This is a genomic window from Comamonas aquatilis (genome assembly GCF_965139575.1).
Lineage (GTDB): Bacteria > Pseudomonadota > Gammaproteobacteria > Burkholderiales > Burkholderiaceae_C > Comamonas > Comamonas aquatilis.
Genome location: NZ_CBCSIW010000025.1, coordinates 1 through 54444, shown reverse-complemented (window position 1 = coordinate 54444; position 54444 = coordinate 1). Strand labels below are relative to the sequence as shown.

Here is a 54444-nt window from a genome sequence, read left to right as displayed (position 1 = left end):
TCGAAGCGATGTGGAGCAGCTTGCACCGGGGTGCAAGCCAGCCGCAGCGCGAAGAAATCGCCCGATTTCGCCTCAACCCTTCGGGCCAGTGCCTTTGTGGGCGCCCGGCCAGGGGCGCTCTGCGGCGTTGCTGTCGCTTGCAAGGCCGCAGCCTTGCTGCGCACCCGCGCCTAGCATCCCATCCCGCAAAGGTACTGGCGCGGCGCCGAGGAGATCGTCAACACGTTCTCAGCGCCTTCTCACCCGATTCAACACAGCCGCATCACCAAGGATTTTTCATGGCCGCACCCCAAAGCAAAGTGATAGTGACCTGCGCGATCACCGGAGGCATTCACACGCCTTCCATGTCGCCCTACCTACCCATCACGCCCCAACAGATCGAAGACGAAGCCGTTGCCGCCGCAGAGGCCGGCGCAGCCATCGTTCACCTGCATGCACGCCTGCCGGAAAACGGCAAGCCCTCGCAGGACCCTGCGCTGTTCAGGCAATTTCTGCCGAAAATTGCCGAGCGCTCCGATGCCGTCATCAACCTCACCACCGGCGGCGCGCCCCATATGCTGGTGGAAGAGCGTCTGCAACCAGCGCTGCAGCTCAAGCCCGAGGTCGCCTCGCTCAATATGGGCTCGATGAACTTCGGCCTCTACCCCATGCTGGCGCGGCAAAAAGAGTTCAAGCACGACTGGGAGCGCCCTTATCTCGAGGGCTCCGAGGACCGCGTGTTCCGCAACACCTTCAAAGAGATCCAGTACATCCTCGAATCCTGCGCCGACAACGGCACCCGTTTCGAAATCGAGTGCTACGACACCAGCCACCTCTACACGGCCGCCCACTTTATCGATCGCGGCATTCTGAAGGCGCCGTTCTTCATCCAGTCGGTATTCGGACTGCTGGGCGGCATAGGCACGCATGCCGACGATGTCATGCACATGCGCCGCACGGCAGAACGGCTGTTTGGTGACGACTACTACTGGTCGGTACTGGGAGCCGGCCGCAGTCAGATCCCGCTGGCCAGCATGTCGGCGAGCATGGGCGGAAATGTGCGCGTGGGTCTCGAGGACTCGCTATGGGATGGGCCGGGGCGTCTGGCCAGCAGCAATGCGCAACAGGTGACACGTATCGTGCAGATACTGCGCGGCATGAATCTGGAAATCGCCACACCGCAAGAGACCAGAGACATGCTGCAGCTCAAAGGCAAAAACGCCGTCGCCTTCTAGCAAAAGCTTGCAGATCTCCGAAGTTTTTATAAATATAGCGTCAATCGCTTATTCAATAAGCGTTTGACGCTATATTTAAAGGAGTAAATTTCAAAAACATCTCTTGCACCGCCAAGCATTGAACAAAGCCCGCTTCAGGTGGCCAAGCATAAAAAGCCGGCCGATACCTGTGCCGCCCATGGATCGCAAGCCACATTTGCGCAGATACTGAGCAGGTCCTGAGGCCGAAACCAGTGCTTGTCCGGCCACCGCGATTGCAGTGGCTCACATAGCCGCCGTATGGCGCACCGGTTTCCCGCCAGCCTGCAGACAGAACATTTGTTCCGAGACGGCCAGCAACGGGGATGGGGCAAGACTGATGAAGATACTCGGCGCAAAACCTTCGATTCGGTTCAGCCTGATCGTTCTGGTCCTGGCCTGTCTGATTCCTGCCGCGCTGGCGCAAGCCGGGCTGGCTTATTACTCCTTCAAAGCACAGCGCCAGCAACTTCTCAATGACACCCTGGTCAAAGTTCGCGCCCTCACCGCCGCACTTGACCGCGAAATGATCGCCGCCGAAGGGGCCGCCAGAGCCCTGGGCACCTCGCCCGCGCTATTGACCGGGGACTACGAGACCTTCTACCACCAGGCCAAGGAGGTGCAGGCACAGCAAAAGGCAGACAACGTGGTTCTGAGTTGGCCTAGCGGCCAGCAGATCATCAACACCTTGCGACCCTACGGGAGCGAGCTGCCAATGAGCAAGACCCCCGACTTCCAGAAAATTTTGCAAGCAGATGCCGCGATCACGACCAATCTGTTTACCGGGGCTGTCAGCATCCATCCGCATTTCGCCATTCAGATCCCGATCCGCCGTAATGGCCAACCGGTTTATGCATTGGCCATAGGCATGTTTCCGAACCGCATTGACGCCATCTTGCCAACACAAGGCACGCTGCCCGGCCAGATCGCCGGCGTGCTTGACGGCAACGGCACGCTGGTTGCCCGCTCCATACGAGGAAAAGGTCTGGTCGGCTACAAGGCCCCGCCCGAGCGGCTGGCTCAGATGGTCGGCCGCAAGGAGGGGTACTTCTCCACCATCACGGTGGAGGGGGTTCCCGCCATACTGCTCTTTGCCCACTCTGCAGCCAGCGACTGGGTGACCTATATGACGATTCCAGAGGCCTACTTCAAGCAAAAATTATGGGATGCCTTGAAGTGGGATGCAGCCATCTCTTTGCTGCTGGTCACCGCAGCTCTTGGCTTGGCCTGGCCTGGCTGGTTGGCGGCGTGATCGCCAAATCGGTTTCCAGCCTGACCGCACCAGCGCTGGCTCTGGGCTATGGTCAAGAGCCCAAGATCGGGTCCGTGTATCTGCGCGAGGCTGATGAAGTGGCCAAGGCACTGGTGGAGGCATCAGCCGTGTTGAGAGCGGCGCAATATGAGGCCCAGCACGACAAACTGACCGGTCTGGCCAATCACACCCTGTTCAACGACATGCTGAGCCAACAGCTGCTGTTGTGCGAACGCATGAAGATGCATATGGCCGTGCTTTTCATCGACCTCGATGGCTTCAAGGCCGTCAACGACAGGCATGGCCACGGCATGGGTGATCAGTTGCTGCGCGCCGTTGCGACGCGCCTTGACGCAGCCGTCCGGTCTTCCGACATTGTGGCCAGGCTGGGGGGCGATGAGTTTGCCATCTTGCTGATTGATACGGGACGCGCGGATGCGCACCGATTCGCTAAGCAGCTGATTGAACGTATTTCCGCGCCCTATCTTCTGGGCAATCTCAGCATCTGCGTGGCTGCAAGCATAGGCATTGCCTTGTTTCCGGAAACGGCGGCCACGCCCGAAGGCTTGCTGCTGGCCGCTGACGAGGCCATGTACCAGGCCAAGCGCGAAGGCAAAGGCCGCAGCGTTGTAGCGCAGGTGCTGACGCCATGAGCGGGCCGGGTCGCTTCATGTCATTCACCGTGTCAAATCCAATGCACTGCTTTGGGGATACCACTCCATGAAACAAACCGCTTTCTGCCTCGTCGGTCTATTGGCCGCCACAGGGCTGACGCAGGCGCAGGCCGCCGAATGGAAGATGGATACGGCCAAGGACAACCGGCTCGAGTTCATTGCCAGCTTCGAAAACAGGCCGGCGCCCGGCGTCTTCAAGGATTTCGATGTGAGGCTCAGCTTTGATCCCGAGCAAGCGAGCGCCGAGCAGCCGGGTGCAGGGCAACCGAGCCCCGGGCAACTGGATGTCCGCGTTCGCGTCAGCAGCGCGGATATGGCCAATGCCGACATCAACCAGGCCATCGCCGGCCTGGAGTGGTTCGACTTCGCCCGCCATGAACAGGCGCGCTTCCATGCCAGCGATATACGACGCGTGCAAGCCGGCCGTTATCTGGCACACGGCACCCTCACCCTGAAAGGGGTGCAAAAGCCGGTGGAGCTGCCTTTTAGCTGGAGTGCAGCGGGCACCGCCGCCACCATGGAAGGCGAGCTGTTGGTCAAACGCACGGCTTTTGGCATTGGCACGGGAGAATGGGCGGCAAGTGATGTCATCGCCGCCGATGTGAAGGTGAAATTTCGCATCCAACTGCGCAAGGCTCTATGAAATACCTTACGAAATACCGCTTGTCGCTGCGAATGCCACTGGCCGCAGCCGTGACGGCGCTGATAGCGGCATTGATGAGCGCCTGCGCGCAACCGGACCTGGAGCCATCGCCCCCCTCGCTATCCATTCATGCGCCTGCAGACTTTCCTGCGGCGGCCTACGCGCAAGCTGCGGCCCAGGGCCAGCGCGTGCTGCGGGTTGATTCCCGGTCTTCGCGGGTCGTCATCACCGTTCGCCGCGGTGGAACTCTGGCCAAGCTGGGCCATGACCATGTGGTGGCTGCTCAGGAGCTTCAAGGCCTGGTGGCACCCGAGCTGGGCCGGGCCGACATCTACCTGGCGCTGGACAGCCTGTCGGTGGACGACTCCGACCTGCGCGCCCAGGCCGGGTTCGACACCCAGCCTGGCAGCGCCGATATTGCCGCCACCCGCGCCAATATGCTGGGCAAGGTATTGCAGACGCAGCAGTTTCCGTTTGCGCTGATCCAGGTGAGCTCAGCCGCCACGCTCGCAAGCAATGCGCTGCTGGCGGTGGATATCACGCTGCACGGCGTCAGGCGCAGCTTCAGCGTGCCGGCGCGGGTCGAGAGCAAGGGCAAGGGACTGCAAGTCAGCGGCATGCTGGCCTTTGATCAATCGAGTTTCGGCATCACGCCTTTCTCCATACTGGGCGGAGCCATTCAGGTTCAAGACCGGCTCGAGCTGCACTTTGACGTACAGGCGCTTGAATCTGCCGGACGGAGCCGGCTGCCATGAACACCCGCACCTTTCTTGTTCGCTGGGCCATCGCCGGCTTGCTCTGGATCTGCAGCGCATCCTGGGCGCAGGAGCTGAGCATAGAGACTTCGGGCCAGAACGGCGTCATTACGGTCAGCGCTTCGGCCACCATGCGGGTGCAGCTGAGCACGGCCTGGAGCGTGATTACCGATTACGACCATCTGGCCGAATTCATACCCTATATGAGCAGCTCCAGGGTGGTGCAGCGCAATGGCGAGCAATTGCTGGTGGAGCAAGCCGGCGCGATCACTTTTCTGTTCTTGCAGCAGCCCATCGAGGTTCGGCTGGCCGTCACCGAATGGCCGCAGCAGCGAATCACGGCACGGGCGGTGGGCGGCAATCTGAAGAAAATGAATGGCAGCTATACCTTGGAAGCACTGCCCAGCGGTGAAGTCCAGCTGTCCTACAGCGCCAGTTTGCTACCCGATTTTGCGGTGCCGCCGGTGCTGGGCACTCTGGTGGTGCGCAATGTGCTGGCGCGCCAGTTCACGGCGATGGTCGATGAGATCATGCGACGCGATGCCCAAGCATTGCGGTAGCGCCAGCACGCTTGGCACGAGACTAGATGGTGAAATACTCATTTATTGCTAAAAATCGATGCAATCGCTTTATAGAAAAGCGCATGATGCTCATGTATTAATAGCAAATAAAAAAAAAGATTCAAGCTGCCTTCCACCCTTCCAGCATCAAGTCCAGCGCTTGCAGGGCATCGTCAAGACGGGCGGCGGGCGCGTCTTCTTCGGCAATCCAGAAAGCCGCCTCCACCAGGCAGCCATTGAGCAAGCGTGCCAGCGCCAGCGGGTTGGCACGGTTGATAACGCCCTGATCTATCAGCTGCTGCAGATAGTTCGCCATGAACTGTATGCACTTCTGGTGTTGCTCGCCTTGATCCGTGCCCGTGAGCACGGAGCGCGCATCCTGCAGCACGATGCGGCGAATCTCCGCCTCCTGGGCCATGGCCAGATAGGCGCGGCAATAGGCCAGAAAGCCTTCCCAGGGACTGGCGTGGGCGCCCAGCACCAGCTCCAGCCGCGCATCCATTTCTGCATCCATCTGCGCCACCACGGCCGCCAACAGCCCGCTCTTGCCACCGAAGTGGTGGTACAGCGCCCCACGGGTGAGACCCGCCTGGGCCGTCAAATCATCCATGGAGGCCTGGGCATAGCCGTGCGTGGCAAACGCCTGCCTGGCCGCCGCCAGCAATTTGGCACGGGTCGCCTCGATCATGCTGGATCGACTCTGGCGAATCTGACTCATACCCGACTCCATTCACATACAAACCGTATGCCAATGATACGCTGCACCTCATCGCTGCGTAGAATGCAAACTCACATACAAAACGTATGTCAATGCATTCAAGTGCCAAGGTTTTCATGTTTCACGCTTACCGCAGCCTGTTCTCCGCTCCCGGAACCACGAGCTTTGTACTTGCCGGCATGCTGGCCCGCCTGCCACTGTCCATGACGGGCATAGGCTTGATCACCATGCTCTCTCAGCAGCGCGGCGCCTACACCCTGGCCGGTGCGGTCGCCGCCTGCTTTGCGCTGTCGATTGCGGTGCTGGCACCGCGCATTTCCGCGCTGGTGGATCGCCATGGTCAAGGCAAGGTGCTGCCGATTGCGGCAGGCATCAGCTCCAGCGCCATGTTTGCCCTGCTGGCCTGCGCCCACTGGGAAGGGCCGGACTGGTTGCTGCTACTGCTGGCCGCGCTGGTGGGCAGCCTGCCCAGCATGCCAGCCATGTTCCGCGCCCGCTGGACGGTGTTGTACCGCGGAACACCCCAGCTGCAGACGGCTTATGCGCTGGAAGCCGTGCTCGATGACCTGAGCTTTATTGTCGGCCCGCCCTTGTCCGTGGGGCTGAGCATGGTGCTCTTTCCCGAAGCCGGCCCCATGGCGGCCGCAATGCTGCTGATAGTGGGCGTGAGCCTGTTTGCCATGCAGCGGCGCACCGAACCACCGGTCAATCCCGGCATCGCCCATATCCGACAAAAGGCTCTCGTGCGCCAGCCCGTGGTGCGCACGCTGGCGCTATTCATGCTGGCGCAAGGCATCATCGTAGGCACCATCGATGTGGCCAGCGTGGCCTTTGCCACCCACCAGGGCCAGCCGGCCATGGCCAGCGTGGTGCTGTCCTTCTACGCACTGGGCTCCTGCGTGATGGGCCTGGTGTTTGGCGTCATGCGTTTGAAGATGCCGCTCAACCGCCAGATTGCGTGGGTGGGCGCCTCGGTGGCGATTACCGCTATTCCGCTGCTGCTGGCCAGCAATCTCACGGCCTTGACACTGGCCGTGCTGCTGGCCGGTATTACCTTCGGCCCTACGATTACCGTGGCCATGGGTCTGGTGGAGCAGCAGGTCGCCGCCCAGCGGCTGACCGAAGGCATGACCTGGCTTCTCACCGGTCTTGCCATGGGTGTGGCCCTGGGCGCGGCAGCCGCCGGCTGGGTGATAGACCACTGGGGGCCTCAGGCCTCGTTTGTGGTGGCGCTGATTGCCGGTGCCGCCATGTGGGCCTGGGGTATTCAGACCGGGCGATTGGCCGGTGCCAAGAGCCAACCCATCGCCCAGGCCCTGCCCTAGCCCTAGATCTAACGCTGAGCGGCTGCCTCAGCCCGCAAGCGCAGCCCCGGCCGGCTTGGCCAGGCGTGCCTCGCGAATCGGCAGATGAATCAGGGCGGCAGCCACGGCCAGCAGAATGTCGATGATCCAGACAATGTCGAAGTTGCCCGTGGCCTCGAACACCTTGCCACCCAGCCAGGCGCCCAGAAAGCCGCCCATCTGGTGCACCAGCATCACCAGCCCGAAGAGCATGGCCATATGGCGGGTGCCGAAGAACTTGGCAACCAGGCCCACGGTGGGCGGCACCGTGGACAGGAAAGTCAGCCCCATCACTGCCGCAAAGATCAGGGCCACGGCCCCGGTCTTGGGCGCCAGCATAAAGGCCAGCACCGCCACGGCACGCACGGCATAGACCAGGGACAGCAGCGACTTCATGCGCCAGTGCCCTACGGCCCAACCCATGGCAAGACTGCCCACGATGTTGAAAAGCCCCAGCATGGCCAGCGCCCAGGCACCAAATTGCACAGGCAGGCCGCAGCTTTCAATCACGCCGGGCAAGTGGGTGCCCAGAAATGCCACGTGAAAGCCGCAAACAAAAAAGCCCACCGAAAGCAGCACATAGCTGCGATTGCCCAAGGCCTGGGCGATGACGGCACGGCTGCCCAAAGCCTTGGCGGCCTCTGCAGCGCCTTGCGTTGCCGTAGCCACCGCGGGAGCAGCTACTTCGGGCTTGCCTTTGAGCACCCAGATGGCGGGTAGTGCCACCAGCACCAGCACGGCCATGACCTGCAGCGCATTGGCCCAGCCCATGCCAATCATCAAGGCACCGGCCAGCGGCGTGATCAGAAACTGCCCCGTGGAGCCGCCGGCGTTGACGATGCCCGTAGCCATGCCTCGGTAGCGCTCTGGAATCAGCCTGGCGGTGGTGCCCATCAGCACGGCGGGGCCGGCCATGCCGGCGCCCCCGGCCGAGAGCACGCCCACGGTAAAGATCAGGCCCCAGGTGCTGGTCATATAAGGGGTGATAAAGGTGCCCACCGCCACCAGCAGCACACCGATGAGCAACACGCGGCCTGCGCCAATACGGTCGGCCATGGCGCCGGCAAAGGGCTGGGTCAGCCCCCACCACAGCTGGCCAAAGGCAAACGCCAAACTGATCTGCGCCAGACCCAGCTGGGTGGCGCTGTTCAGCGGGCTGACAAACAAGCCCATGCTCTGGCGCGTTCCCATGGTCAGCGCAAACGTGGAGGCCGCGGCCAGCAGCACCAGCCATACGCTCCACTGGCGCTGGCCTGGCGACATGGCGCCGATAAGACTTCGATCGCCGGCTTGATCATTGGTTTGGGCTTCACGCATCAAGGTCTCCGCTTTCCTGAAGATTCTCCTGCGGCGCATCGTCGGCCAGCAAAGGCAGCGCCTCATCGATCAGCGCATGCAGGGCCAGCACGCGCTCCACACCCAGCTGGGCATTGAGCTGCAGCTGTGCGCGGCGCCAGCCGCTTTGGGCCTGTGCCCGCTTTTCACGCCCAGCGTCGGTGATGTGCACCAGACGGCTGCGTCCGTCCTCGCCAGCGGCCACCTCCAGCCAGCCTGCTGCCACCAGGGGCTTGAGATTGCGGGTCAGCGTAGAGGCATCCATGGTCATGAAGCGCGCCAGATCGCCGGGGCGAATCGGCCCGCGATGCAACACCTGCGACAGCAGCGAGTACTGCGTGGTCTTGAGCCCGGCCTGCGCCAGCTCGGCGTCATAGCGCTGCGATACCCGGCGCAGCAGCTGACGCAGCTTGAAGTTGGTACAGCCTTGCGGCTGCACGGCCGGGGCGACATCGGGGTGAATCAGGGTTGCGCTCATGAAACCATTGTATCTACAATAATTGCATATGCAACTTTAAAGAGATTTCCATGGATACAGCCATCGCCACCCACCCCAACCGTCAAACCGCTCACGGTGACTGGGAAGCGCACAAGGAACAGGTCGTCAACCATATGCTGGCAGGCGGCGGCCAGCCCGGTGTGGCCGCACCAGCGCAGCTGCAGGGCAAGACCGGGCTGGAAATCATGCAAGCCATGCTCAGCGGAGAGCTGCCCTACCCGCATATCGCCGAGACACTGGACTTTGCCCTGATCGAGGTAGCCCACGGCAAGGCAGTATTCCAGGGCACGCCCCAGCTCAAGCACTACAACCCCATGGGCACGGCGCATGGAGGCTGGTTTGCCACGCTGCTGGACTCGGCCCTGGGCTGCGCCGTGCAAACCACCTTGCCAGCCGGCACGGGATACACCACGGCCGAGCTCAGCGTGAACATCGTGCGCGCCGCTCACGCCCATACCGGGCCTTTGCGCGCCATAGGCCAGGTGATTCACAGCGGCCGTCAGCTGGCCACGGCCGAAGCCCGCATCGTCGGAGCCGACGGCAAGCTCTACGCCCATGCCAGCACCACCTGCCTGGTGTTCGCCGCCAAGACACTCTGAAGGAACACGCAAGGTAGTGCCCATGAAAAAACGCACCGAGGTGCGTTTTTCTATTCAGGCGTCAAGGCCTCAATCCATCATGGAGATCACCACATCGCCAAAGCGCGAGCAGGAAACCTGGGTTGCACCATCCATCAGCCGCGCAAAGTCATAGGTCACATGCTTGCTCTGAATGGCTTTTTCCAGCGACTGCACCAGCAGATCTGCCGCCTCGCGCCAACCCATGTGGCGCAGCATCATCTCGGCGCAGAGAATCATGGAGCCAGGGTTCACATAGTCCTTGCCCGCATAGCGCGGCGCCGTGCCGTGCGTGGCTTCAAAACAGGCAATGGATTCCGACATGTTGGCGCCGGGCGCAATGCCTATGCCGCCCACTTGCGCGGCCAGCGCATCCGAGATGTAGTCGCCGTTCAGATTGAGCGTGGCCACCACCGAATACTCGGCCGGGCGCATCAGAATCTGCTGCAGAAAGGCATCGGTGATCGAGTCCTTGACGATGATGTCTTTGCCGGTCTTCGGGTTCTTGAGCTTGACCCAAGGGCCGCCATCGATCAGCTCGGCGCCAAACTCGCGCCGTGCCAGCGCATAGCCCCAGTCACGGAAAGCACCTTCCGTGTACTTCATGATATTGCCCTTGTGCACCAGGGTCACGCTGGGTCGGTTGTTGTCAATGGCGTACTGGATGGCCTTGCGCACCAGGCGCTCCGTGCCCTCGCGTGAGACGGGCTTGATGCCAATGCCCGAAGTCTCGGGAAAGCGGATCTTGTTGGAGCCCAGCTCCTTGGACAGGAACTGCATGAGCTTTTGCGCATTCTCGCTGCCTGCAGCGAACTCGATGCCGGCGTAAATATCTTCCGAGTTCTCGCGGAAGATCACCATATTGGTTTTCTCGGGCTGCTTGAGCGGCGAAGGCACTCCCTTGAAGTACTGCACGGGGCGCAGGCAGACGTAGAGATCCAGCTCCTGGCGCAGCGCCACGTTCAGCGAACGGATGCCACCACCCACGGGCGTGGTCAGCGGGCCCTTGATGGACACCGCATAGTCGCGCACGGCGGCCACGGTTTCCTCGGGCAGCCACATATCGGGGCCGTAGACACGGGTGGCTTTTTCGCCGGCAAAAATTTCCATCCAGGCAATCTTGCGCTTGCTGCCATAGACCTTGGCCACGGCCGCATCGGCCACCTTGCGCATCACCGGCGTCACGTCCACGCCCACGCCGTCACCTTCGATGAAGGGGATGATGGGCTGATCGGGCACGTTCAGCGAATGATCGGCATTGACCGTGATCTTCTGGCCTTGCGGCGGAATCTGGATGTGCTGGAAAGTGCTCATTTTTGCGAATCTCCTGAATTGGTAATTATGCGGCGCAGCAACCTGATCGTTCATGCGTCTATGGCCCGATTTTGGCATCACTGGCGCTCACAAAACTCTTACGCAGTCCATCGTCAAATTCTGTCAACGCCGGCACAACAGTGCCGTTGAATATCTGTGGCGCGGATGGTCCGCGTCGCAACCTCAACTGAACCCAGGAAATTTGCACACATGAAAAAACTACTCGCTGTCCTGATTGCCGGTACTTTTGCTGCAGGCGCATTTGCCCAGGCAGCACCCGCAGCCCCGGTTCAAGCCCCCGCCAAGGCCGCAGCCCCCGCTGCCAAGCACATGAAGGCCAAGTCCACCCATAGCCACAAACAAGTCAAACATTCTTCCAAGAAGATGCACAAGGCGATGTAAACACTGCGGTTTGCCCGCAAGCACGAGTGATACTGAGCGCCCCCACATTTCAGATGCAGAGACGCACACCAAAAAGCCCGCAGAATATCGAGTCTGCGGGCTTTTCTTATGATCGCCTCACGCACCGACCTTTGCCAGATCCAGTTACAAGGCCCTTGATTGCCATGAAGTTTGCTCTCCGCCTGCCCTTTGTTGTTTCTTCAGCTCTAGCTCTGAGCACCCTGCTGGGCTTTGGCAGTCTGGCCAGCGCCCAGGACGGTTCTCCCCAGATGAATCTGCGTCGTACCGACCTGACGGCAGGCATGTACCGCATCGATACACAGCTGGCCGTCACACCACAGCAGCGCGAGATCGGTCTCATGTTCCGCAAGGAAATGCCCCAACAGGAAGGCATGCTGTTTGTGTTCGAACAGCCCGGCGTGCAGTGCTTCTGGATGCGCAACACGCTCTTGCCCCTGACCGCCGCTTTTGTGGCCGATGACGGCACCATCGTCAATCTGGCCGATATGAAACCGCAGTCCGATGATTCGCACTGCTCGGCCAAGCCGGTGCGTTTTGTGCTGGAAATGAACCAGGGCTGGTTCGCCAAGCGCGGCATCAAGGCCGGTGCCAAGCTGGGCGGTGCGCCCTTTGCGCCACGTTGAAACTCATCACAAAATTCCTGTATTGATAGCATCTAGCGCTTTACACACAAGCGCTAGAGCCCATTCAGACTAAAAACTCAGCACAGACTAGGTCTTGTCGCAACAGGCATATGCTTGTGCTTTTCTCGACCTGCAATCTGCGGACCCACATCGCAAACCGGCATAATCGTTTCATGCACCAGCTGCGCACCTCCTTCTGGCTCTCCCGGCTGATCCTGGCCTGGTTTGCTTTGACGTTGGGCGCCGCCAGTGCATCGCCATTCATCCATCCGCAAGCGATGGAACTGATCTGCACCACCTCGGGCGAGATGCGCTGGGTCAATGTCAGCAGCGCTATCGGCAACAGCGTCAGCGATGACACCAGCGCAGACAGCAGCCTTGGCGAGGATGCACAGAGCACGGCCCACAGCGGTCAGCACAACACCCTCGATTGCGCACTGTGCCTGCCTGCTGCCGGGCCTGCACCCCTGCACTTTGGCGATCTGCCGCCCATGGCGCAGCCGCTGTCCTACGCGCTACGCCCCTTGGCGGCGGCGCATATTGCCTCCGTCACCCGCGCCCCCCTGCCCGCACGCGGGCCACCTGCCCACTCCTGAAACCTTTCTCGGTTGGCTGAGCCGTCCCTGAGGGCGGACTCGGCTTTGTCTGCACTGTGCTCTTCAGTGCCCGGCCAGGAGTTTTTTCGTGATCCGTTCTTCTTCCCGTCATTTTGGCGGACGCGCTCGTGCGCGCGCTCTTCCCCAGTTCTCTCTTCCCGCACTCTCTGCCGGCAGCTGCGCCGTTCTGGCCCTGCTCAGCGGATATGTCCATGCCGCCGAGCCCACACTGGCCACCGTGGAGGTCAGCGAAGGCTGGTACGAGGCTTTTTCCAGCCTGGCGCTCGATGCAAAATCGGCGACAGCCAGCCGCCTGGGCCTGAACGCCAAAGAGCTGCCGGCCAGCGTGCACACCCTTGATCGCAGCGAGCTGGAAGCGCGCGGTGCGCAAAACACACAGGAGGCACTGGCCGCTATTCCCGGTGTGACGGCCTACAGCCCGCCCGGCAATCCCGGCGTGAACTACCGGGGCTTTGGCGGCAGCTCGGTCAGCCAGCTGTTCAACGGCATCAATGTGCAATACAGCATTGCGGCCCGCCCGGTAGACAGCTGGATTTACGACCGCATCGAGGCCATAGGCGGCGCGTCCAGCTTTCTGTATGGTGCAGGCGGGGTGGGCGGCACGCTCAACTACATCACCAAGCTGCCGGAGAGCACACCGTTCACCGAAGGCCAGATCCGCCTGGGCAGCAACGGACTCAAGCAGGCTTCGCTGGGACTGAACCGGCGCCTGGGCAGCGCAGATGACGCCAGCGCCCACTATCTGCGGCTGGACCTGAACCAAAGCACCGGCAGCAGCAGCATAGATCAGGTCAAGCGCCATGCCACGCAGCTGGCGGTATCGCTGCGCTCCGAGCTGGGTGGCGGGCTTACCCACACCCTGGCCTATGAGTACCAGCATGAGCGGGTAGACCGGCCTTACTGGGGCACGCCGCTGCGCAATCCCATCCAGGGCGAGCTCAGCATCGACCCGGCCACCCGCGACAAGAACTACAACAGCGCCGACGGCCTCTACGCCCAACGCGTGCAATGGCTGCGCTCCATCACCGAAGGCCGCATCAGCCCGCAGCTGCAGTGGAGCAACACCTTCTACGCCTATAGCGCCCAGCGTGAATACCGCAATGTGGAGAGTTATCGCTTCAACGCCGGCAACAGCGCCGTCATCCGCTCCAGCACGCTGTTGCAGCGCCATGAGCAACTGCTGCTGGGCGACAGACTGGAGGGCAAGCTGCAAAGCCAGCTGGCCGGCCTGCGCAGCGACTGGGCCTTCGGCCTGGATGTCAGCATCAATCGCCAGACCCGCTACCCCAACAGCCTCTCGGGCACGGTGAGCACCGTCAACCCCTATGACTTTGTGACGGAGAATTTCTACTCTATCCCTGGCATGCAGCCCGGCTTCAGGGCCGACCGCGACAACCGCATCCAGAACATCGCCCTGTACCTGGAAAACCGCACCGCCATCGCCCCCACGCTGCATGTGCTCACGGCCCTCAGGCATGAACGCCTGGATCTGGATCTGAGCAATCGGCGCGAAGTCACGGCCAGCGCACCCGCCAGCTGGAGCCGCAGCTACCGCCCCACCACAGGCCGTATCGGCCTGGTCTGGGATGCCACGCCCGAAGCCGCGCTCTATGCCCAGTACGCCACCGCCGCCGATCCGCCCTCGGGCACGCTGGCCACGGCCAGTTTTGCCGATGCCATCAACAACACCGGCCTGACCACCGGCCGCCAGATCGAAGTGGGCGCCAAATGGCGCTTTATGCAAGACAAGGGCTCGGCCACGCTGGCCGCCTACCAGATCGAGCGCCACAACATCGCCACGCAAGACCCCAGCGACAGCACCCGCACCCTGCTGGTGGGAGAGCAATCCTCGCGCGGCATAGAAGCCGCCGTGGCACTGGCCCTGTCTGCGCAATGGAGCTTGCGCGCCGACTACAGCCACACCCGGGCGCGCTATGACAATTACCAGCAAAACGGCATCTCCATGGCCGGCAAGCACCCGGTCAACACCCCGGCCACGGTCGCCAATCTCTGGACCCGTTATCGCGCCACGCCGGATCTGCAGCTGAGCGCCGGTCTGCGTCATGTGGGTCGCATCTACGGCGATGCGGCCAATACCTTCTACTGGCCGCGCGTCACGCTGCTGGATCTGGGTCTGGACTACCAGATCAACCGCCAGATGACGCTGCAGGCGCGGCTGCGCAATGCCACCAATCGCAGCTACGCCGCCAGCCTCAGCAGCACCATGGCCTATCTGGGCGCCGCCCGCAGCGCCGATATTGCGCTGCGCCTGAGCTACTGAAGCGGGGCCGGCCATGCAGATTTCATGGAAGCGCTGGCTGTTTCTGGCCCACCGCTGGCTGGGCATCGCCATGTGCCTGCTGTTTGCACTGTGGTTTTTCTCCGGCATGGTGATGATGTATGTGGGCTACCCCAAGCTCACCGAAGCCGAGCGGCTGCTGCATCTGCCCGAGCTGCAGGCCAGCCCCGAGCTGCTCAGCCCGCAGCAGGCGCTGAGCAAGGCGGGCATCAGCACGGCTGTGAGCGACCTGCGCCTGTCCATGGCCAGCGCGGGCCGGGCCAGCTACTGGGTGCTTGCGGCGGGCAAACCGGGCAAAGACCACCACCACCCAAGCACGGCCACGGTGATTGACGCCTACACCGGCAGCGTGCTGCCGCCCGCAGGGCAGTCACAGGCCATGGCAGCGGCGGCGGCGTTCGCGCCTGGCATCGCCGCCAGCTACCAGGGCCAGGTGCAGCAAGATGCCTTCACCCACAGCCGTGGTCTGGATGCGCACCGGCCCCTGCATGTGGTGGCGCTGGACGATGCGGCCCAGACCCGTCTCTATATCTCCAGCCAAACCGGCGAAGTGCTGCGCGATGCCACGGCAACCGAGCGCGGCTGGAACTATGTGGGCGCCTGGCTGCACTGGCTTTATCTGCTGCGCGGCAACTGGTTTGACGGCATCTGGGCCGATGTGGTCAACACCTTGTCTATCGCCGGCATTGCGCTGGCCATCAGCGGCACAGTAGTTGGTGTGATGCGCTGGCGTTTTTCCAGACCTTACCGCAGCGGCCAGCGCACGCCCTACCCTTCACGCCTGATGCGCTGGCACCATATCGTCGGCCTGCTGTTTGCCGCCGTCACGCTGACCTGGATTTTCAGCGGACTGATGTCCATGAACCCATGGCATATCTTTGATAGCAAACAGCGCACGGTGGATATGGGGAAATGGCCCATGGGGCCCATGAATCTGCCTGCAGATGCTGCAGGGCCTACGCAGCTGCTCTCCGCTGCCGACCCCGGCGTGCGGGAATTGCGCTGGAGCCGCGTGCTGGGCCAGACCCAGGTAACCGCCGTCAATGCCCTGGGCCACAAACAGGTGCTCAATGCCGACACGGCCCAGGCGCTGCAGCATGACATAGCAGCTTTGCTGGCAGGTGCGGCACAGCTCTCCGATGCCGCAGTGCTGAGCAGCCAGTGGCTGAGCGACTATGACCTTTACTACTACGCCCGCGCCGACCACACCATGATGGGCGGCGCCAGCAAGCCGCTACCCGTGCTGCGCGTGATCTATGGCGATGCCGGCCAAACCTGGCTTCACATCGATGCGACCACCGGTCAGTTGCTGGGCCAGCTGAACCAGCGCCAGCGCGTCAAACGCTGGCTGTTTGCCATGCTGCACAGCTGGGACTGGCTGCCGCTGCTGCAGCGCCGCCCGCTATGGGACGGCTTGCTGATTGCTCTGAGCCTGGGCGGCCTGCTGCTCAGCAGCACCGGCGTGGTGATTGGCTGGCGCCGCCTGCGGCCACGGCGCTCCAGGCATTGAGCAAACAGCCAAGCCCTGCGATCAAGCGCGACTCTGGTGCGCAAACCTTGCCCGCTCGGTAGCGGGCAGCACGCTCTTGAGCATGCGCCTATCGCAGGCTCCGAACGCCTGAAAATTGTGCCGACCTTCGCGCAGCGTCATGTGATTGGGGCCGGAGTACACGTCAAGCTGATCCGGGTTGCGACCATCGTCTTCCCAGAAGCAGAGCTTGCAGATGCTGTATTCGCCTCGATCCTTCAGAGAGAAATAGTCGCAGCACGGGCATTGGAACAAAGTCATGGGCATATTCATCAGATTTTTGACGAAAATCGCCATCAAGCGCATATGTATCATGCGCAGATAGCTACTCTTTATATAGCATCACAAGATCAGCGCACAAAAAAGCCGGTGGCCTTTTCAGGCGCACCGGCTGATGAAAGCTTGCAGGCGAGGCGGGCCTCGCTCTGCAAAACGCCATGCTTAGACTGCAGCGATGGCGGCGTTGAAGGTGGCGCTGGGGCGCATCACGGCGTCCAGCTTGGCCACGTCGGGCATGAAGTAGCCGCCGATATCGGCTGGCTTGCCTTGCACTTCCTTCATCTCGGCCACGATCTTGGCTTCGTTGTCGGCCAGTGTCTTGGCCAGAGTGGCGAACTTGGCAGCCAGCTCCTTGTCTTCGGTCTGAGCGGCCAGAGCCTGGGCCCAGTACAGAGCGATGTAGAACTGCGAACCACGGTTGTCCAGCTCGCCGGTGCGGCGCGAAGGCGACTTGTCTTCGTCCAGCAGCTTGCCGGTGGCTTCGTCCAAGGTCTTGGCCAGCAGCTTGGCACGGCCATTGTTTTCCTTGATGCCCAGATCTTCCAGCGACACGGCCAGGGCCAGGAACTCGCCCAGCGAATCCCAGCGCAGGTGGTTTTCTTCCACCAGTTGCTGCACGTGCTTGGGAGCGGAGCCGCCGGCACCGGTTTCGTACATGCCGCCACCAGCCATCAAAGGCACGATGGACAGCATCTTGGCCGAGGTACCCAGTTCCAGAATCGGGAACAGGTCAGTCAGGTAGTCACGCAGAATGTTGCCGGTCACCGAAATGGTGTCCAAACCACGGGCCACGCGCTCCAGCGTGTAGCGCATGGCACGTACTTGCGACAAGATGTGGATTTCCAGGCCGTTGGTGTCGTAGTCCTTCAAGTAGGTTTCCACCTTCTTGATCAGCTCGGCTTCGTGGGGACGATAGGGGTCCAGCCAGAACACGGCAGGCATGCCGGAGTTGCGGGCACGGGTCACGGCCAGCTTCACCCAGTCGCGGATAGGAGCATCCTTGACCTGGCACATGCGCCAGATGTCGCCGGCTTCCACGTTCTGGCTCAGCAGCACTTCGCCGGTGGCGATGTCCACAATGTTGGCCACGCCTTCTTCGGCGATCTCGAACGTCTTGTCGTGCGAACCGTACTCTTCGGCCTTTTGCGCCATCAGACCCACGTTGGGCACGGTGCCCATGGTCTTGGGGTCGAAGTTGCCGTGCCACTTGCAGAAGTTGATCACTTCCTGGTAGATACGGGCAAAGGTGGACTCAGGCATCACGGCCTTGCAGTCGTAAGGCTTGCCGTCGGCGGCCCACATCTTGCCGCCCACGCGGATCATGGCGGGCATGGAAGCGTCAACGATCACATCGTTGGGCGAATGGAAGTTGGTGATGCCCTTGGCAGAATCAACCATGGCCAGACGCGGACGGTGCTCTTGGCACTTGTGCAGGTCACGGATGATTTCTTCACGCTGCGAAGCAGGCAGGGTTTCAATCTTTTCGTACAGATTGGCCATGCCGTTGTTCACGTTCACGCCCAGCTGATCGAACAGCTTGCCGTGCTTTTCGAAGGCTTCCTTGTAGAAAATCTTCACGCAGTGACCAAACACGATGGGGTGAGACACCTTCATCATCGTGGCCTTCACGTGCAGCGAGAACAGAATGCCGGACTCGCGGCAGTCTTCGATTTCCTTTTCATAGAAGGCGCACAAGGCCTTCTTGCTCATGAACATGGAGTCGATCACTTCTGCAGCCTGCAGCTTGACCTTGTCCTTCAGCACGATGCTGTTGCCGGACTTGGTCTCCAGCACCATCTTGACTTCGCGGGCCTTGTCCAGCGTCATGGACTTTTCGCCGTGGTAGAAGTCGCCCTCTTCCATGTGCGACACATGGGTTTGGGACCACTGCTTCCACTCGCCCATGGAATGAGGGTGCTTCTTGGCGTAGTTCTTGACCGCAGCAGGAGCGCGGCGGTCGGAGTTGCCTTCGCGCAGCACGGGGTTCACGGCCGAGCCAATGCACTTGTTGTAGCGCGCCTTGATGTCTTTTTCGGCATCGGTCGTGGCGGTTTCAGGATAGTCAGGGATGGCATAGCCCTTGCCCTGCAGTTCCTTGATCGCGTCTTGCAGCTGGCCCACAGATGCGGAGATATTGGGCAGCTTGATGATGTTGGCTTCAGGCGTCAGCGTCAGCTTGCCCAGTTCAGCCAGATTGTTCGGAGCGCGTTGCGCTTCGGTCAGGAAGTCGGGGAACTCGCCCAGGATACGGCCAGACAACGAGATGTCGCTGGTCTCCACATTGATGCCGGCGGGCGCCGCAAAAGCGCGAATCACAGGCAGAAATGCACTGGTAGCCAGGCGGGGAGCCTCGTCAGTCAAGGTATAGATGATGGTGGGTTGCTGCGTACTCATCTCGTGTCTCAGGTTGTGAAAAAGGGGGAGCCTGCCATGTGCCAGTACCTCATGCCTGCGCCTGGGTCCTGACACCGAAGGAATGCCACTCTTGTTATGCAATGCATTCCCACAATACAAAATTCTACGCGCAACCGGGCTTGTTTTTTTAAGTCTTGTACAAGACTCAAGGTTTTTCATGCACTTCCCCACAATGATTTCATTGGAGAAAGTGCCAAAGCCCCCTATTTCCTGCCATGTAAAAAAATGCGGCAGTGCATCATGCCGTTTGAAGGCTTGGTACGGCTTGACGAAAGTCAAGAATTGCGTTGAGTTGCGTTGCGCGGCCAGTTGCGTTGCGCGGCCAGTTGCGTTGCGCGGCCTTTGGCACAAATTTGCGCGAGCTTTGGCACAAAGTAGCGCAGCCTTTGGCACCAAGGCTGACAAATCAGCAACTAAGCACATTGCGCGATGGTTTGCTGTGTCGCTGATCGACCCTTTGCAGTCCTTCGGTTTGTGACCAGCAATGCCTGTTTGGTAAGTGGGTTCAGTCAGTCGAAATGCTTCACTGGATTTATGGCCTTGTTACGCAAGACATAAATATCGCCAGAAAATGGTCGATCAAGGGAAGGTGAAATGCACTACTCCATTGATGCGGCGCTGGTTCATTCCGCTAACTGTCTGGGCATCAGCGTTTGAGGTCGCAACGCCAGGCCAATGCTTCAAAAACAAAGTATCGCTCTATCTCCTTGGCCGTGTACCTATCAATTTGAGGCTCTCCGAGCGCGTTGGTGACAACGGCAAGTTCCCACAGCGGATCTGACGCCGCGCAAGCTCGCTCATTGCGCGTAAGGAAAAAACCTGGGGTATCGCTGTCTGTGCCTTTAACTTCGACATGGATTTTGCTAAAACCTGCCGCGTCTTTGACATCGATGTCATATCCGCGGTTTTCCCTGCTGACGTCCTGTGGTGCGAAGCCCTGTGAGACAAACAGATCAATAATTGTTGCCATGGAGGCGGCCTCAACCTGATCGCGATGTGCCTGATCAGGAAAGCGGAACGTCACTAATGGAGCGCTATCTTTCTGCTCTGATGCATCGCTGCGCTCGGCTAGAACCTCGGGACAATCCAAGCGTCGTTCATTAATGAAAAGCTCAACCTCTGCATCAGTTGGTTCCCACCCGGCTTCGCCTCGGACCATGATGGCGCGTTGCCGGATTTCGTCCCACCGCGCGACATGCCAAGGCGAGTCCTTGATTCGATCGAGTGGCTTGGCGGTCACATTGCGCATCAACTCGTCGATAGACCGAACGTTGGATTGCAAAACGGCAATGAAAGGCTTACCGTCACGAACTTTTTCCATCTGGCGTCGTCGATCCTGCGTACGCTTGAGTTGGCCCGTGTCCATCTCCGCGCCTCCTTCCAACGTGGTGCGATTAGCCAAGTCCTCAACATAGAACATACGACCCGAAATAGGGTGTACTGCCACGAACTCAGCCCAGATGGTGAAAATAGGAACACCACTGGGTACTTCCCATACGTAGTCGAAGACTTTCTCCTTGAGATCACGAACACCTAGCCGCTCTAGAACTTCGTAGATGTTCTGCTTCCCATGGGTCAGCAGTCCCCCTTCAATGATGGCCAATACTTTGGCAGGCACTTCATCGCGCATGTCGAAGAGAAAGAGTAGAAAACCTTCTCAGCATATCGGTAAATCGGGCTGGATTTGCAGGTACTTCAAGGCGGCGCGGAAAGCCGTTAACACACTGGCAATGCAAGCGATTTTGAGAGATGTTGAACGCCAGAATTCAAGAGGTCCAATCATCACCACCAACGACCGCTAATGGCCGACATCAGTCGGCCATTCCATTTTAAAAAAGACCCGCAGGCTCCTCACTCCTGTTCCAGCTGTAAATCACCAGCTCACCACGCTCCACACGATTCGCGCCGCCGCCAACCGTGTAGTCCAGTTTTAAAGCCTCCATCTCGAAGTCTTTAAAGCATTTCCGGATTGCAGGATGGTCATTGATGCTGATGACAGCCTTGCCTTTGATCGACTTGAGCTTCTGGGCCATCAGTTCGTACTGATCCCACTCAAACGGCACGCCATAACCTTCCGTCTCCCAGTAAGGCGGGTCCAGATAGAACAACGTGTGCTGGCGGTCATAGCGGTCAATGCATTTAGCCCAGTCCAGTTGTTCGATATAGGTGCCGCCCGCCATACGCAGGTGGGCTGCCGACAGATTTTCTTCGATACGCAGCAAGTTGATGGCCGGGGCCGTTGTTGCCGTGCCGAAGGTCTGGCCAGTCACCTTCCCGCCAAAGCTTTGCTGCTGTAAGTAGAAAAATCTGGCAGCCCGCTGGATATCCGTCAGGGTCTCGGGGCGGGTCTCCTGCAGCCATTTAAAGACCTGCCTGCTGGTCAAGGCCCATTTAAATTGCCGCACAAACTCTTCCAGGTGGTGAGTAACCACTCTATAGAGGTTCACAAGGTCACCGTTGACGTCATTGAGGACTTCAACGTCTGCCGGGTGGCGGGCAAAGTACACCGCCGCACCACCGGCAAAGACCTCCACGTAGCAGCTATGTGCAGGAAAGCGCTTCAGGAGCAGGTCGACCAGACGGCGTTTGCCTCCGATCCAGGGGACGATTGGGTTTGTCATTGATTTCAGCTTTAGGCCCTCGCTGGGGCTCTAATTCGGCGCTCTTGGCGCTCAGCTGATTGAAGGCCCCACATCGGGGGCACTTGATGTTCAGGCGTTGGAATACGCCCTCACCTAACTTCTTGCGGCAGTTGCCGCAGCGGATTTCGTCCATTTGCAAGCCTTTAAACCTTTAAAACTCTGGTAGGCTCAGCGCCGCTCTGTACAGGGTGAGCGGGCCTTGCCGGCTTGCAGGCTGGTTCTGCAGGTTGGGGCTTGGTCAGGTGTTCGTAGCACTTGACCAGGTCGCCCGTTCTTTTTTGATGGCTACACCTCCCCTTCTATATAGGTAAGGTTTGGGGCCTCGCCCTCGATCGCTCCATCGCGCACAAAGACACGTTGGCCAGCTTGAGCCACGCCTCTTGCCTGCAGGCGACCACCGCCAGGCAGATCGACGGTGGCCACACCATTGAGTACAAATGCGACAGTGCCAACCTCCAAGGGCTTAGGTGACTGCAGGTCTATGAACTGTCTATATAGATTAGGCATGGGTCTCGACCTCCAGAGTCTGGCGCAGTTTGGGAGCGGCCCAGTTGAGCGACGTCGACCGCACGATCCCGGCTACGGTCTCTGGCCCAACGTACCGAACAAACTGGCCTGGCAGGATCACGCCGGTTTCGGGAAGTACTTGCATCGACAGCGAGACCAGTGCTTGGCGACCCGTATCCGCCAGCTCAGCCAAGCCACGCTGCCGCTGAGCAATGGAATTGGTGATCAATGCATGCGTGACCTGGGGTGCAATCAGGTCGCCGGCAGTGCCCGCCCGCGTGATGGGACCGACGACGCCGGCACTCATGCCGCCGACAAACACCCGGTTGTAGTCCGGCTTATCCACGAACTCGGTACCCTCGATCTCTGCCGCTGCCGCCGGAATCTCAAAGTCGGGGACCACGTCACCCCAGTGCCAAGGTGCTACGGGGTACTTGGGCAGGATGCGCAGCACCTGATCGGTGTTGTGAGGCTGCACGTAACCGCCAGCGGCTGCCGCGATATCGTTGATGGCGTCGATATAGCTGCCCTGTAGCGCCCAGGCTCTTGCAGGGACCTGCCAGTCCTCGAGCTGCCAGTCGATTCCCCAGCCAATGGAGATGCCATTGATCTTGAGCGCCTCGATCGCCAATTGCTGGGCCGTCAGTGACTGTGTGGGGTTGCCAAATGACATGGACTTGGCCCAGGGCTCTGTCAGCATGGCGGCCAGGCCACGCCCCGAGACAGACCAGCGCTCCTGCGGCAGGAATCTGCGATCCCGGCTGGTTCGCTCCAGGCGCAGCTTGAACGGCACGCCATTGATGTTGGCCAGGAACTGAGCAGGGTCGCCATCGATATCACGGCCTAAGTGCACAGCAGCATCCTTGTGCAGTGATGCAGTCCAGTTCCAAGTCCAGCTCTGGAAGTCCAGCGACATATTGAAGGCCAAAGCGGGAAGCTCGACGCCGGTATCCAACCGCGTCAGCACAATCTGATTGAGCACGATGTAAACCTTTCTGACGGGAACAATGACTTTGCCTGGCTGCGGTGAGCCGTTCTTGCAGCACGCAAAGACCAGTGCCGTCGACGCAGCCCAAGGCTTGCAAAACCACAATTGGATAGGGCCGCCCACCAGTTGCTCATAGCAGCCCGGCTTTCCCAGCTCGGGCGGTTGGGCCTGAGACTTTCCCGCCGGCGGCTTGATGGACTGCTGGTAGCGGGCCAGATACCCTGCGTACAGCGGCTGCGCCGGGCCAGCGCCGCTGGTGACCTGGTGCTGCAGGCCAACGGCATCCTGGGCTACGGCCTGCAGCAGCAATCGGCGGCCGCGCAGCGTCTCCTGAAACCGCACCACCAAACCAGATCGCGTGGCCACCGCATCCTCGGCCACGACCTGCAGGCTGACGCGCACGCCCTGGGCCTCTTGCCAGCGCGCCTGCGCTGTTGCACCAGGTAGAGCCCGTGCTTGCAGAAACCTCCCCTCCAAGCCCGTGCGCTGACGCTGGCCTTCCTGCCAGGCCGTCTCAAACTGGGTATGCAGGGGCATCGCGTCAGTTGCAGACAAAGACCAGCCCGCTGGCAGCGCATCCGTTTCCTGCCAGCCTGTAGTCCAGCCCGCTTCAAAATGCCGGGCCTGCTGAGCGACAGCCTGCACCTGGGCCACCACAGGGCGCGGCGTGTCGGTGTTGTAGCGCACAACGCCCTGGCAGCGCAGGCCTGGCATGCGCCCGGCTGCGACCAGGTCTTTGCGCACATGGACCAGAGCCCGTGCCCGCAGACCCGGCAGGCGTGCGGCGAGCCCCAGCTGCGCATCGGGCACGATCGTGCCGCCACCGTCATCGCCAAACACCAGCTCGACCGGGTTGCCAGTCTTGAAAGCGCTGTTAAAGATCAGGTCGACGCCGGCCATCAGTCGATCCGCGTCTCGCCCAGGATGGCCTTGCCGCCCGCATACAGCTGAGTGCCCGTGCTGCCCAGCAACTTGAAGTGGCCCGCTCCCGCCTCATCCGTGACCTGGCCCCGCCCGATCAGCTGGCCGTCGCTGGTGGCCCAGACGCCGATGGCGGCCTGACCGCTGGCCAAGATCATGTCGCCGCTGGCGATGGCCTGGGTCAACAAGAGCGAGCCGTCCACAATCTGGCCGCAGGGTTGGGTCAGCGTCAAAGTGACCAGCAACTGCTCGGCGGCATCCAACAGGCTGATGGTGGCTGGCCCGGTAATGGCGGCAGAAGATGCCTCGGCGCTGGAGCCACTGATTTGAATCGTCTGATTAATTGTTTCAGTCAGCCCCAGACTCTGCTGGCTGGCCTTCTGTGCGCTGAGACCTGCATCTAGTCCCGCCTGGGCAATGCGCGAAAACAAGACGCCGGTGCCTTCGAGAGCACTGTGAGTGCGCAGCGCAACCTCAGTCACCCCCTCCCAGGAGCGCTTGAAGTTCTCGCCTTCGCCTGTCACCAGTTTCATCCGGCCCTGCAGGTTATTCGCCTGATCTGCCGTTTCAGCAAGGTCAAACGCAAGGTTCTTCATGCCTTGCAATGACTGCAGCCCTATATAAAACTTCTGCAGCCTGTCGAGCTGCTTGCTGATGGACTCCACGCCATCACCGATCTGACGGTGACTGCGGACCATGCTGGCAGCAGCATTCTGCGCACCCGCTGCAGCACTCTGATGAGCAGGCACCAACGTGAGAACCGAGTCGCGGACTTGCTCCACCTCCTGGCGCAAGCGCTGCTGGGCTTGCTGAGCATTGCGGCCAGCAACGCCAAAGCGTTGCAGCTCGGCCTGAGCCTCAGACAGAGCCTGCTTTTGTTGATCAAAGGTGGAGCGGGCACTATCAGCTGCTGCATTGAGCTGACGCAGCGCTGCCACTTCTTTTTCAGTTGGCGGCCCCATGGCCGTGATCTGGCGAGCATAGTTTTTGGCCTCGGTCTCAGCCAGACGCAAGCTCGCCGCAGAGGACTTGGCCTGCGCGTCCAGCTTGGTAAAGGTAGTGATCGCTGCGTCCTGCTGTGCCAGCTCTCGCAACCTGGCCGCCGCCGTGCGAGCCTCCGTGGACACCTCCCCTTCCAGGACTTTGGCCACATTCTCCAGGTCGTCAGCCAGGCCCACGATGGATTCACGTCCCGTGACCCCGGTGTCAATCTGCAGGCTGATTTGCTTATCCGGCATAATTTGTTACGATATTTGGATGCCCCGTTTAATCGCCTTCATTGCATGCATCGCCTTCCTAATCGGCGCAGGTGTATCTACGCGTGTAGGGATGGCATTGGCAGTCGTGGCCTATGGTCTGCTCGGTGCCTATGTCCTGTGGAATGGGTTGCAGATGTTTCTCAGCCCCAGGCGGTGACGCTGCTTGAAAGCGGCTCTCAGACATCACTGTCGGTTTTTGAGCCGAAACAAAAAAGGCCAGCGAGTGCTGGCCTTAGTCTTTTAAAGGGTCTGTTGCGGCGTTAAGTCTTGCGCACGCGGTAGTACTTGCTGATGCCATCGCCCACCTTGGTGGAGTCCATCAGGACCGAGCCGGTCACCTTCAGATTGATGAACCCGCTTTCTTGCAGCAGCGCGATGGATGATGCCACGCCCTGGCTTGCGCGCCAAATTTCCACGATGGCCAGCTTGCCGTCATCGGCTTCGTTCAGGCCTTCCAGGATGATCTCCAGCTCCTTGGGCTTGGTGGTCAGCGCCTCGATCACGGCATAGCCCACGTGAGAATAGGCAACCTTGACCTCTTCACCCTCGGTCAGCCCCGAAGCATCCTGAAGAACAAAGATGCCAGCCGGACGGACTTCATAGTTACCTGCCGCTGGCACCACATCGCCAGTCGTTGGATATTTATAGTTCACCCAGATGCCCTTGCCATCCGTGACACCGGGCGCAGCGGGATCGAGCTGGATACCTGCCCCCGTGACCGTATAGTTTCCTGCCATGGTGAGCGCGGTGGCCGTGGCCACGCTATCGCCGATGCGAACCGACACGTCCGTTGCATCAGCATGGGCGAAAGCCACCAGGTCACCCTTTTTCACGTTCAAGTGCTCTTCATCCGTCACGGTCGCCGTGCCTTGCGTTGTGCCCTTGGTCAGCACCACATTACTAGGCTGCAGATGCTTGGTGCGCAACAAGCCACCACGCGTCACCTTCAGGGATTCATTGCTGGTTTGGCCCTGCTCCACCCCGCTGACCGTGCCCTGTGTGGCGCGCGCCAGGTTGACGGGGTTGATGTCGGCCAGCGTCATGGCCAGCTCCACCTCCGTCACGCGGCGGATCTCGGAGTGCGTACCACCGCCCAGCGTGGTCATATTGGGCTGCTTTTTCACATCCTCTTTGTGCGATAGCTCAGCGGCCAGCACGTTGCCAATGGGCAGCGGCGCACTGGTGCTGCCGTACTCACGGGCATAGATCTGGCCGACCAAGGCGGCTGGGGCAAAAATGCGTTTGATGACGTCATCAGACATGGATCAGTCCTTTGTGTTGACAGGTTGAGATGCGGATTGAGCTGTGGATGGAGTGGGCACAGCCGCACCCATGGCCTCAAGCCATTGCGCGGTATCGGGATGCACAGAGATCGCTGCGCCTGGCTGGAGCACAGCGCCCAGGTGCTCGTGCTCCGCCATCAAGATCACGGAGACCATGGCAGGCTGGGCCGGTGCGGCTTTGCGCCGGGAGCTGGGTTTCATGGCTTCCTCCATTCGACCCAACTGCGGGTGCTCATCTCCAACATGGCGCTGTGGCACAGCACCCCAGCAAACATGACCGGGCCAGCACTGGCAACCTGCACGCCACGCTCTTCCTGAATGGAGCCGCCCAACATGCCAGGCAAACCCAGCGTGATGTCCACCCGCACGGAAGAACGGATGCGCTCGACCAGGTCGTCAAAGACCAGCTCACTCTCTACGGCGTCTTTAAAAGCCATGTAGCCACGGATCAACCAGCGGTGTTCATTGAGGATGCGCCCGTTGGCGTTGACCTCAGTGGTCGCTGTGCGGCGCACATACCAACCACGGATATGCGGGTCCAGACCGAAAGCGTCCTCGGCCTGCGCCGGGCTATACAGATAGAGCTTGCGAAACTCTGCTTCACTGCTCGCAAAGCGCTCCCGAGAATGAACAATGCCCACCGTAGGTACGGTGGCCAGGACGGCCAGCAAGGCGCTGCGGGCAGCAGATAAAGTGGCGGCAGTCATGCCTTGCCTCCTATGATGAAATTGGCGATCTGCCCTGCTGCGCCTTCAAACATAGCGATGATCTGGCCACGTGTGGCCAGGGCCGCTCGCTCCATGGGGCGCTGGGGCTCGGTCCCTTCACGGGCAATCTTTCTGGCGACCAGGAAGGCCACGCGTTTGACTTCCTTGGGGTCACGGATGCCCAGCACGGCTTTGACCCAGGGCTCAATGGCCTTGATCGGTGGCATGTGAGGCCTTGTGCCCAGCTCAATGAACAATGCCGTGGGCTGACTACTGCCCACAATGCCGAGCACCCCGGCAGGCGTGCTGGCCACATCGCTGGTGATGCTGCGGGCCGTGATGCCACTGACACGTGGCATGTTTTCCTGCCACTCGCGCTGCACCAGCAGCGTGGCCTGGTGCATTGTGGCTTCCAGCACCTTTTGAGAGTACGCAGGAGCCTCGCGCAGGCCGCGCTCGATCGCGCTCAGATCGCCCAGGCTGATGTCAAGGTTCATAGTCCACCTCTGCTGACCAGCCGGTGGCGCGGATTGCGACGTGGCCAGCTCACGACCGCAGACACAGCAGAGCCAGCGACCGCATCCTGCAGCGCCGGGTCAAGCTGACCAACGCCCGCAAAATAAGCAGCCCGGTAATCCTTGGCTCGGGCGGCATAGTTGCGCGAGCGGCTCTCAGTGCGTGACATATCAGAGCCCAGCGTGGTCTCACGGTCGCCTGCGTAGCGCGTGGCCAGTTGTTGGCACAGCAGGTGGGACGCAAACGAGGCCACGGCCAGACGGTGGCGCTGGGGAATGCTGTCAGCAGTTGCATCCAGCTCATGGGGTAGCTGATAGCTCACCCTGACCAGGGCATTGCCAGGCAGAGCCTGCTCGCTCTCCAGTCCCCAGCCGGTTGCAGTGCGGTATGCGTCCGCAAACACCATTGATGCTGGCCGCCGCCCCACCGGAAACTCCACGGACTGAATGACCGCGCTGTCCGTCCAACCTTCGGGAACCGGACCAAAGACTCCAGTGGCAGGCCAGATAACCTCCTCCAGTTCCAGGCGCGGCGCGTCTTCGCTGTAGCGCATACGTGCCTGGTCGATGGCTCGGTCACGCACCTCTGCAGTGACTACAGAGTCTTGGTCCGAGACCATGTCCTTGACCAGCTCCTGAAAATCTTCAAGTGCCACAGCGGCTCCTAGTGTTTAAAGATGAGGTATCGACCATGGGTTTGCAAAGGCACCGGAACACACAGAGGAGCACTGGAGGCTTTGCAAACCCGCCCCTTGTGGGGACGGGCCGGGAGAGATAAGGCCGCGTTAGGCCACAACAGCCTTGGTCGTGCCCTTTTCGCCGTCGACCAGGACAGTGCCACCGTAGATGTGGCGAATCTTGTAGGTCAGCTTGTCGTTGCTGAACATGGAGCCGCCGTTGGGCTGGTCCTGCACAAACAGCTCCGGGTCTTCACGACCGTCGAGGAAGCCGATCTCCAGCACCGGCAGCACCATGGGGTCAGCGACCGTGCACCAGTCGTTGCCGTCCATCCAATAGCTGACAGGGATCACCTCGGGGTTGATCGTCTGGACAAAGGTCTTGTCCAGGTTCTGGCCGCGCACGAACAGGTCATAGGCCGTCTCTTGCAGCTCAAACGGCACCAGAATGGCGGCAGGTCCAGTGGCCAGGCGCTTTACGCTGCCCGCACGGGTCTGCTTGAGCATGGCCAGACGGTGCGCAGCGAACTCTTCAGCAGTCAGCGCCCCGGTGAACAGGTTGCTGTGGTCGGCGTGGTACAGCGCCTTGGCGTCATAGATCGCGCTATTGACGCGGAAAAAGTCAAACACGAACTCATAGAGCGTGTTCTTGGCTGCCAGCGCCAGCTCGGTGGGAATACGGCGCAAGGCCTGCACATCGTCGTTCTTGATGGCTTCCAGCGTCACGTCTTCAGTACCACCGCGCTTGGTCACCGCAAAGGTGACCTTGTCATCCCCAGGCGAGGTCAGCGGCTGATAAGCAGCACCCTGCGCCACTGCAGGCAGATTGCCGTAGCCACCGATGCGGATACGCTCCTGAGTGCGGAAGTCCGTCACAGGACCACTGGTGGCCACGCGTCGCCAAGCATCCAGATTGGTCAGGCCGGTGTAGACCGACTGCATGCGGCGCGTAATGCTGTCGCCCAGCGCATCGCTCCAGGTAGCGCTGTTGACCGACTCACGCATGACGCCCAGGCTTTCTGCCATGCGACCCATATCGCAATCGCGTACCTGACCTGTGACACGGCGGTCACCAGTAATCTCGATGTAGCACTCACGCAGCGATTGCACATTGCGGTGTTCCTTGTGAGCCGGGTCAAAGAACGCATTGAGCATTTCACGAATGGAGACGCTGCGGTCCTCAGCCATGCATCACCTCGTTAAAGACGGCTGCCTGCCATTGGTGATTGGCCTTGCGCTGCCCCTGACCGAGGCCGATTACCAACGCCCCCCTTTGGGCTGGATCAAACGCCGCGCCAGGCGGCTGATGCGCGCTTACAGCATTCACCGCCGCTATGCCATCGCCTGCGCCGCAGACGACTACTCCGACTTCACCCATATGCACCGCGAGCGCCTGTCTCAACTGCTCAAAGGAGAACACCAACATGCCTAAGACCACTCCACCCCAACAGCGCCCCCTGCCCGCCTGGACCATCGAGCACGCCAGCACAGCGCCCATGTCCCGCCGCGAAAAGCTGGCCCTAACGCTCTTCATCTTTGTGCTGCTCATGGCCTTGGGCTTCCTGATTGCAGCCATCACCGGCTACGCAGAAATGCGCTCCGTGCTTCCTTGAACTAGCCAATCACCACCGACAGAAAGAACGATATGAATCAGCAGATCTCTCTTCCCGAGATTCCCGCAGGCTATTGGGAGAACGCCAAGGGCGACCTTGTCCCCGAAACCAAGGTCTCCGACATCGACAAGCTGCGCGACCAGTTGGTGCGCGACCTTTGCGCCCAGGCCGAGGCTAGGAACAAGGATCTGGCCAAGTTCAAGCTGGACTCCATGGGCGATGTCACTGCCTTTGTGGAGACCAGCGTGGAGCAATACGGAGTCAAGGTTCGCGGCACCAAGGGCAACTTCACGCTCATGACGTTTGACGGCAAGTTGAAGGTCGTGCGCCAGATGCAAGACCAGATCACCTTTGGCGAGCAGCTCCAGGCGGCCAAGTCCTTGATCGACCAATGCGTGACGCGCTGGGCCGAAGGAGCCAATGACAACATCAAAGTTCTGGTCTCCGATGCCTTCCAGGTCGACAAGCAAGGCCTGATCAACACAGGCCGCGTGCTGGGTCTGCGCCGCCTAGACATCAAGGACGAAGACTGGCAAACGGCCATGAAAGCAATCTCGGACAGCATCCAGATCGCCAGCACCAAGCCTTACATCCGCTTCTACAAGCGCAATGAAACCACCGGCGCTTATGACGCCATCAACCTGGATCTGGCTGCCGTATGACGAATACACGTTTTGCCTCTACTGCCGATGTCGCTCACTCCGTCTGTACCAGCGAGGGTGCCCAATCACTGCCCTTGGTGCAAACCACCAAGATCGTGGACTTCACCCTGCGCACAGTCATCGGTCTGAACTGCCAGAACGGCAACATACTGGACATCAATCTGGGAAACGGCCATGTCTTGAGCTGCTGCATCAAGAAAGCCATCGGCCCTACGGACGTTTAAAGGAGGCAACATGACCTGCTTTGCCGCTCACACCTCATCTTTTGCTGCAAAAGATCAGCGCCGCCGTGAGCTGGGCCACATTCACCAGGGTCGCACGGCCCTGGGCTGGACGGAGGATGACTACCGCTTCCACCTGGTCGAGATCACGGGCGTGGCCAGCTCTGCGGATCTGGACGCAGCAGGCCGCGCCAAAGTGCTTGCACACATGGCCAAGCTGGGCTTCCAACCCAAGTCCAGCAACTTCAAGCCCTTTGGTCAGCCCGAGAAGATCAAGTGGCTTTGGAGAAAGCTGGATGAAGCAGGTGGCCTGCGCGACGGTAGCCCCACCGCTCTGCTCGCCTTCGTGAGCCGAACGATTGGCACAGAAGTGTCAGACGTAAAGTTCCTGCCGACCGCCCAGGCCAGCACGGTCATTGAAGCGCTGAAGTCCATGCTGGATCGTGCCAAACACCGGGCACAGGTGAAATGAACCAGGCCATCACCGTCCCCATCGACCTGCTGCCGCCACTGCTGCAAGAGTTTGAGCGCCTGGTGGGTTTGCAGGCCACCATGGCGCTGGTTCAGAAATGGGGTGGGCTTCGGGTGTACTTTCCAACGCCAGAGCGTGTCACTGAAGATCATCCATATGCCGCAGTCATTGGCATGGATGCACTGTTTAAGCTGGCAGAGGAATATGGAGGCTTGCCTCATTTCCAGTTGCCAAAAGCGGAAAGAGCGCTCCAAGCCGTGCGCAATGCACGGATTGCGGCTGAGTATGCGACGAACAAGACCGCTCGGGAGATCGCTGCAGAATATGGTCTTACCGAAGGTCAAGTCGTTAGGATCGTTGCCATGCTTGGCGTATCCGCTCCACCGGACAGACGACAAAGAGCACTTTTTTAAAGCCGACTCTCATCTATAAAAAAGCCCAGTCTGCCGAAGACTGGGCTTTTTTACTGGATGACATCGATCAATTGGTCACTGTAGATAGAAACTGCTCTATTTCCGAGGCACTGCTGCGTGCAGTGCGCATGACACCAATGAGTGTGGCTGAAGCAGGCCCGGTCCACTCCCCGTAGCCCACCAGCCATAAACCTGGGGCGCCACGCACCTGTGTGCCATCTACCGCCACCCTGGATTCGTTGACAACACCAAGAGGCTCCAGAGGCTGTAACGCTGGCCTAAAGCCGGTACACCAGATGATCGCGTCGAAAGGCTTGGTACTCTCGTCGCCCCATTGAGCACCGTCCGCTGTGAGACGCTCAAACGGGCCGACAGAATGCAATACACCGCGCTGCCGCGCGTCGAGGACCGGGGGAACCATCACGATGTCGCCAAAGCCGCCTGGCAGGTTCTCGGGATCTTTGCCTTCCTGCAAGGCCTGCCAGCGTGCAGTGGCCCTCTCGAAGAGTACTCGCCCATCGACCTCATCCGGTAAAAAGGCTGGAGGCTCCAGCGTGACCCAGGTCGTGGACTGCGCAACAAGCGAAACTTCCGCCAGGATCTGTGCGCCGGAGTTTCCTCCGCCGACTACCATCACCCTCTTGCCCTTGAATGGCTCAGGAGACACATACTGAGCTGAGTGCAACTGCGGTCCTTTGAAGGACGTCACACCTTCAACCTCGGGCACAAACGGATTTCGCCATGTTCCCGTGGCAAATACAACGGCACGCGAATGCCAGTTTCTCGCGCCGGCATTGACCTGGAAGCCTTGCTCAGTGGATTCAATGCCTGTGACGAGAACCGGCCTCTCGATCTTGAGTTCGTAGCGTGCCTCGTATTTGCGAAGATAGTCGACCACATGGTCACGACTTGGATACTGTTCACCCGAAGCAGGCATTGGCCATCCCGCGATGGAACTCCACGAGGCGGGAGAAAAAAGCCTCAGCGAGTCCCATCCATGCTGCCAGGCCCCGCCTCCGGCTTCCTCGGCATCCAGCAGCAGCACCGACAGATTGGTGCGACGCAGAAAGTACGCCACCGATAGGCCTGCTTGGCCTGCTCCGACGATGATCACATCGTGAAAAGACATTGTTGACCTCCTTTTGCCTTTATTGCTGTGGACTCACACGCATGGACCACAGAGCCGCAAATGCGCTGATCGCCAGCAGAGAAGACAGCCACAGAGCCTGGCTGCCCCAGTTTGCGACGGCCAGCCCGAAAAGAAACGGTGACCCGGCTTGCACGATGCGTGCAGGCACCATGAGCCAGCCTTGACGCTGGCCATATCCTTGAGAGCCAAACACCTTAAGTGGCAGCGTGCCTATGGCAATCGTCAAGATGCCATTACCCAGACCATGCAGGATGGCAAAAATGCTGGCGGCTGGTGCACCGGCAAGGCCCAGACAGACAGCGGCCAGCGGATGGGCAAGGATGGCCAGGCGAGCAGAAAACAGTGGGTGTGCTTTCTTGAGAAAGCTGTACTCCAACACCCGGCCTGCCACCTGGGCAGGCCCGACCAATGCAGCGGCAGCAATCGAAGCAGCCAAAGTTGCACCGCTGGCCTGAAGAATCTGAGGCAGGTGGGAAGCCATGGCAGTGCTGATGAACCAGGACGCAGCGAAAACGTAGGCCATCAGATAGGCAGTGCGTTGGAGACTGAGACCTGCGTTGTTTCCGCCCTCAGACACAGCTCCAGGCGGCTCTTGTTCTTCGACCACTTCCCTCGGAGTGGGCTTGGCACGCGATAACCAAGCATTGAGCGGAAGGCCCAGCAGCAGGTGCAAGGCGGCCCAAAACATGCATACGACGCGCCAGTCGTACAGTCCTTCCAGATAGCTGGAAAGCGGCCAGCCCACGGTGCTGGCAAAGCCAGCAAAAAGTGTGATTCCGGTAATGGCTGGGCGCGCATCCTGACCATACAGGTGCACAACACTGGCAAACGCGGCTTCGTAGAGGCCGCTGCCCATCGCCACGCCCATGAACGCCCACGCCACGAAGATATGCAGTGTCTGCGTGGCCTGGCTCAACATCAGCAAGCCACAGGCAAAAACCAGATTGCTGGCGAGAAGCACCGACCTTCCGCCAAAGCGATCAATCAGTCGGCCCGCGATGGGCCCTACCGCTGCAGCCACCAGCAAGGCTGCAGAGAAAGCACCGAACACCAGAGAGTACGAGGTGCTTGTCGACAGACTGATAGGTTTAGCCAGCACCGCAAGCAAGTAGTACGAAGAGGCCCAGGAAAGCGTTTGGGCGATTCCGAGCATGACTGTGACTTGCGTGCGGTTCAGTGCCATATGTATGGTTTAAATGCTGCGTTGGTTGACTCGCTTGGACAGTTCTTCGGCGCTTTCACGGCGCTCGCTGTAGCGATCCACCAAGTAGTCCGAACAGTCTCTCGTCAGCAGCGTGAACTTGACCAACTCTTCCATAACGTCCACTACCCGTTCGTAATATGAGGAAGGCTTCATTCGGCCGGCTTCATCAAACTCGGCAAATGCCTTGGCCACGGATGACTGATTGGGGATGGTGATCATGCGCATCCAGCGACCTAACACTCGCATCTGGTTGACCGCATTGAAGGACTGCGAGCCACCCGAGACCTGCATCACCGCCAGTGTCTTGCCTTGCGTCGGCCGCACAGCGCCAACAGACAAAGGAAGCCAGTCAATCTGCGCTTTGAGAATGCTGCTCATCGCACCATGGCGCTCAGGAGACGTCCAGACCATGCCCTCGGCCCATAAAGCCAGCTCGCGCAGTTCCCTGACCTTTGAGTGATCGTCGGGGGCGCCATCCGGCTGCGGCAGGCCACGTGGATCGAAGATCCTGGTCTCGGCCCCCATCTTGCGCAGCAGTCGCGCTGCCTCTTCGGTCAGCAGGCGGCTATAAGAACGGTCGCGAACCGAGCCATACAGCAGCAAAATACGCGGCGCGTGCGCTGCGCGTTGTGCGGGTAACAAGCCATCCAGGCTGGGCTTTTCAAATACTTGTTCATCGAGATTTGGTAGATCAAAGCTTGCCAATTCGATTTCCTTTCGAGTCAATGACGGCTTCCCCGTCTTCTTTGGAGAATGCGGCCTGTTGGGGCTGCGGCAGGATGTCCAGCACGGCCTCCGAGGGACGGCACAAGCGGGTTCCCAGAGGGGTGACCACTATCGGCCGATTGATCAGGATGGGGTGCTGGAGCATGAAATCAATCAATTGCTCATCCGTCCATTTGGGCTCGCCCAAACCAAGCTCGTCATACGGCGTACCTTTTTGGCGCAACACATCGCGCACTGGCATGCCCATGACTTGGATCAGGCCCACCAGGGTGGCGCGATCAGGAGGCGTCTTCAGGTATTCAATGACCGTGGGCTCTTCCCCGCTGTTGCGGATCAGGGTCAGAACATTGCGGGAGGTACCGCAGGCTGGGTTGTGGTAAATCGTGATGTCACTCATAGCGCTAGATTCCATTGCAAAGGTTCATGACGCCACGCTGAGCCGCAAGGCCAGCGCTGCGAGGGTGATGAGTAGCACGGGCATGGTCAACACTGCCCCCACTCTGAAGTAGTAGCCCCAGCCAATCGTTGTGCCTTTCTTCGCAAGCACATGCAGCCAGAGGAGCGTGGCCAGGCTGCCAATCGGTGTGATCTTGGGACCGAGATCGCAGCCAATCACATTGGCGTACACCATGGCTTCCTTGACTGCCCCGCTGGCCGTGGATGCATCGATGGACAAGGCTCCGATCAAGACCGTGGGCATGTTGTTCATGATGGAAGACAGCACCGCAGACAGCACGCCTGTGCCCAGTGATGCGGTCCACACGCCACCGGCTGCAAATTGATTCAGCAACACGGCGATGTAATCCGTGAGGCCCGCGTTGCGCAATCCATAGACCACCAGGTACATACCCAGCGAGAACACCACGATCTGCCATGGAGCGCCATGAAGCACTTTCCTGGTGCTGATGACATGGCCACGCGCAGCCACCGCCAGCAGGATCGCGGCCCCCACGGCAGCCACGGCACTGACGGGGACGCCCAGAGGCTCCAGAGCGAAGAAGCCGACCAGAAGCAAGACCAGAACGACCCAGCCGGCCTGGAAGGTGGCCACATCCTTGATCGCAGCCGACGGCGACTTGAGCTGGGCTACGTCGTAGGTGGCAGGAATATCGCGTCGGAAAAACAGCAGCAGCACACCGAGGCTGGCCAGGACCGAGGCGATGTTGACCGGCACCATCACCGATGCGTAGTCGTTGAAGCCGATCTTGAAGAAGTCGGCGGACACGATATTCACCAGATTGGAGACGATCAGCGGCAAGCTCGCAGTGTCGGCAATAAATCCGGCGGCCATCACAAACGCCAGCGTTGCAGCCGGAGAAAAGCCCAGCGCCACAAGCATGGCCATCACGATGGGCGTGAGAATCAGGGCTGCTCCGTCATTGGCAAACAAGGCCGAAACGGCGGCCCCCAGCAGAACGATGAAAGCAAACAGTTTGACTCCGCTGCCTCCACCCCAACGGGCAAAGTGCAATGCGGCCCACTCGAAGAATCCGGCTTCATCTAACAAAAGGCTGATGATGATGACGGCGACAAAGGTCGCTGTGGCATTCCAGACGATATGCCAGACCACAGGAATATCAGCTAAGTGCACGACCCCCAGCAGCAGCACGATACCGGCCCCAATTGAAGCGCTCCAGCCAATACCAAGGCCGCGTGGCTGCCAGATAACCAGCGTCAGAGTGAAGATGAAAATCAGGATGGCCGTCAACATGACGTATAGGTCCTAGAAAAAGCTATGAGTCGGCATCAGTTCCGTCCACAGCGTGCGGACGTCAGTGAAACCTGGTGAAGCAATCCAGACTCTGGATCTGGATCGCAATTGAACTATCGGGATTTAGTGCGAAGAGAGTTCACGCGCCGTGGACTGCAGCATTGCCTGCTCCAGCTTTTGCGCCGGGAGGTTCACCAAAAGCTCCAGGCGACGACGAATCATGTGCATCGTCTGTCGGAAGGCTTACAGCTTTGCTTCGTCAGAGGCATCGCCTTCCGAAGGGTCCGGGTAGCCCCAATGCGCTGTGGCAGGGTGACCAGGCCAAAACGGGCAGACCTCCCCTGCGGCGTTGTCGCACACGGTGATGATCAGATCCATGTGCGGCGCGCCAGGCACAGCAAATTCGTCCCAGCTCTTGCTGCGCAAACCATCTACGGAGACACCGGCCTTTTGCAGCACTTGCAGCCCCAGCGGATTGGGTTGCTGATTCTCCCGGGGGCTGCTACCCGCCGAATAGGCTTTAAAAAGGCCTTGACCCATATCGTTGAGCAAGGCCTCGGCCAAGATGCTGCGTGCCGAGTTGTGAGTGCACAGGAACAGGACGTTCAGGGGAGCTTTGTTGTCAGACATGGTTTAGCAGCGGGACTTAGGGATGGAAAGAGGTTGCAGCGACGCTTAGCACTGGCATGACGCAACTGCGGCATCGGTACAAACCGCGCCCTGACAGCAGTTCTCGGTGAGATATGCCAACAGATCGTTCATTACGGGGAAGGCCGCGCGATAAAGCACGTTTCGGCCCTGCCGCTCCTGGCTGACCAGGTCGGCATGAAAAAGCTCTTTCAAATGAAAGGACAGTGCATTCGGCGCGATGCCGAGCTGCTCAGCTAATGCACTAGGTGTCAGGCCTTCAGGTCCAGCCACAACAAGGGCGCGAAATACGCGCAATCGGGCCTCGTGGGCCAGAGCGGAGAGTGAGCGGATGACGTTTGCTTCTTGCATGATTTAATAATACATCAATTGTTGAATTATTGTTTTAATGACCACAAAGACGCCCCAGATGTCATCACGAAGCCACCAGGCAGCTCCGAATGCACGCCCAAGTTGATGCAAGTTGGGCGTGTTCCTCACAGCTGGGGCTGAGATCCCCAACCTATTGAATAAACAGAGAAATGTGAAGTTGGGCGCTGAGTACCGCCCAACTTCCGAGCGCCCGACTTAAAGCGGTGAGGTACATATGCTTTAAATCGCTGGCCAACGGTCGCAAACCCGCGTGAAGTAAAGAAAAGGCCCGACCGTAGAGTGAACAGGCCTGTCCCACGTATGGCCCACTTTGGCCGTTTGATACGCCCTAGCAGCCCATTCGGTGCCAAAGTGGGTGCACAGCCTCAGCCACCCAAAATCGCTCGCAAGTCCGTGTCAACATTAGCGAACCCAAAATTTCCCGGTGCCATCGTCTGTGCCAAAACAAGCACTCCCCCACTGTTGCGCGGCCTTCGGCACAAATTAGCACAGCCTTTGCAAGCAATGCTGACAAGTCGGCAAGCGACACCAGACTGTCAGCGATGAGGGAGCACCTCAATGGGAATCTATCCTTAGTCCCATCAGACGATTTTTCTTCACCTTCCTGCCCGAAGAATCCAGCTATTGATTGGCTCATTCTTCAAGCTCCGCATCGTTCTCAATAGCGGGTGAAGTGCTTGAGTATCAAGCCAGATCGAAGAATCTGAGTATTACTAATCTCTCATCCTAAGGCAGCGATATGTCATATACCTTGACTGGTTTTGAAGGCAAAGTAGCAGTAATCACCGGTGCAGGTCGAATGCGCAGCATCGGACGCCCCATTGCGATGGCATTGGCACAAGCGGGTTGCGATGTGGTGTTGACTGGCACAGGCCGCGCACCCGAAACCTACCCTGAGGATGAGCGCGAAGTGAATTGGCGCGATATCGAATCGGTGGCTGATGAAGTCCGTCAGCTAGGTCGACGTGCCTTGCCGGTGGTTTCCGATGTCAGCAATCCGGAGTCTATCGATGCCCTGCTGGCACGCACTATCACGGAATTCGGTCGCGTCGATTTTCTGATCAACAACGCAGGCGCTACTCGCGGCAATGATCGAATTCCTGCGACGGAGCTGTCGATCGATACCTGGCAGCGCGTGATGAACGTCAACCTCAACGGCACGTTCTATATGTCCCGTGCATTCGCCAAACAAATGGGTGAGCAAGGAGAAGGCGGCGCCATCATCAATATTTCGTCGCTGGCAGCTCAATTACTGGCACCAGACACCGCCGCCTACGCAACCACGAAAGTGGCTATCAATGGCCTGACGACCATCATGGCGCGAGAACTCGGACCAAAGAAAATCCGGGTCAATGTCGTTGCCCCTGGAATCGTCGAAACAAGTCGTTTGGATGACGTGCCTCGGGGCCAAGTGTGGGATGACATGATCGCCTCCTACATCTCTTTGGGGCGCGCAGGCACAGGTGAAGACATTGCTCACCTGGTGGCATTCCTGTGCAGCGATCAAGGCGAATGGATCACAGGTCAAAACATCTATGTCGACGGCGGCCACCTTCCAACCCCACGACGTTCGGCATAACTTGATACGCCCTCCACCGGCAGCTGCTTGAGCCAGCTCCGATGAATCACGTCAGCTAGCAGACGCCCGCCACTGAGCGGGCTTTTTGCTTTCTGCAGCCCTACTGCGCTCTCCCAAAGCACCTTAAAAGAGCGCCTTTTCAAACTCACCCCATCTGTTTGAGACGCAAGCCCTCCCCCATACAAAGCTTTTTGAAACCGGCTTGCTCACCGAGCCGCATTCTGGGCCTTGATTTACCCAATGGCTTGCAAGGATTTATGCGTGGACTGATTCAATCCAATGCTGCCCCCAAAAGGGTCAAGCAGCATTGCTGCACGCGCGCCCAAGCTTGTTGAAATCGGGCCTCGATACAGGACTGCACCCCGGCGTTCAAGAGCCTTGATGGCCACGTCCAAATCAGCCACCTCCCAGTAGACCGTCGTACCACCCACTCCGCCGGGGCACTTGCTGTCGAGTGGATGAAAGCCGAGCAGGCATCCTGGCGCTTTGATGAATGCGTACAGGGAGTTTTCGTACTGCACTTCAGCTTGAAGCAACTCGGCGTACCAGGCTGCCGCAGCCTCTATATCGGAGACAAAGAACACAATAGATTCAATTTGCTTTAACAACATTGGCTTTCAGACACTATGCAAAATATCGGCTGACGAATGTAGCTTTGATTGATTTCTTCTGTCGGGGAAACCGCAGCCGAGGATGAGCTGGCGAGGCAGATGCAGCACTGCGGCTTCAGGAGCACTGGGATACGCAGCAGGGCTTTGGCTCCAATTTTCATTGGCGGCCTGCAAGCTTTACAAGCTAAGCGCAGCCTGCAGACAGAAAGCCGGACAAGCAACGGCCAAATGGCACCGCAACCCTATCTCGGTTTCCGATAAACTTCCATGCGCTGGCAGGGACAGACTGTCACCTGGATCTTTGAGCCATGGGTCACAACCGCGCCAGGTCATTCATTGTTTGCTCAAGATTAGGTTGCCCAATGAGTTCACCCGATATGGAAGATGACAGTGTCTTTGAAAGCGCTGCCGAGCTCTTCAAGGCCATGGCCGCGCCCATGCGGCTGAAGATCATCAGCTCGCTGTGCAATGGTGAGAAAAACGTCTCCGAGCTACGTGCGGAGATCGACACGACCCAACCCAATATGTCCCAGCACCTCAATACCCTGTACCAAGCCGGCATTCTGGGGCGCAGACGCGAAGGTGTGAGCATCTATTACTTCATCGCCAACGAGAAAGTGGTCCATATGTGCCGCACGATCTGCGTGCAGATTGCAATTGATCAGAACTGAGCATTCCGAAGGTAAAAAAGGCGCTGTTAGCGCCTTTTTTGTTTTTTGAAGCCTTGCATCTCAGGGTTTGAGATAGACAAAGCCTTCCTTGGCTTGCAGGCGCGCCACCTCTGCCACACCTGACGGCACGATCTTGGTTTCCATCAACAGGCTGGCTGCATCAATGCGCCGGGTTTGCAAGGTGTTGTCGCACACCCGAAATTCCACACCACGTGCGGCCAGCGCGCTCACCTGACCGCTGAATTCGCGGCCTTTGCTGTCCTTGGCATCGCTGATCAGGAAATCAATGCCGGGGCCATGGGTGACGACCACGATCTTGTCCGTGGGCGAAGCTTTGAGTTCGTTGTTGATGTTGTTCAGAATCGCGGCGGCCGTCTCCACACCGGTGTTGACGTGATAGACCACCTTCACGATGTCCTGTGCCGCAGCGACGGCAGTGCTGAGCGCAAAGGCGAGGGCAATAAGGGCGCTTTTCATATCTGGTCTCCTGGGCTGCAATAGATCATCAGGGAAAGCTGGCGTACTCTAAATATCACTAACGGCTTATATTAGCTCCACACAAGCTTAGAAAAATAGGGCAAGTGCTAGTGCTTGGTGGTACTGACAAGCATATAGCCCCATCGCGGAGACATGACTTATGGCAAAAAACACGCTGCTTGCGACAGCCCTGGCGCTGTTGGCGATGATGTGCACCAAGCCTGCACTGGCGCATGAGGCACCTGAGCCAGACAAGGCGCGGACCATGGCAGCATCTGCTGCGCCCATGCAGCTCCAGCAAGTGGCAAGCAATGCGTACTATGTTCAGGGCGTGTCGGCCCTGGGCTCACCAGCCAACCGAAATTTCATCTCCAATGCAGGCTTCGTCATCACCGACAACAGCGTGGTGGTGATCGATGCTCTGGGTTCGCCCGCCCTGGCGCAGGAATTGGTAGACAAGATCAAGGCCCTCACCACCAAGCCCATCAGCCATGTGATCATCACGCACTACCATGCAGACCATATCTACGGTCTGCAGATATTCCAAGCCCTGGGGGCTCAGATCGTGGCCCATGTGCAGTCCAGGGAATACATCAACTCGGAGACCGCGCGACTGCGGCTTGAGGCCTCGCGCAAGGATCTCTCACCCTGGATCGACGATTCCACCCACCTGGTTTCCGCCAACCAATGGATATCGAACGATACGCAAACGCTGCAGATCGGCGGTGTAGATTTTGTGCTGCAGCACATGGGGCCGGCACATTCGCCGGAAGACATGGCGGTGTTTCTGCCCCAGAGCGGCGTGCTCTTCATTGGCGATGTGGTGTTTCGCAACCGCATCCCTTATGTGGGTCAGGCCGACAGCCGTCACTGGATTGCAGCCCTCGATAACCTGCTGCAACTGCCGGTGAAAGTCATGGTACCCGGGCATGGACCCGCCTCCACCCACCCCAAGCCGGACATGCAACTCACGCGCGACTATCTGGTGTATCTGCGCACCTCCATGGGCAGGGCCGCAGCCAATCTCGATCCTTTCGACGAAGCCTATAGAGCGACGGACTGGTCCCGATTCGCTGGCTACCCGCTCTTCAAAGAGGCCAATCGCATGAATGCCTACAACACCTTCTTGCTGATGGAGCAGGAAAAACCATGAAAGATGCGCCATCGACGCGCAGACGCTGGCTGCAGTACATGGCTGCCAGCGCCTTGCCCGCCATGTCCTACCCTGCCCTGGCTGCACCGGATGTATCGGAGCGGCTGCTGCCCAGCAGCATTGACTTGCAGCATGATCTGGCTGCCGCTTTGGCCCGGCAAGAGCCCTTGGTGCTCATGGCCACCTTGCGCGGCTGCCCGTTTTGCCGGGTGGTCAGAGAGCACTACCTGCTACCACTACATCGCGCCGGAGCATTTGTCACGCAACTCCATTTTCTTTCCAGTGACCCGCTGCGTGACGGCTACGGCGCACAGAGCAGCCATGGCTCTGTGGTGCGGCAGCTGGGCATCGAAGTCGCACCCACGGTACTGTTCTATGGACCTGGTTACCAGGAGGTTGCCGAGCGCCTGGTGGGCAGCTCTATCCCCGATTTCTACGGTGCCTATCTGGATCAGCGCATGGAACAGGCCCGCGCCGCTTCCCGTGGGCGTTGACTGAACGTCGGCGCTGTTTCAAATCAGAACAACGAGGGTAATTGCCCAATCACAAATTCAGCGCATGCTGGAAACTAATGCATAACAACATGCTTATATACAAATATAAGGAGACTGCGGTGATGCATTGGAAATCTTGGCTGGGCGGTGCGGCGATGGCGGCCACGGCAATGTGGCCCGGCATTGCGTCAGCCAATCAGGCACTGGCGCAAAAAAATGCCTGTCTGGCATGCCACGCGGTGGACAAGAAGCTGGTGGGCCCTGCATTTCAGGAGATCGCCAAAAAATATGCGGGCCAGACAGACGCGCAAGCGCAGATCACCAAGAGCATCAAGGCCGGAGGCTCTGGCAAATGGGGCCCAATCCCCATGCCGGCGCAGGCTGCACTGAGCGAGGCGGACGCCAGCACGCTGGCCGCCTGGATCCTAGCGGGGTCCAAATAAACATGGACTGCAGCACTGTTCCGACCCATGGAGTCTGCGCGTGGAAAGGGAGCTTATGCTCGATCACCTGATGGGCAAGGTGCGCAAGGCACCTGAGAATTTCGTGCCTGCGCAAGCTGTGGGCACGGTGTTTGCCGAGGCCAAGGCCGGGCGACGCGACTTCTTACGCAGCGCTTTTGCGGCAGCGGCCGGTACGGCTGCAGCGACGACATCCGTGCACGCAGCAGTTGTGGGCGATGGTGATCCGAATATTCTGGAGTTGCCCGCACACAGCAAGGGGCTGGGTCAGGCCGTGGTCACCGATGGCTATGGCAAGCCCTCGAAATTCGAGGCCAATGTGCAACGCCGCCAAAGCCCGGGACTGACACAGACCAAGCAGGCATCGGTGTCGTTTGCGCCGCTGCAATCGCTGTTTGGCATCGTCACGCCCAGCGGACTGCATTTCGAACGCCATCACCAGGGCTGGTGGGATATTGATCCATCCAAGCACCGACTGATGGTCAATGGACTGGTGAAGAACGCCAAGGTCTTCACCATGGACGAAATCATGCGCCTGCCCTCGGTATCGCGCTTTCATTTCATCGAATGTGGTGCCAATACCGGCATGGAATGGGGCAATGTGGCCGTGCCAACGGTGCAGTACACGCACGGCATGCTGTCTTGCAGCGAGTTCACAGGCGTGCCCCTGATCCGATTGCTGGAGATGGCGGGCGCAGATCTGAAAAAAGGCAAATTCATTCTCGCGGAAGGTGCGGATGGATCGTCCATGACGCGCACCATTCCGGTGGAGCTCATCACTTCGGGCCAGGTACTGGTGGCCTACGGCCAGAACGGTGAAATGCTGCGGCCTGAACAAGGCTATCCGCTGCGTCTGGTGGTGCCCGGCGTCCAAGGCGTGAGCTGGGTGAAATACCTGCGTCGTATCGAAGTTGGCGACATGCCTTACGCGACCAAGGATGAAGCCATCCACTATGTGGATCTGATGCCCGACGGCCAGCATCGCCAGTACAGCAGCATTCAGGAATGCAAAAGCGTGGTGACCACGCCATCGGGCGGGCAGATGTTGCTGGACAAAGGTTTCTACAACATAACGGGCCTGGCCTGGTCGGGACGCGGCAGGATCAAGCGCGTGGACGTGAGCGTGGACGGCGGCCGCAACTGGCGCAGCGCGCGGCTGGAAGGCCCGGTCATGGACAAGTGTCTCAGCCGCTTCAATCTGGACTGGGTATGGAACGGTGAGGAATGCATTATTCAAAGCCGCGCCATGGACGAAACCGGTTATGTCCAGCCCACCTACCAGCAGCTGCGCGCCGTGCGCGGCAGTCGCTCCATCTATCACAACAACGCAATTCAGTCGTGGGCGGTACACGCCAATGGGGAGGTGGCCAATGTCCAGCTTGCCTGATTTCAGCCTTACGGGCCGGGCTGTGGCTGCCCTTTCTCTCGCGCTGGTGACCCTGTTCTTGGGTACGACGGCTCATGCCAAAGACCCATTTCCCGGCATCGGCCGCGATGCCACGCCCAAGGAAGTCCAAGCCTGGGACATTGATGTGCGCCCGGACTTCAAAGGCCTGCCCGAAGGTTCGAGCAGCGTGCGGAAAGGCATGCAGGTTTGGGAGGCCAAATGCGCCTCCTGTCACGGCGTGTTTGGCGAGGCCAATGAAGTCTTCAGCCCGCTGGTAGGTGGTACGACGGCCGAGGACATCAAGACCGGCCACGCAGCCCGTTTGAAGGATCCCGGCTTTCCAGGCCGCACCACGCTGATGAAGGCCGCGACGGTATCCACGCTCTGGGACTACATCAATCGCGCCATGCCCTGGAATGCGCCCAAGTCCTTGTCCACCGAAGAGGTCTATGCCGTGACGGCCTATCTGTTGAATCTGGGCGAAATCGTGCCGGAGGACTTCACGCTCAGCAACCAGAACATGGCCCAGGTGCAAGCCAGGCTGCCCAACCGCAATGGCATGAGCACGGCCCATGCGCTGTGGCCAGGCAATGAGTTCCAGCCCCATGCCAAACCCGATGTACAGGCCAAAGCCTGCATGAGCAACTGCTCCCCGCCCCCCAAGGTGCGCTCTGCCCTGCCGGATCATGCCAGCAACAACCACGGCAATCTGGCACAGCAAAACCGCCTGGTGGGTGCGCAGCATGGCATTGAAACCGATGGCGGTGCAAGCAAGCAAGCCAAGCCGGTGGCTGCAGCCGCCCAGGCTCCTACAGCACTGCTGGAAAAAAATGCCTGCATTGCCTGCCATGGCGTGGAGCAGAAGATCGTCGGCCCGGCATTCAAGGACATCGCCAGCAAATTCTCCGGCCAAGCCGACTACCTGCTGGGCAAGATCAAGTCCGGCGGCACGGGCGTATGGGGTTCCATCCCTATGCCGCCACAGCCTCAGCTGAGCGACGATGACGCCAGACTTATTGCCAATTGGCTGGCGGGCACCAAAAAACCATGACGGACAAGCGCTGGGCGCAAATGATCCATCCATTACAAGGAGACAGAAGATGAAACGCAGAGATGCACTCAAAAATAGCGCAGCCGTGTTGGGTTTGCTGTTGGCTGCCGGAGTCTTGCCGCAGGCCGCACATGCGGCCTACAACAAGGCGGCATTCGATGCCAAAACCATGGCGGAAGTGATGAAGGCCATGGGTGCTTCGGCACCGGTGGAAAGCAAGGACGTGACGCTTACCGCGCCGGATATTGCCGAAAACGGGGCCGTGGTGCCCATCGGGGCCTCTACCACCCTGCCCAACGTCAAGCAGTTGCTGATTCTGGTGGAAAAAAACCCCAACACCATGGTTGCCGCCTTTACCGTCAACGATGCGCTGGAGCCCAACTTCCTGACCCGCTCCAAGCTGGGCCAGTCCTCGGATGTGTATGCGGTGGCCATCACCAACGACGGCAAGGCCTTCTTCGCCAAGAAGGAAGTCAAAGTGACCCTGGGCGGTTGCGGCGGCTGATATCCATCACAGAACAAGGAGAAAGACATGGCAGATCCAATGCGCATCCGGGCTCAGGCCGCCGGTGACAAGGCCACGGTACGCGTGCTCATGGCACACGAAATGGAAACAGGTCAGCGTAAAGACGCGGAAGGCAAGACCATCCCGGCCTGGTTCATCCAGGAAGTCACAGCCAGCTTGAACGGCAAGCAGATCTTCGCGGCGGAATGGGGGCCGGCAGTTTCCAAGAATCCTTTTTTGCAATTCACCATCAAAGGGGCCAAAGCCGGGGACAAGCTGACCGTGAACTGGAAGGACAACCGCGGCGAGACCCGCAGCGACGAAGCCACTGTCAGCTGACACCGGCGAATGCCTGCTGGCGCGAAGCCCCTGTTCGCGCCACCTCCTTGCTGAACAACAAAAAGAGAGGACGCCCCCATGAAACATATGACCCAAGCCGCCCCACTGGCGGCAGCCGTGCTGGCAGCCCTGTGCGCCGCCCAGCCGGCCATGGCCCAGAAAAGCACGGCGGACGGCATTGCCGAGTACCGTGAAATGCTGCAGGACGGCAATCCTGCCGAGTTGTTCGAGATGAAGGGCGAGGAGCTGTGGAAGAAAAAGCGCGGCCCCAACAACGCCTCTCTTGAGCGCTGCGACCTCGGCAAGGGCCCGGGCGTTGTCAAGGGCGCATTTGTCGAGTTGCCGCGCCACTTCGCCGACACCAACAAAGTGCAGGACCTGGAGTCGCGCCTGCTGACCTGCATGCAAACCCAGCAGGGGCTGGACGCCCAGAAGATCGCCGCCACACCGTTTGGCAAGGACGAGCAAAAGAATATGGAAGGCTTGGTGGCCTGGATTTCCTCGCAGTCCAAGGGAATGAAGCTGGATATCCCCCAGAGCCATGCCAAGGAAAAGCAGATGTACGAGGTAGGCAAGCGCATGTTCTACCTGCGCGGCGGTCCGCATGACTTTGCCTGCGCCTCCTGCCATGGCACGGATGGCAAGCGCATCCGCATGCAGGACCTGCCCAACCTGACCAAAAACCCCGGTGCAGCCGAAGGCTTCGGCTCATGGCCAGCCTACCGCGTGTCTTCGGGAGAGCTGTGGAGTATGCAGCGGCGCTTGAACGATTGCTTCCGCCAGCAGCGCTTCCCCTACCCCGGCTATGCCAGCGATGTGACGGTTGCTTTAGGTGTGTTCATGGGTGTCAACGGCAAAGGCGGCATGTCGACCGCTCCGGCCATCAAGCGCTAAGGAGACAAAGCCATGCTGAAAAAGAAACACATCTCCGCCTTGCAGATGGCAGCTGCAGTGACTGCATCGCTCATCGTGCTGGGTTGCGCTTCCGTGGACAGCGCAGCCACGCTGGACACCATGACCCAGCAAATGGTGAAGACCTCCTTTCGCGATCAAGGCATTGCCAAGGTAGATCGTTTGCAGCAGGACGAGTCCAACGCCGCTTGCAGCGCCGCCGACGCTTCCGGAACGCCGCTGAGCGAGGCCCAATCCAAGACCATTGAAGCCGCCAACCTCAAAACCGTTCAATGGCCCAAGGACGGCAAGTTCATCGGTGACTGGAAAGAAGGCGAAAAAATTGCCCAGAACGGCCGTGGCATGACCTGGACGGACAAGCCGGGCAGCGCCAACGGCGGCAATTGCTACAACTGCCACCAGATCAGCCCGCAGGAAATTTCGTTCGGCACCCTGGGCCCCAGCTTATACAACTACGGCAAGCTGCGTGGCATCCAGGACACCAGCAGCCCCGAAGCCCGGGCGATTGTCGAATACACCTGGGGCAAGATCTGGAATGCCAAAGCCTATAACGCCTGCTCCGGCATGCCGCGCTTTGGCCACTCCGGCATTCTGGCTGAAGCGCAGGTGCGCGATGTGGTGGCCTTGCTGCTGGACCCCAAGTCCCCGGTCAATCGCTGACTCCCTAATTCTCACACCATGAAATAAATCGCTGCTCGCGCCTGGCAGTCGGGTGCGGCCAGCTGTTCCTCGATCTATGAGCCTCTCCAAACGCGAATTCCTGCAAGTGCTGGCTGCTGCCAGCGTCTCGGGCATGGGCTTGCAGCGCTATGCCCATGCCGATACGGCGCTGGCCGACAAAAACATGTACGAGCTGCCGGCCTTCGGCAATGTCTCGCTGCTACACATGACGGACTGCCACGCCCAGCTCAAGCCGCTTCATTTCCGCGAGCCCAGCGTGAATCTGGGTGTGGGCGCGATGAAAAATCAGGCCCCGCATCTGGTGGGCGAGCATCTGCTCAAAGCCATGGGTATTGCACCCGGTACGGCCAGCGCCCATGCCTTCAGTTATCTGGATTTCGACACAGCCGCCCAGCGCTACGGCAAGGTAGGCGGCTTTGCCCATCTGGCAACGCTGGTCAAGCGCATGCGCGCCTCTCGCCCTGGAGCCTTGCTGCTCGATGGCGGCGATACCTGGCAAGGCTCGGCCACCTCCTTGTGGACCCAGGCCCAGGATATGGTCGACGCCTGCAAGCTGCTGGGCGTGGATGTGATGACCGGTCACTGGGAATTCACCTACGGCATGGAGCGCGTGCAGGAAATCATAGAAAAAGACTTTGGCAGCAAACTCGATTTCGTTGCCCAGAACGTCAAGACTGCCGATTTTGGCGACCCGGTATTCAAGCCCTATGTGATCCGCCAGATCAACGGCATTCCCGTCGCCATCATCGGCCAGGCCTTCCCTTACACCCCCATAGCCAACCCGCGCTACATGGTGGCGGACTGGAGCTTCGGCATCCAGGACGACAATATGCAGAAAATGGTAGACGAGGCGCGTGGCAAGGGAGCCAAAGTCGTGGTCGTGCTGTCTCACAACGGCATGGATGTGGACATCAAGATGGCGGGCCGCTTGCGCGGCATCGATGCCATTTTGGGCGGCCACACCCACGACGGCATGCCGGTACCGACGATAGTGAACAACGCTGGCGGCAAGACCATAGTCACCAATGCGGGTTCAAACGGCAAATTCCTCGGCGTGCTGGATTTTGAGGTGAAGAACGGCGCAGTCTCGGGTTTTCAGTACCGCTTGCTGCCCATTTTTGCCAACATCCTGCCTGCCGATGCTGAAATGGATGCGCTGATCACCAAAATTCGCGCACCTTATGAATCCAAGCTGGCAGAGGTGCTGGCCCGAACCGACGGTACGCTGTACCGCCGAGGCAACTTCAACGGCACGGGCGACCAGCTGCTGCTGGACGCCATGATGGCGGTGCAGGATGCGCCGATTGCGTTTTCACCCGGATTTCGCTGGGGCACCTCGCTGCTGGCAGGCCAGGACATCACCCGTGAATGGCTGATGGACATGACGGCGACCACCTATTCCTATGCCACCGTGACCGAGATGAGCGGCGCCACGATCAAGACCGTGCTGGAAGACGTGGGTGACAACCTGTTCAATCCCGACCCGTACTATCAGCAAGGCGGCGACATGGTTCGCGTGGGCGGACTGCAATACCAGTGCGATCCATCGGCCGGAGCGGGCCATCGCATCAGCAATATGCGGCTCAACGGCCAGTTGCTGGAGGCCGACAAGAAATACAAGGTCGCTGGCTGGGCGCCCGTGGCCGAAGAGGCCAGGAATGCCGGCAACAAGCAGATCTGGGAAATCGTCGAACCCTGGCTCAAGGAGCAAAAGGTGCTCAAACCCCATCAACCCAATGCACCCAAGCTGCTCAATGTCATGCCCAACCAGGGCCTGGCTTGAAGCCGGAGGGCCCCAAAGCGTTGGCGCCTCATCCATGCCAGCTGCGGGTATATGCCAGTACGCTGAGCAGGCGATGCGCCATCCAATGCCGGCATGAGCCCTGCCGAGTTTGAATCCCTGTCGACCACCGTATTGGTGGTCATTTTTTTGCTGGCTACCATCCTGGGCTTTTCCATGCGGGAATCCCGCTTTTGCACCATGGGCGCTATCAGCGATGTGGTCTATCTGCAAGACTGGATGCGCATGCGCCAATGGTCCATGGCCGTGGGTGTGGCCATGTGCGGGGCCACGGCGCTGGTGCTCTGGGGTGGAGTGGCCGTGGGCGATACGCTGTATGCCAGCAACCAACTGCCGTGGCTTTCGTCCCTGGTGGGAGGCCTGCTGTTTGGCGCCGGCATGGTGCTGGCATCAGGCTGCGGTGCCCGAAACCTCACCCGCCTGGGCGGCGGCAGCCTCAAGGCCTTGATCGTGCTGCTGGTCATGGGGTTGGCCGCGTTTGCCACACTCAAAGGTATCACCGCCGTGGTACGGGTTCGCTGGCTGGACAGCGTGCAATGGCAGCTCGGCACCCTGGCCCTGCTGCCAGAACTACTTGCCCAGGCCACGGGATGGCCTTTGTTTGGCGCGCGCCTGGGGCTGGGCCTGGGACTGGGCGGTTTGCTGATCCTGCTGGCACTCAATCCCCAAAAAGGCGCGGACCGAAGCCGCAGCGCGCTGCTGGGCGGCGCTGTCGTTGGCCTGTGCGTGACCGCAGCCTGGTGGCTGGGCGGGCATGTGGCCGAGATTGCCGAACATCCAGAGACCCTGGAGCATATGTACGCAGCTACCTACAGCGGGCGCATAGAGGCCTTCAGCTTTGTCACCCCGGTGGCGCACACCCTGGACTGGCTGCTGTTCTTCAGCGACAGAAACAAGCTGCTGACCTGGGGTATTGCTTCTGTCTGCGGCATGGTCGCAGGCAGCAGGATCCATGCCCTGTGGCGGCGGGATTTTCAATGGCAGGGCTTTGCCAACACCCAGGATTTGGCACGCCACCTACTGGGTGCCGTACTCATGGGCGTGGGAGGTGTTACCGCCATGGGCTGCACCGTAGGCCAAGGCATCAGCGCCGTCTCTCTGCTCAGCCTAGGGAGTCTGATCGCCATTGCAGGGATTGTGACGGGCGCGGGGGCGATGCTGCGATATCTGGCCGGCTCAGAATAACGGGGCGTGAAGGCAAACCTGCCTAGGGCCGCCCGATCTGTCTCACAAAAAATACCGTGGATGCCAGCTCTAGGCCTTGGGCTCCTGCTGGGTCGTGCAGTGAATCCCGCCACCGCCCGCGGCAATGCCGTCAATATTGATTTGAACCACCTCACGCCCGGGAAAAGCTCTCTGCAGTTCGCGTTTGGCTACGGCATCGGTTTTCGCATCCCCAAACTCGGGAGCAATCACCGCGCCATTGCAAACATAGAAATTGATATAGCCAGCGGCAAAGTCGTCGTTGGCAAACTTCTCTCTAAGCCTGGAAGGGGCTTCAAGCACCACAATCTCAAGCTTGCGGCCATCGGCATCCGTTGCCGCGCGCAAGATCTCCAGATGCCGCTTCGTCACGGCGTGATCGAAGGATTTGGGATCAGGGTCATAGCCCGCAACCACCATGCCTGGACGTGCGAAGCGCGCATAGAAATCGGTATGCCCGTCGGTGATGTCTTTGCCCTTGATGCCCGGCAGCCAGATGATTTTCTCCAAACCCAGCAAGCGCCTGAGCTCCTGCTCGCATTGTTTTTTGCTGACGCCGGGATTGCGGTTGTCATTGAGCACGCAGCTTTCGGTGATGATGGCCGTGCCCTGTCCATCCACCTCGATTGCGCCGCCTTCCAGGATCAATTCGGTCTGAATCGTGCGCACACCGGCACGGCCGGCAACAAAGGAAGCGACTTCGGCATCATCGTCATAGTCCTGCTTCTCACCCCAGCCGTTGAAGTTGAGGTTCACAGCAGCTTTGTCACCGTTTTCCGTGATGACAAATACCGGTCCGGTATCGCGCATCCACAAATCGTCAAGCGGGCAGACAATCAGCTCTACGCGGCTTCCCATCAACTGCCTAGCTAGCGGCAAATCAGCCTGACGCACCAACATGGAGACCCGCTCGTACTTGGCAATGCTCAGGGCAATCGTCGCCAGATTGCGCTGAACTTCAGCCAGCAGCTTCTTCCCCCATATTTTCCTGCTGGCACCAAAGGCCATCCAGGTGCGCTGATGAGGCTCGCTTTCGTCTGGCATGAACCAGACGTTCTTGCTATTTGTCATGGCCAGAGATTCCTTTTGAGCGCCTAGCACCGTGATGCCTGAAAGCAACCCCATGGCCTGAATCGCGGCGCGCCGCTTGAACATGGTTTCCCCTTGAAGTCTTGCTATCGAATGGATGAGCATTCGGCCCGAATGGGCTGCCCGCCAGCAATGAATCTTCGTCGAAAACAGCGACAGGTGCAGCCCCAATGACAAACTTCATGCGGCTGCACACGCCAGTCATCTCTCAGTCGTGACGCCAAAGGCAGCGCCGCAGCCTGAAAAGCAAGATACCCGCGAAACGCGGGTATCTTGGGCGGGAAGCGATCCCGGCAATGTGAGGCGGGCAGCTCAGGCTGTCATCAGCACAGCGGTGGCCTTGTCATACAGAGTCGGCCCTGAACTGGTAATGCGCCTGACTGAGCAAATCACTTCAATGAGGCATTGGCTCAAAGTGGCTTGCGCAGGAAGCCTTGGTTGCCGCCGTTACGGTTGGGCGCAAAGCCGTTCTTGGCCAGAGTTTCGTCAGCGGTTTCGTAGAACACACCGATCTGCTTGATTTCGCGGGCTTGCTGAGCGGTGGCGATGGGGCGACCAAATTCGCCGGCGATACGCACCAACTGCTTGATTTGCTCCACCGTGCTCATCTTGCCGGTGCGTTGCTGGTTCCACAGCACGTCTTCGATACCGCAGCGCACATGCAGACCCAGGGCCATGCCAATCATATTGATAGGCAACACGTTCAACACCGAGCTTTCCACCGTGACGATGGCATTGTCGGGCACGGCACGCAGCATATTGGCCAGGTTGTAGATGTTGGCCTGGTCCATGCCGCCGCTGATGGCCACCCAGTTCATGACCAGCGGGCCCTTGTAGATGCCGCGGCGGATCATGCGCTCAATAGTTTCGAAGCTGTTGATGTTGTAGACCTGAAACGCGCTCTGAATACCGGCTTCAGACAGACGACGGATGTGTTCCTCGACGAAGCTGGGGTTCGACGGAACAATCATGTCCTTGTATGTGTTGTGCAGATGAGGGAAGCCGCGCGAGACGCCGCGGAAGTCGTCTTCACCGGCATGCTCGGTCACGTTCATCTGTGTGGTGTTCACCGTCACGGTCACCTGGTCGGGCACGGGAGTCAGCTCGGCCAGCATGTGGCGCGTGTCGTCCGACAGCCACTTGGCTTCTCCACCCTCTTCGGGGGCAAAGCTGATGGAGCCGCCCACTTGAATGATCATCTCGGGCACACGAGCACGCACACCGGCAATCAGCTCGTTGAACTTGGACAAGCGTTTGCTGCCCTTGCCATTGTCTTCACGCACATGCAGGTGCAGCACGGTGGCGCCAGCTTCGTAGCAATCCACAGCCTTCTGGATCTGCTCTTCCATGGTGATTGGGATATCTTCCGGGAAGTCCGAGGGAATCCAGCCCGGAGCATAAGGTGCTGCCGTGATGATCAGAGGTTGCTGGTTCTCAGGGTACAGGTGGCCGTCAAGAAAGTTCATGTTGTTTGTCTCCGGGTTGAACGATATGAAGCAGAGGGGTGAATCCCCCGCTTGCTGAAACCCAGTATCAAACGCATCCACCGCTGGCACTTTTCATTTCAGGACACGGTCTTTGTTATTCGCGACAGTCCATGTCTACCGGGGCTACTAGCCACTTCCCTCGGGTTTACGACAGGTCTTGATAGTCATCAAATGCGAAGTCGCAGGCACAAACCGTCAAGTGCCACCCAGTCTCGCGCTCCATCATGAAGTGGCGGTTCAACACCGACAGCCACCCTACAAACAGCCAGAGAAAAGTAATGCGTCGTGCAGCACTTCTCTCATGGCCTTGCCAAAATCTATAGGAGACATTGATGACAACCGTTGTGAAATTCCACGAAGTAGGCGGACCGGAAGTTCTGCGCGTCGAGACCACAAGCGTTGGTGATCCTGGCCCAGGTCAGGTGCGCTTGAAGCAAGGTGCAGTGGCCCTGAATTTCGCCGATACCTATTTCCGCAGCGGCCTGTATCCCGCTCCGCTGCCTGCCGGCATAGGCAGCGAAGCCTGTGGCACGGTTACCGCCGTGGGCGATGGAGTCACCGATTTCAAAGTGGGTGACCGCGTCACCTATACCGGCGCGCTCAATACGCTGGGTGCCTATGCGACAGAGCGTCTGATTTCTGCCGCCCCTCTGATTCGCCTGCCCGACAACATCAGCTTTGAAACCGCTGCCGCGATCACCATGCGCGGTCTGACGGCTGCTTATC

At 59.6% G+C, this 54444-nt stretch carries 60 protein-coding genes and 1 pseudogene; 33 read left to right on the top strand and 28 right to left on the bottom strand.

What is annotated here, in order from left to right:
* The first annotated feature begins 278 nt into the window (after positions 1–278).
* The 6 genes from kce to ACNAZA_RS20200 all read left to right on the top strand — a co-directional run bounded on the left by kce (position 279) and on the right by ACNAZA_RS20200 (position 5116).
* A complete protein-coding gene (gene kce, locus ACNAZA_RS20225; protein WP_415798299.1) occupies positions 279–1214 on the top strand; it encodes a 3,5-dioxohexanoate:acetyl-CoA acetone transferase in 936 nt (311 codons plus the stop codon).
* A 358-nt stretch (positions 1215–1572) separates the two neighbouring features.
* Complete coding sequence (locus ACNAZA_RS20220; protein WP_415798298.1) at positions 1573–2484, top strand: cache domain-containing protein; 912 nt, start codon at positions 1573–1575, stop codon at positions 2482–2484.
* Positions 2481–3137, top strand: a complete 657-nt coding sequence (locus tag ACNAZA_RS20215) for a GGDEF domain-containing protein (protein ID WP_415798297.1) — start codon at positions 2481–2483, stop codon at positions 3135–3137. The genes ACNAZA_RS20220 and ACNAZA_RS20215 overlap by 4 nt, the downstream gene beginning before the upstream one ends.
* Positions 3138–3204: 67 nt before the next feature.
* Complete coding sequence (locus ACNAZA_RS20210) at positions 3205–3801, top strand: YceI family protein (protein WP_415798296.1); 597 nt, start codon at positions 3205–3207, stop codon at positions 3799–3801.
* A complete protein-coding gene (locus tag ACNAZA_RS20205; protein ID WP_415798295.1) occupies positions 3798–4556 on the top strand; it encodes a YceI family protein in 759 nt (252 codons plus the stop codon). The genes ACNAZA_RS20210 and ACNAZA_RS20205 overlap by 4 nt, the downstream gene beginning before the upstream one ends.
* Complete coding sequence (locus ACNAZA_RS20200; protein WP_415798294.1) at positions 4553–5116, top strand: SRPBCC family protein; 564 nt, start codon at positions 4553–4555, stop codon at positions 5114–5116. Before ACNAZA_RS20205 ends, ACNAZA_RS20200 begins: the two co-directional genes overlap by 4 nt.
* 121 nt (positions 5117–5237) lie before the next feature.
* Here ACNAZA_RS20200 and ACNAZA_RS20195 read toward each other — a convergent pair whose 3' ends face one another.
* On the bottom strand, positions 5238–5825 hold the full coding sequence (locus tag ACNAZA_RS20195; protein ID WP_415798310.1) for a TetR/AcrR family transcriptional regulator: 588 nt from the start codon (positions 5823–5825) through the stop codon (positions 5238–5240).
* 125 nt (positions 5826–5950) lie between these two features.
* Between ACNAZA_RS20195 and ACNAZA_RS20190 the strand changes: the two genes are divergently transcribed.
* Positions 5951–7159, top strand: coding sequence for an MFS transporter (locus tag ACNAZA_RS20190; RefSeq protein WP_415798309.1), 1209 nt, complete (start codon positions 5951–5953; stop codon positions 7157–7159).
* 27 nt (positions 7160–7186) lie between these two features.
* Here the strand turns inward: ACNAZA_RS20190 and ACNAZA_RS20185 are convergent, their stop codons facing one another.
* Together ACNAZA_RS20185 and ACNAZA_RS20180 are read right to left on the bottom strand one after the other, a co-directional pair.
* On the bottom strand, positions 7187–8440 hold the full coding sequence (locus ACNAZA_RS20185) for an MFS transporter (protein WP_415798308.1): 1254 nt from the start codon (positions 8438–8440) through the stop codon (positions 7187–7189).
* Between the two features lie 46 nt (positions 8441–8486).
* Positions 8487–8990 carry a MarR family winged helix-turn-helix transcriptional regulator gene (locus tag ACNAZA_RS20180; RefSeq protein WP_415798293.1) on the bottom strand — a complete coding sequence of 168 codons (504 nt, stop codon included), beginning with the start codon at positions 8988–8990 and terminating at the stop codon, positions 8487–8489.
* Between the two features lie 134 nt (positions 8991–9124).
* On the opposite strand from ACNAZA_RS20180, the gene ACNAZA_RS20175 reads away from it, so the two are divergent.
* Positions 9125–9610, top strand: a complete 486-nt coding sequence (locus tag ACNAZA_RS20175; RefSeq protein ID WP_415798307.1) for a PaaI family thioesterase — start codon at positions 9125–9127, stop codon at positions 9608–9610.
* 69 nt (positions 9611–9679) lie between these two features.
* Here the strand turns inward: ACNAZA_RS20175 and icd are convergent, their stop codons facing one another.
* A complete protein-coding gene (gene icd, locus ACNAZA_RS20170) occupies positions 9680–10942 on the bottom strand; it encodes an NADP-dependent isocitrate dehydrogenase (RefSeq protein WP_415798292.1) in 1263 nt (420 codons plus the stop codon).
* Positions 10943–11152: 210 nt separating this feature from the next.
* On the opposite strand from icd, the gene ACNAZA_RS20165 reads away from it, so the two are divergent.
* The 5 genes from ACNAZA_RS20165 to ACNAZA_RS20145 all read left to right on the top strand — a co-directional run bounded on the left by ACNAZA_RS20165 (position 11153) and on the right by ACNAZA_RS20145 (position 16414).
* Positions 11153–11344 (top strand): hypothetical protein, encoded by a 192-nt coding sequence (locus ACNAZA_RS20165; protein WP_415798291.1) that lies wholly within the window; start codon positions 11153–11155, stop codon positions 11342–11344.
* 164 nt (positions 11345–11508) lie between these two features.
* Positions 11509–11988 (top strand): DUF192 domain-containing protein, encoded by a 480-nt coding sequence (locus ACNAZA_RS20160; RefSeq protein WP_415798290.1) that lies wholly within the window; start codon positions 11509–11511, stop codon positions 11986–11988.
* A 173-nt stretch (positions 11989–12161) separates the two neighbouring features.
* The gene (locus ACNAZA_RS20155; protein ID WP_415798289.1) at positions 12162–12584 is read left to right on the top strand and encodes a DUF2946 family protein; all 423 of its coding nucleotides are present in this window, start codon (positions 12162–12164) and stop codon (positions 12582–12584) included.
* 187 nt (positions 12585–12771) lie between these two features.
* A complete protein-coding gene (locus ACNAZA_RS20150) occupies positions 12772–14886 on the top strand; it encodes a TonB-dependent receptor (RefSeq protein ID WP_415798306.1) in 2115 nt (704 codons plus the stop codon).
* A gap of 13 nt (positions 14887–14899) precedes the next feature.
* Positions 14900–16414, top strand: a complete 1515-nt coding sequence (locus ACNAZA_RS20145) for a PepSY domain-containing protein (RefSeq protein WP_415798288.1) — start codon at positions 14900–14902, stop codon at positions 16412–16414.
* Between the two features lie 21 nt (positions 16415–16435).
* On the opposite strand, the gene ACNAZA_RS20140 is transcribed toward ACNAZA_RS20145, so the two are convergent.
* The 13 genes from ACNAZA_RS20140 to ACNAZA_RS20080 form a co-directional block, all read right to left on the bottom strand.
* Positions 16436–16693, bottom strand: a complete 258-nt coding sequence (locus ACNAZA_RS20140; RefSeq protein WP_415798287.1) for a CPCC family cysteine-rich protein — start codon at positions 16691–16693, stop codon at positions 16436–16438.
* A gap of 180 nt (positions 16694–16873) precedes the next feature.
* Positions 16874–19105: an NADP-dependent isocitrate dehydrogenase gene (locus tag ACNAZA_RS20135; protein ID WP_415798286.1), complete on the bottom strand. Its 2232-nt coding sequence runs from the start codon at positions 19103–19105 to the stop codon at positions 16874–16876.
* Positions 19106–19772: 667 nt separating this feature from the next.
* Positions 19773–20756 carry a protein NO VEIN domain-containing protein gene (locus ACNAZA_RS20130; protein WP_415798285.1) on the bottom strand — a complete coding sequence of 328 codons (984 nt, stop codon included), beginning with the start codon at positions 20754–20756 and terminating at the stop codon, positions 19773–19775.
* 199 nt (positions 20757–20955) lie between these two features.
* Entirely contained in the window at positions 20956–21747 is a 792-nt protein-coding gene (locus tag ACNAZA_RS20125; RefSeq protein WP_415798284.1) for a DNA adenine methylase, read from the bottom strand.
* Positions 21668–21901: a Com family DNA-binding transcriptional regulator gene (locus ACNAZA_RS20120; RefSeq protein WP_415798283.1), complete on the bottom strand. Its 234-nt coding sequence runs from the start codon at positions 21899–21901 to the stop codon at positions 21668–21670. The genes ACNAZA_RS20125 and ACNAZA_RS20120 overlap by 80 nt, the downstream gene beginning before the upstream one ends.
* 366 nt (positions 21902–22267) lie before the next feature.
* Positions 22268–24163, bottom strand: coding sequence for a hypothetical protein (locus ACNAZA_RS20115; RefSeq protein ID WP_415798282.1), 1896 nt, complete (start codon positions 24161–24163; stop codon positions 22268–22270).
* On the bottom strand, positions 24163–25422 hold the full coding sequence (locus tag ACNAZA_RS20110; RefSeq protein ID WP_415798281.1) for a tape measure protein: 1260 nt from the start codon (positions 25420–25422) through the stop codon (positions 24163–24165). The genes ACNAZA_RS20115 and ACNAZA_RS20110 overlap by 1 nt, the downstream gene beginning before the upstream one ends.
* 281 nt (positions 25423–25703) lie before the next feature.
* Positions 25704–26705: a hypothetical protein gene (locus ACNAZA_RS20105; RefSeq protein WP_415798280.1), complete on the bottom strand. Its 1002-nt coding sequence runs from the start codon at positions 26703–26705 to the stop codon at positions 25704–25706.
* A 3-nt stretch (positions 26706–26708) separates the two neighbouring features.
* Complete coding sequence (locus ACNAZA_RS20100) at positions 26709–26927, bottom strand: DUF7210 family protein (protein ID WP_415798279.1); 219 nt, start codon at positions 26925–26927, stop codon at positions 26709–26711.
* Positions 26924–27433 carry a hypothetical protein gene (locus tag ACNAZA_RS20095; RefSeq protein ID WP_415798278.1) on the bottom strand — a complete coding sequence of 170 codons (510 nt, stop codon included), beginning with the start codon at positions 27431–27433 and terminating at the stop codon, positions 26924–26926. Before ACNAZA_RS20095 ends, ACNAZA_RS20100 begins: the two co-directional genes overlap by 4 nt.
* Positions 27430–27930 carry a hypothetical protein gene (locus ACNAZA_RS20090; RefSeq protein WP_415798277.1) on the bottom strand — a complete coding sequence of 167 codons (501 nt, stop codon included), beginning with the start codon at positions 27928–27930 and terminating at the stop codon, positions 27430–27432. The genes ACNAZA_RS20095 and ACNAZA_RS20090 overlap by 4 nt, the downstream gene beginning before the upstream one ends.
* Positions 27927–28604: a hypothetical protein gene (locus ACNAZA_RS20085; RefSeq protein WP_415798276.1), complete on the bottom strand. Its 678-nt coding sequence runs from the start codon at positions 28602–28604 to the stop codon at positions 27927–27929. The genes ACNAZA_RS20090 and ACNAZA_RS20085 overlap by 4 nt, the downstream gene beginning before the upstream one ends.
* Positions 28605–28733: 129 nt before the next feature.
* Positions 28734–29813, bottom strand: coding sequence for a phage major capsid protein (locus ACNAZA_RS20080; protein WP_415798275.1), 1080 nt, complete (start codon positions 29811–29813; stop codon positions 28734–28736).
* On the opposite strand from ACNAZA_RS20080, the gene ACNAZA_RS20075 reads away from it, so the two are divergent.
* The 6 genes from ACNAZA_RS20075 to ACNAZA_RS20050 are packed head-to-tail and all read left to right on the top strand — an operon-like array spanning position 29812 to position 32006.
* On the top strand, positions 29812–30057 hold the full coding sequence (locus ACNAZA_RS20075) for a hypothetical protein (protein WP_415798273.1): 246 nt from the start codon (positions 29812–29814) through the stop codon (positions 30055–30057). The two genes, ACNAZA_RS20080 and ACNAZA_RS20075, sit on opposite strands and share 2 nt — an antisense overlap.
* Complete coding sequence (locus ACNAZA_RS20070) at positions 30050–30238, top strand: hypothetical protein (RefSeq protein WP_415798272.1); 189 nt, start codon at positions 30050–30052, stop codon at positions 30236–30238. The genes ACNAZA_RS20075 and ACNAZA_RS20070 overlap by 8 nt, the downstream gene beginning before the upstream one ends.
* A gap of 32 nt (positions 30239–30270) precedes the next feature.
* Positions 30271–30900: a DUF3164 family protein gene (locus ACNAZA_RS20065; RefSeq protein ID WP_415798271.1), complete on the top strand. Its 630-nt coding sequence runs from the start codon at positions 30271–30273 to the stop codon at positions 30898–30900.
* Positions 30897–31124 carry a hypothetical protein gene (locus ACNAZA_RS20060; RefSeq protein WP_415798270.1) on the top strand — a complete coding sequence of 76 codons (228 nt, stop codon included), beginning with the start codon at positions 30897–30899 and terminating at the stop codon, positions 31122–31124. Before ACNAZA_RS20065 ends, ACNAZA_RS20060 begins: the two co-directional genes overlap by 4 nt.
* A gap of 10 nt (positions 31125–31134) precedes the next feature.
* Complete coding sequence (locus ACNAZA_RS20055) at positions 31135–31593, top strand: regulatory protein GemA (protein WP_415798269.1); 459 nt, start codon at positions 31135–31137, stop codon at positions 31591–31593.
* Positions 31590–32006 (top strand): Mor transcription activator family protein, encoded by a 417-nt coding sequence (locus ACNAZA_RS20050; RefSeq protein WP_415798268.1) that lies wholly within the window; start codon positions 31590–31592, stop codon positions 32004–32006. Before ACNAZA_RS20055 ends, ACNAZA_RS20050 begins: the two co-directional genes overlap by 4 nt.
* Positions 32007–32073: 67 nt before the next feature.
* On the opposite strand, the gene ACNAZA_RS20045 is transcribed toward ACNAZA_RS20050, so the two are convergent.
* The 7 genes and pseudogenes from ACNAZA_RS20045 to ACNAZA_RS20015 all read right to left on the bottom strand — a co-directional run bounded on the left by ACNAZA_RS20045 (position 32074) and on the right by ACNAZA_RS20015 (position 37796).
* Positions 32074–33135 carry an ArsO family NAD(P)H-dependent flavin-containing monooxygenase gene (locus tag ACNAZA_RS20045; RefSeq protein ID WP_415798267.1) on the bottom strand — a complete coding sequence of 354 codons (1062 nt, stop codon included), beginning with the start codon at positions 33133–33135 and terminating at the stop codon, positions 32074–32076.
* Positions 33136–33154: 19 nt separating this feature from the next.
* The gene (locus tag ACNAZA_RS20040; protein ID WP_415798266.1) at positions 33155–34339 is read right to left on the bottom strand and encodes an MFS transporter; all 1185 of its coding nucleotides are present in this window, start codon (positions 34337–34339) and stop codon (positions 33155–33157) included.
* Between the two features lie 9 nt (positions 34340–34348).
* The gene (arsH, locus tag ACNAZA_RS20035) at positions 34349–35065 is read right to left on the bottom strand and encodes an arsenical resistance protein ArsH (RefSeq protein ID WP_415798265.1); all 717 of its coding nucleotides are present in this window, start codon (positions 35063–35065) and stop codon (positions 34349–34351) included.
* Entirely contained in the window at positions 35052–35483 is a 432-nt protein-coding gene (gene arsC / locus ACNAZA_RS20030) for an arsenate reductase (glutaredoxin) (RefSeq protein ID WP_415798264.1), read from the bottom strand. Before arsC ends, arsH begins: the two co-directional genes overlap by 14 nt.
* 24 nt (positions 35484–35507) lie before the next feature.
* On the bottom strand, positions 35508–36797 hold the full coding sequence (locus ACNAZA_RS20025) for an arsenic transporter (protein WP_415798263.1): 1290 nt from the start codon (positions 36795–36797) through the stop codon (positions 35508–35510).
* A gap of 123 nt (positions 36798–36920) precedes the next feature.
* Positions 36921–37427: pseudogene (locus ACNAZA_RS20020) on the bottom strand (arsenate reductase ArsC).
* A 45-nt stretch (positions 37428–37472) separates the two neighbouring features.
* Complete coding sequence (locus tag ACNAZA_RS20015) at positions 37473–37796, bottom strand: ArsR/SmtB family transcription factor (RefSeq protein WP_415798262.1); 324 nt, start codon at positions 37794–37796, stop codon at positions 37473–37475.
* Between the two features lie 760 nt (positions 37797–38556).
* On the opposite strand from ACNAZA_RS20015, the gene ACNAZA_RS20010 reads away from it, so the two are divergent.
* Positions 38557–39396, top strand: a complete 840-nt coding sequence (locus tag ACNAZA_RS20010) for an SDR family NAD(P)-dependent oxidoreductase (RefSeq protein WP_415798261.1) — start codon at positions 38557–38559, stop codon at positions 39394–39396.
* Between the two features lie 233 nt (positions 39397–39629).
* Here ACNAZA_RS20010 and ACNAZA_RS20005 read toward each other — a convergent pair whose 3' ends face one another.
* Positions 39630–40007 (bottom strand): VOC family protein, encoded by a 378-nt coding sequence (locus ACNAZA_RS20005; RefSeq protein ID WP_415798260.1) that lies wholly within the window; start codon positions 40005–40007, stop codon positions 39630–39632.
* Between the two features lie 362 nt (positions 40008–40369).
* Here ACNAZA_RS20005 and ACNAZA_RS20000 point away from each other — a divergent pair, with 362 nt between their 5' ends.
* A complete protein-coding gene (locus ACNAZA_RS20000; RefSeq protein ID WP_120967457.1) occupies positions 40370–40678 on the top strand; it encodes an ArsR/SmtB family transcription factor in 309 nt (102 codons plus the stop codon).
* Positions 40679–40738: 60 nt separating this feature from the next.
* Here the strand turns inward: ACNAZA_RS20000 and ACNAZA_RS19995 are convergent, their stop codons facing one another.
* Positions 40739–41155, bottom strand: coding sequence for a DsrE family protein (locus ACNAZA_RS19995; protein WP_120967456.1), 417 nt, complete (start codon positions 41153–41155; stop codon positions 40739–40741).
* 208 nt (positions 41156–41363) lie between these two features.
* On the opposite strand from ACNAZA_RS19995, the gene ACNAZA_RS19990 reads away from it, so the two are divergent.
* The 11 genes from ACNAZA_RS19990 to ACNAZA_RS19940 all read left to right on the top strand — a co-directional run bounded on the left by ACNAZA_RS19990 (position 41364) and on the right by ACNAZA_RS19940 (position 51124).
* Complete coding sequence (locus ACNAZA_RS19990; protein WP_415798305.1) at positions 41364–42308, top strand: MBL fold metallo-hydrolase; 945 nt, start codon at positions 41364–41366, stop codon at positions 42306–42308.
* On the top strand, positions 42305–42802 hold the full coding sequence (locus tag ACNAZA_RS19985) for a thioredoxin domain-containing protein (RefSeq protein ID WP_415798259.1): 498 nt from the start codon (positions 42305–42307) through the stop codon (positions 42800–42802). The genes ACNAZA_RS19990 and ACNAZA_RS19985 overlap by 4 nt, the downstream gene beginning before the upstream one ends.
* A 122-nt stretch (positions 42803–42924) precedes the next feature.
* Positions 42925–43245 carry a c-type cytochrome gene (locus ACNAZA_RS19980; RefSeq protein ID WP_415798258.1) on the top strand — a complete coding sequence of 107 codons (321 nt, stop codon included), beginning with the start codon at positions 42925–42927 and terminating at the stop codon, positions 43243–43245.
* Between the two features lie 55 nt (positions 43246–43300).
* Positions 43301–44650 carry a sulfite dehydrogenase gene (gene soxC, locus ACNAZA_RS19975; protein WP_415798257.1) on the top strand — a complete coding sequence of 450 codons (1350 nt, stop codon included), beginning with the start codon at positions 43301–43303 and terminating at the stop codon, positions 44648–44650.
* A complete protein-coding gene (locus ACNAZA_RS19970) occupies positions 44634–45701 on the top strand; it encodes a c-type cytochrome (RefSeq protein ID WP_415798256.1) in 1068 nt (355 codons plus the stop codon). The genes soxC and ACNAZA_RS19970 overlap by 17 nt, the downstream gene beginning before the upstream one ends.
* 49 nt (positions 45702–45750) lie before the next feature.
* Positions 45751–46206, top strand: coding sequence for a thiosulfate oxidation carrier protein SoxY (gene soxY, locus ACNAZA_RS19965; RefSeq protein ID WP_120967450.1), 456 nt, complete (start codon positions 45751–45753; stop codon positions 46204–46206).
* A 27-nt stretch (positions 46207–46233) separates the two neighbouring features.
* Complete coding sequence (gene soxZ, locus ACNAZA_RS19960) at positions 46234–46545, top strand: thiosulfate oxidation carrier complex protein SoxZ (RefSeq protein ID WP_415798255.1); 312 nt, start codon at positions 46234–46236, stop codon at positions 46543–46545.
* Between the two features lie 87 nt (positions 46546–46632).
* Complete coding sequence (gene soxA / locus ACNAZA_RS19955; protein WP_120967448.1) at positions 46633–47439, top strand: sulfur oxidation c-type cytochrome SoxA; 807 nt, start codon at positions 46633–46635, stop codon at positions 47437–47439.
* A gap of 12 nt (positions 47440–47451) precedes the next feature.
* Positions 47452–48117 carry a sulfur oxidation c-type cytochrome SoxX gene (gene soxX, locus ACNAZA_RS19950; protein WP_415798254.1) on the top strand — a complete coding sequence of 222 codons (666 nt, stop codon included), beginning with the start codon at positions 47452–47454 and terminating at the stop codon, positions 48115–48117.
* 76 nt (positions 48118–48193) lie between these two features.
* Positions 48194–49921, top strand: a complete 1728-nt coding sequence (gene soxB, locus ACNAZA_RS19945; RefSeq protein WP_415798253.1) for a thiosulfohydrolase SoxB — start codon at positions 48194–48196, stop codon at positions 49919–49921.
* 93 nt (positions 49922–50014) lie between these two features.
* Positions 50015–51124, top strand: a complete 1110-nt coding sequence (locus ACNAZA_RS19940; protein WP_415798252.1) for a YeeE/YedE family protein — start codon at positions 50015–50017, stop codon at positions 51122–51124.
* A 69-nt stretch (positions 51125–51193) separates the two neighbouring features.
* On the opposite strand, the gene ACNAZA_RS19935 is transcribed toward ACNAZA_RS19940, so the two are convergent.
* Positions 51194–52213, bottom strand: coding sequence for an agmatine deiminase family protein (locus ACNAZA_RS19935; protein WP_415798251.1), 1020 nt, complete (start codon positions 52211–52213; stop codon positions 51194–51196).
* Between the two features lie 428 nt (positions 52214–52641).
* Entirely contained in the window at positions 52642–53697 is a 1056-nt protein-coding gene (locus tag ACNAZA_RS19930) for a beta-keto acid cleavage family enzyme (RefSeq protein ID WP_415798250.1), read from the bottom strand.
* A 353-nt stretch (positions 53698–54050) separates the two neighbouring features.
* Between ACNAZA_RS19930 and ACNAZA_RS19925 the strand changes: the two genes are divergently transcribed.
* Positions 54051–54444 (top strand): alcohol dehydrogenase catalytic domain-containing protein (locus ACNAZA_RS19925; RefSeq protein ID WP_415798249.1); only part of this gene is annotated, 394 nt, incomplete at its 3' end.

What these genes read in the sequence shown, in the direction of transcription:
- ACNAZA_RS20155 (WP_415798289.1), top strand. Translation starts at nt 12,162, where the DNA reads ATGCACCAGCTGCGCACCTCCTTCTGGCTCTCCCGGCTGATCCTGGCC.
- ACNAZA_RS20115 (WP_415798282.1), bottom strand. Translation starts at nt 24,163, where the DNA reads ATGGCCGGCGTCGACCTGATCTTTAACAGCGCTTTCAAGACTGGCAAC.
- ACNAZA_RS20025 (WP_415798263.1), bottom strand. Translation starts at nt 36,797, where the DNA reads ATGTTGACGGCCATCCTGATTTTCATCTTCACTCTGACGCTGGTTATC.
- ACNAZA_RS19930 (WP_415798250.1), bottom strand. Translation starts at nt 53,697, where the DNA reads ATGAACTTTCTTGACGGCCACCTGTACCCTGAGAACCAGCAACCTCTG.
- ACNAZA_RS20210 (WP_415798296.1), top strand. Translation starts at nt 3,205, where the DNA reads ATGAAACAAACCGCTTTCTGCCTCGTCGGTCTATTGGCCGCCACAGGG.
- ACNAZA_RS20050 (WP_415798268.1), top strand. Translation starts at nt 31,590, where the DNA reads ATGAACCAGGCCATCACCGTCCCCATCGACCTGCTGCCGCCACTGCTG.
- ACNAZA_RS19985 (WP_415798259.1), top strand. Translation starts at nt 42,305, where the DNA reads ATGAAAGATGCGCCATCGACGCGCAGACGCTGGCTGCAGTACATGGCT.
- ACNAZA_RS19940 (WP_415798252.1), top strand. Translation starts at nt 50,015, where the DNA reads ATGAGCCCTGCCGAGTTTGAATCCCTGTCGACCACCGTATTGGTGGTC.
- ACNAZA_RS20130 (WP_415798285.1), bottom strand. Translation starts at nt 20,756, where the DNA reads ATGCGCGATGAAGTGCCTGCCAAAGTATTGGCCATCATTGAAGGGGGA.
- soxY (WP_120967450.1), top strand. Translation starts at nt 45,751, where the DNA reads ATGAAACGCAGAGATGCACTCAAAAATAGCGCAGCCGTGTTGGGTTTG.
- ACNAZA_RS20120 (WP_415798283.1), bottom strand. Translation starts at nt 21,901, where the DNA reads ATGGACGAAATCCGCTGCGGCAACTGCCGCAAGAAGTTAGGTGAGGGC.
- ACNAZA_RS20000 (WP_120967457.1), top strand. Translation starts at nt 40,370, where the DNA reads ATGAGTTCACCCGATATGGAAGATGACAGTGTCTTTGAAAGCGCTGCC.
- ACNAZA_RS19935 (WP_415798251.1), bottom strand. Translation starts at nt 52,213, where the DNA reads ATGACAAATAGCAAGAACGTCTGGTTCATGCCAGACGAAAGCGAGCCT.
- ACNAZA_RS20060 (WP_415798270.1), top strand. Translation starts at nt 30,897, where the DNA reads ATGACGAATACACGTTTTGCCTCTACTGCCGATGTCGCTCACTCCGTC.
- ACNAZA_RS20205 (WP_415798295.1), top strand. Translation starts at nt 3,798, where the DNA reads ATGAAATACCTTACGAAATACCGCTTGTCGCTGCGAATGCCACTGGCC.
- soxX (WP_415798254.1), top strand. Translation starts at nt 47,452, where the DNA reads ATGCTGAAAAAGAAACACATCTCCGCCTTGCAGATGGCAGCTGCAGTG.
- ACNAZA_RS20005 (WP_415798260.1), bottom strand. Translation starts at nt 40,007, where the DNA reads ATGTTGTTAAAGCAAATTGAATCTATTGTGTTCTTTGTCTCCGATATA.
- ACNAZA_RS20065 (WP_415798271.1), top strand. Translation starts at nt 30,271, where the DNA reads ATGAATCAGCAGATCTCTCTTCCCGAGATTCCCGCAGGCTATTGGGAG.
- ACNAZA_RS20165 (WP_415798291.1), top strand. Translation starts at nt 11,153, where the DNA reads ATGAAAAAACTACTCGCTGTCCTGATTGCCGGTACTTTTGCTGCAGGC.
- ACNAZA_RS20055 (WP_415798269.1), top strand. Translation starts at nt 31,135, where the DNA reads ATGACCTGCTTTGCCGCTCACACCTCATCTTTTGCTGCAAAAGATCAG.
- ACNAZA_RS20145 (WP_415798288.1), top strand. Translation starts at nt 14,900, where the DNA reads ATGCAGATTTCATGGAAGCGCTGGCTGTTTCTGGCCCACCGCTGGCTG.
- icd (WP_415798292.1), bottom strand. Translation starts at nt 10,942, where the DNA reads ATGAGCACTTTCCAGCACATCCAGATTCCGCCGCAAGGCCAGAAGATC.
- ACNAZA_RS20125 (WP_415798284.1), bottom strand. Translation starts at nt 21,747, where the DNA reads ATGACAAACCCAATCGTCCCCTGGATCGGAGGCAAACGCCGTCTGGTC.
- ACNAZA_RS20135 (WP_415798286.1), bottom strand. Translation starts at nt 19,105, where the DNA reads ATGAGTACGCAGCAACCCACCATCATCTATACCTTGACTGACGAGGCT.
- ACNAZA_RS20095 (WP_415798278.1), bottom strand. Translation starts at nt 27,433, where the DNA reads ATGACTGCCGCCACTTTATCTGCTGCCCGCAGCGCCTTGCTGGCCGTC.
- ACNAZA_RS20180 (WP_415798293.1), bottom strand. Translation starts at nt 8,990, where the DNA reads ATGAGCGCAACCCTGATTCACCCCGATGTCGCCCCGGCCGTGCAGCCG.
- ACNAZA_RS20190 (WP_415798309.1), top strand. Translation starts at nt 5,951, where the DNA reads ATGTTTCACGCTTACCGCAGCCTGTTCTCCGCTCCCGGAACCACGAGC.
- ACNAZA_RS20075 (WP_415798273.1), top strand. Translation starts at nt 29,812, where the DNA reads ATGCATCACCTCGTTAAAGACGGCTGCCTGCCATTGGTGATTGGCCTT.
- soxC (WP_415798257.1), top strand. Translation starts at nt 43,301, where the DNA reads ATGCTCGATCACCTGATGGGCAAGGTGCGCAAGGCACCTGAGAATTTC.
- ACNAZA_RS19980 (WP_415798258.1), top strand. Translation starts at nt 42,925, where the DNA reads ATGCATTGGAAATCTTGGCTGGGCGGTGCGGCGATGGCGGCCACGGCA.
- arsC (WP_415798264.1), bottom strand. Translation starts at nt 35,483, where the DNA reads ATGAGTGACATCACGATTTACCACAACCCAGCCTGCGGTACCTCCCGC.
- ACNAZA_RS20040 (WP_415798266.1), bottom strand. Translation starts at nt 34,339, where the DNA reads ATGGCACTGAACCGCACGCAAGTCACAGTCATGCTCGGAATCGCCCAA.
- ACNAZA_RS20100 (WP_415798279.1), bottom strand. Translation starts at nt 26,927, where the DNA reads ATGAAACCCAGCTCCCGGCGCAAAGCCGCACCGGCCCAGCCTGCCATG.
- soxB (WP_415798253.1), top strand. Translation starts at nt 48,194, where the DNA reads ATGAGCCTCTCCAAACGCGAATTCCTGCAAGTGCTGGCTGCTGCCAGC.
- ACNAZA_RS20160 (WP_415798290.1), top strand. Translation starts at nt 11,509, where the DNA reads ATGAAGTTTGCTCTCCGCCTGCCCTTTGTTGTTTCTTCAGCTCTAGCT.
- ACNAZA_RS20045 (WP_415798267.1), bottom strand. Translation starts at nt 33,135, where the DNA reads ATGTCTTTTCACGATGTGATCATCGTCGGAGCAGGCCAAGCAGGCCTA.
- ACNAZA_RS20220 (WP_415798298.1), top strand. Translation starts at nt 1,573, where the DNA reads ATGAAGATACTCGGCGCAAAACCTTCGATTCGGTTCAGCCTGATCGTT.
- soxA (WP_120967448.1), top strand. Translation starts at nt 46,633, where the DNA reads ATGACCCAAGCCGCCCCACTGGCGGCAGCCGTGCTGGCAGCCCTGTGC.
- ACNAZA_RS19970 (WP_415798256.1), top strand. Translation starts at nt 44,634, where the DNA reads ATGTCCAGCTTGCCTGATTTCAGCCTTACGGGCCGGGCTGTGGCTGCC.
- ACNAZA_RS20105 (WP_415798280.1), bottom strand. Translation starts at nt 26,705, where the DNA reads ATGTCTGATGACGTCATCAAACGCATTTTTGCCCCAGCCGCCTTGGTC.
- soxZ (WP_415798255.1), top strand. Translation starts at nt 46,234, where the DNA reads ATGGCAGATCCAATGCGCATCCGGGCTCAGGCCGCCGGTGACAAGGCC.
- ACNAZA_RS20110 (WP_415798281.1), bottom strand. Translation starts at nt 25,422, where the DNA reads ATGCCGGATAAGCAAATCAGCCTGCAGATTGACACCGGGGTCACGGGA.
- ACNAZA_RS20185 (WP_415798308.1), bottom strand. Translation starts at nt 8,440, where the DNA reads ATGTCGCCAGGCCAGCGCCAGTGGAGCGTATGGCTGGTGCTGCTGGCC.
- ACNAZA_RS19995 (WP_120967456.1), bottom strand. Translation starts at nt 41,155, where the DNA reads ATGAAAAGCGCCCTTATTGCCCTCGCCTTTGCGCTCAGCACTGCCGTC.
- ACNAZA_RS20200 (WP_415798294.1), top strand. Translation starts at nt 4,553, where the DNA reads ATGAACACCCGCACCTTTCTTGTTCGCTGGGCCATCGCCGGCTTGCTC.
- ACNAZA_RS20090 (WP_415798277.1), bottom strand. Translation starts at nt 27,930, where the DNA reads ATGAACCTTGACATCAGCCTGGGCGATCTGAGCGCGATCGAGCGCGGC.
- ACNAZA_RS20140 (WP_415798287.1), bottom strand. Translation starts at nt 16,693, where the DNA reads ATGACTTTGTTCCAATGCCCGTGCTGCGACTATTTCTCTCTGAAGGAT.
- ACNAZA_RS19990 (WP_415798305.1), top strand. Translation starts at nt 41,364, where the DNA reads ATGTGCACCAAGCCTGCACTGGCGCATGAGGCACCTGAGCCAGACAAG.
- ACNAZA_RS20080 (WP_415798275.1), bottom strand. Translation starts at nt 29,813, where the DNA reads ATGGCTGAGGACCGCAGCGTCTCCATTCGTGAAATGCTCAATGCGTTC.
- ACNAZA_RS20015 (WP_415798262.1), bottom strand. Translation starts at nt 37,796, where the DNA reads ATGCAAGAAGCAAACGTCATCCGCTCACTCTCCGCTCTGGCCCACGAG.
- ACNAZA_RS20010 (WP_415798261.1), top strand. Translation starts at nt 38,557, where the DNA reads ATGTCATATACCTTGACTGGTTTTGAAGGCAAAGTAGCAGTAATCACC.
- ACNAZA_RS20175 (WP_415798307.1), top strand. Translation starts at nt 9,125, where the DNA reads ATGCTGGCAGGCGGCGGCCAGCCCGGTGTGGCCGCACCAGCGCAGCTG.
- kce (WP_415798299.1), top strand. Translation starts at nt 279, where the DNA reads ATGGCCGCACCCCAAAGCAAAGTGATAGTGACCTGCGCGATCACCGGA.
- ACNAZA_RS20070 (WP_415798272.1), top strand. Translation starts at nt 30,050, where the DNA reads ATGCCTAAGACCACTCCACCCCAACAGCGCCCCCTGCCCGCCTGGACC.